Origin of the sequence: Bradyrhizobium sp. 22 (assembly GCF_000482425.1) — a bacterium.
Classification (GTDB): domain Bacteria; phylum Pseudomonadota; class Alphaproteobacteria; order Rhizobiales; family Xanthobacteraceae; genus Bradyrhizobium; species Bradyrhizobium japonicum_B.
On the sequence record NZ_KI519399.1, the window covers coordinates 2,027,745 to 2,085,415 of the forward strand.

Here is a 57,671-nt window from a genome sequence, read left to right on the forward strand (position 1 = left end):
GTGCACCGCCTGGCCCGAATAGGGGCCGACGCCGGTGGCGACGAACATCAGCCATGACAGCGTCTCGCCGCGCAGGCTGGCGGCGGGCAGGAACTTGCCGGTCTTCTCGGCGAGATAGAGCAGGATGGCGTTGGAGTCGAACACGATCGTCCCGTCGTCGTCGATGGCCGGCACCTTGCCGTTCGGATTGATCTTCAGATAGTCCGCCGTGAATTGCTCGCCCTTGCGGGTGTCGATCTTCACCGGCTCGTACGGCAGGCCTGCTTCTTCCAGGTAAAGCGCGACCTTGGTCGGGTTCGGCGATCCGTTGAAATAGAATTTGAGCATCGATCTCCCCAGGATTTGTTGCCAGGCGCGAATGCAGCGTCAGTGCCGCGCCGCCTCTCTTGCCCTAACCGCGTCGGAAGGAGCAACCGGCGAGTTTGCCGGGCGGTATCTGCGCGCGGCGCAGATCAGCCGGCGTAACAAAGGCCGATTGCCGCCGTAACGACCATCGCGGCGCCGACCGCCTCCAGGCGCAGCCCGGGCCGCGCGGCGAGATGCATGTCGGACGCCCGCGCCGCCCGCTCCGATCCGCGCGCATAGCCGTGCACGATGACGTCGTGATTGAAATTGTCATGCGCCTCGTTGCTGCTGGCGAGCCCGACGCAGATCACGAGCACGCCGAACAATGCGAGGCCGAAGAAGCCAAGCAGGGCGATCAGGAACATCGGAAACATGCCGACCAGGAAGATCGGCAGCAGCGGCACCAACAGCAATGTCTCGGACTGTCGTCGCATGGGAGCAGTCCCGCCAGGACGGAGGCTGATTGGGCAAGTCTAGTCCCAGCCGCGGCGGCGTTCAACTCACGCCGCCGTCATTCCGGGGCGCGCGAAGCGCGAGCCCGGAATCGATTGGGCGGCATGGGACGCGGTTAGATGGATTCCGGGCTCGCGCGCTTCGCGCGCGCCCCGGAATGATGGGGCGGAAAACTACTCCGCCGCCATGCCGGCGCGGATCTCGGCGCGCAGCTCGTCGATCAGCTTGAGACCCTTCTTGGTCTCGACGTGCCAGAAGGTCCAGCCGTTGCAGGCCTGCGCGCCTTGCGCCACCGCGCCGATGCGGTGGATCGAGCCGACCTTGTCGCCGAACATGATGGCGCCGTCGGCGCGCACCAGGGCACCGAGCTTCTTCTTGGCGTCGAACAGCTTCGTGCCGGGCATGATCATGCCGCGCTCGATCAGCTCGGAGAACGCGACCCGCGGCGCCTCGCGCGCGGTCATGAACGGGGCGAGGCTCGCTTCCGGCAGCGGCTCGACCTTGGCGATGCGCGCTTCGGCGGCCTTGGCATAGGTCTTGTCGCGCTCGAAGCCGATATAGGAGCGGCCGAGGCGCTTGGCCACCGCACCGGTGGTGCCGGTGCCGTTGAAGGGGTCGATCACGAGATCGCCGGGCTTCGACGAGGATAGCAGCACCCGCGCGAGCAGGCCTTCGGGCTTCTGCGTCGGATGCACTTTCTTGCCGTCGGCGCCCTTGAGGCGCTCCTCGCCGGTGCAGAGCGGAATCAGCCAGTCGGACCGTGCCTGCAAGTCCTCATTGGCGGCCTTCAGCGCCTCGTAGTTGAACGTGTAGCCCTTGGCCTTCTCGTCGCGCGCGGCCCAGATCATGGTCTCGTGCGCGTTGGTGAAGCGGCGGCCGCGGAAATTCGGCATCGGGTTCGACTTGCGCCAGACGATGTCGTTCAGGAGCCAGAAGCCGAGGTCCTGCATGATGGCGCCGACGCGGAAAATGTTGTGATAGGAGCCGATCACCCAGATCGTCGCCGACGGCTTCATCGCGCGGCGTGCGGCAAGCAGCCAGGCGCGGGTGAAATCGTCATAGGCGGAGAACGAATCGAACTTGTCCCAGTCGTCGTCGACGGCGTCGACATGGGATTCGTCGGGGCGCTTGAGATCGCCCTTGAGCTGGAGATTGTAGGGCGGGTCGGCGAACACGAGATCGACCGAACCGGCCTGAAGCTTCGACATCTCGGCGACGCAATCACCGAGGATGACGCGATGCGACGGAGACTCAAAATTTGTGCGGGGCGCCCTTGCAGACGCCCCGCGACGCGACTCTACCATGACTCAAGAACTCTGACTCAGGCGACGCTGTCGGCGACGCGGGACCAAACAACCGACTGACCGTTACATTGAAGCGGCAAAGTAAAAATCGACTTAACCCGCCGCTTTGCTGAGCAGGCCTCAAGTCGCGTTCTGCGTGCATGTCGTCGCGCGCATTCGCCGTATTTTACAGTGCATTTCGCGCATCGCTGACTGGCGAAAGCAATCGTGGCTTGAAAAAGGCCGCAAATTTCTCTCGGAAAAAATTGCTCGACCCTCGGAAAAAATTGCTGGCATCGGCATGTTGCCGCACTAGGCAATTTTTGCCGGCCACGATATTGATAAAAGCAACGGAAATTTTACGTGTGTGGCGCGTTGAGCTTTCGCGTTTATGCGCCGGACGACACCGACGAACCTGAATCAGGGACCCCAAAGGAAGGCCGCCATGCGTTACGATGACTTCCGCCGCAGCGACGACATCGAGGATCGTCGCGACGAAGGTGGCGGCTTTGGCGGCGGCGGAGGCGGCGGGTTCGGGCTGCCCATGGGCGGCGGCGGGCTCGGCATCGGCACCATCATCATCCTCGGTCTCGTCGGTTACGCCTTCGGCATCGATCCGCGCATTTTGATCGGCGGCGCCGAGATACTCACCGGCGGCGGCCATGCCCCGAGCTACCAGACCGACCGCCAGGCCTCCTCCGGCAAGCGCGGCGCGCCCACCGACGAGATGGGCAGCATGATCTCCGGAATCCTCGGCGAGCTCGACGATCGCTGGAGCGAGATCTTCCAGGCCTCGGGCCAGTCCTATACCGGGCCGAAGATCGTGCTGTTCCGCAACGCCACCAATGGCGGGCGCTGCGGCATGGCGCAATCGGCGATGGGCCCGTTCTATTGTCCACCGGACCGCACCATCTTCCTCGACACCGGTTTCTTCCGCGAGGTCGAGACGCGCTTCCGCGGCTGCTCCGGCAAGTCGGCGTGCAATTTCACCACCGCCTACATCATCGCGCACGAGGTCGGCCACCACATCCAGAACCAGCTCGGCATCATTCCGCGGGTGACGCGGCTGCAGCAGCAGGCAGGCTCGAAGGCGGAGGCGAATGCGCTCCAGGTCAAGGTCGAGTTGCAGGCCGATTGCCTGTCCGGCGTCTGGGTCAATCGCGAGGCGAAGAAGCGTCCGAACTTCCTCGAGCCCGGCGACATCGAGGCTGCGCTGACCACGGCGAGCGCGATCGGCGACGATACACTGCAGCGCAAGTCGACGGGCCGCGTCGTGCCGGATTCCTTCACCCACGGCTCGGCGGCGCAGCGCAAGCAATGGTTCATGACCGGCTACCAGCAGGGCACGGTCCAGGCCTGCAACACGTTCGGAGCGGGGGCGCTGTAGTTCGTGCCCCGGACGCAGCACGAATTATGATGCGCGATTGCGCATCTTGGGATTCGGAAGTAGTGGCGTCATCCTGAGGTGCTCGCCTCTTCGGCGAGCCTCGAAGGAGGACGAGCCCCCGGGCCCATCCTTCGAGGCTCGCCCTGCGATGCAGGGCGCGCACCTCAGGATGACGGCGAGGCTGGGGAAACAGGAGTGAAGTCGTGGCTTCCATCGACGAAACCAAGCAGTTCATCCCGCTCAATATCGCGGTGCTCACGGTCTCGGACACCCGCGCGCTGGCGGATGACAAGTCCGGCCAGACGCTGGTCGATCGTCTCACCGCTGCCGGTCACCATCTCGCCGCGCGCGAGATCGTCACCGACGACATCGAGGCGATCCGCGACGTCGTTCGCCGCTGGATCGCGGATGCCGGCGTCGACGTCGTCATCACCACCGGCGGCACCGGCTTTACCGGGCGCGACGTCACGCCGGAGGCAGTCGAGCCGCTGTTCGAAAAGCGCATGGACGGTTTCTCGATCGCGTTCCACATGCTGAGCCACGCCAAGATCGGCACGTCGACGATCCAGAGCCGCGCCACGGCGGGCGTTGCAGGTGCGACCTACATCTTCTGCCTGCCGGGCTCTCCCGGCGCCTGTCGCGACGGCTGGGACGGCATCCTCGCGGCCCAGCTCGACTACCGTACGCGGCCCTGCAATTTCGTCGAGATCATGCCGCGTCTGGACGAGCATCTGCGAAGGCCGAAGGCCCAGGGCGCGACGACGTGAGTTCTTGCTTTCCTTCCCTTCTCCCCTGGTGGGAGAAGGTGGCGCAAAGCGCCGGATGAGGGGTTGTCTCCGCGCGCACCGACGTTCGCTGAGACATACCCCTCACCCAAGCGAGCTTGCGTTTGCCAGTTGACATGCCCTCTCCCGCAAGGGGAGAGGGCGCAGCAACGCGCATTTCGCTCGCTGCGAGATCAGAGATCGCGCTCCCAGGTCTCGCCGATCAGATCCTGCCCAAAACTGTGATGCGGCTCGGTGGCGACCAGCTTGAAGCCTGCACTCTTGTAGATGCCGCGCGCGGCGACCAGGATGCTCTGCGTCCACAGCGTCATCTTGCTGTAACCCCGCTCACGTGCGCCCTGGATGCACTGCTCGACCAGCGCGCGACCGACACCGAGGCCCCGTGCCTTCTTCTCCACCTGCAACAGGCGCAGCTTGGCGATCTCGTCCGTGGCCTTGACCAGAAAGACCGAGCCGACCGGCTCGCCGCCCAATTCCGCGATCCAGCAATGTTCGCGCGCGGCGTCGTAGTTCCTGATGAATTGTGCGCAGATCTCGGCGACCAGCGCCTCGTAGCTGATGTCCCAGTTGTAGTCCGCGGCATAGGCGGCGCCCTGTCGGGAGATGACCCAGCCCATGTCGCCGACGCGATGGCTGCGCAGCATGACAGCCGCGGGCTGGCTTCGGCGTTGCTCCAGCACGGATTCGATGGTCGCCATGGCTTGCGTGAGCCGCGATAGATCGCTGGCCGAAAGCTGAGCCAGCATTGCGGCGACCTCGTTTTGCGAGCTCAGGTTCAGCTTGGCGAACGCCTGGCGGCCCTTGGCGGTGAGGCTGAGCTGATATTGCCTGCGATCCGCGGGCAGGGGCCTTCGTGCGATCAGACCCTTTTCGTCGAAGCTCTGGACGATGCGGCTGAGATAGCCGGGGTCGAGACCGAGCTCGCTTCCGATCTCTTTGGCCGCCAGCTCGTCGCGTTGCGCGAGCTCATACAGCACCCGGGCCTCGCTGAGGGAAAACGGGCTCTTTCCAAGATGCTGGTCGAGCACGCCAAGCTTGCGGGTATAGAAGCGGTTGAAGGCGCGGACCGCTGCAATGGGGTCGTCGATAGCGTCGATCGGCATGGATCACCTCAATACTTGCCATTGTCAAATAATTGTTTGATTTTAGCAAGTATCTGCTGATCTCAGTTGATCATGACGATGCGGCTGCGCAGCATGGTGCGGGACGAGCGGCCGAGCCGCCGGAGCAGCTGTGCCTCGGAATGCCGAGCCTGCGGCGGGTAGCCGCCGATCCGGTCGTAATGAGCACGGGCAATCAGAAGTCCCTGGCCTCCGAGCGGGCCGATCAGCCCGCGCGCCACGGCGCGGAGGATGTCCCGCAATCCGGTATCGGCGTAAGGCGAGCGCGCATAGCGGAACACCGCGGCCCGGTCCCGTCCGCTGCTCGCGACCGCCTGAATGAACTGGGTGGTCTCCTCGATCCACCCGGTTTCCAGCACGGCACCGGCCGGCAGGAACATCAACCAGGGCGAACGCGCCTGGAGCGCGCCGGCGGCGAGCGCGGCGCCCTGCGAGGTCCCCTCGAAGCCGACGAAATGGCAGCCTGCGACGTCGGCGACGCGCTCGATCACCCCGTTGCGGGTGCCGTCGACCAGGAGCACTTCCCGGACGACACCGGCGGCGGCGCCGGGCACCAGCGCGGCCAGAGTCGCCACTGCCGTCTGCTCGACGCCTTCGGTCGGAATGATGACGCTCAGCATGATCGAGGCTTCAATGTCCGCATTTCGGGAGAAGCGTAGCGCTGCATGGGGTTGTCATAAACCCGAAGCGTGGCCGAGTGCAACTTTCCGGCGGTGCCGCGGCATGCGATGGTAAACCCTCGCCAGTCATTGCAGTCAAAAGTGTCCTGCGCGGGCTGGTAATATTGCCGATTGTTTCGGCACAAGCCCCGCTCGACAGTATCAAACCGGGGCTTCATGGCGGCATTCTCGCTGCCACAGCGGAGGATGCAGCTTGCAGGAAAGGTCGAATGAAAATGTGTGATCTTGCGCGCAGGAGAGGCCTGATATGAACGCCGATCAAATCGCCGTCGGCGCGGCGCCGCTCTCGCCGAAGCAGGCCGCGCCCACCTTGCGGATCCGGGCGCTGATGCTGGGCGACCGGATCAATGCTTCCGGCCTCGAGATCGGGACGCTGGTTTCTTCCACCCCGGCGGCCTACCGGGTCCATGCCGGTCTTGCCGTGATCTTCCGCTACGGCGTCGTGGTGCTGATCGGCCTGCTCCCGTCGGAAGAGAAGGTGCTCATCGACAACCTGACCTCACGCGTGACCGGAGAGCTCAGCCCCTACGAAGAAGAGATCGCGCAGGCCCAGCTCTGCAGCGATGAGGCCGCCGAGGCGATCCAGCCGGGCGGGCCGATCTGCCTTGCCAAATTTTCCGACGACCGGCTGCTGCTGGTTGCGGATGCGCTCGCCAAGAGCACGTCGCTGGCGCGCGACGAGCGGCGCGTCGCCGCGGTCTTCGACGTGATCGAGCCGTTTGCACGGGAGCTCGCCGAACACGGCCGCACGCCGCAACGGCGCAAGGGTATCCTGCAATTGATCGGCAACGCACTGCTGGTGCAGCAGCGCGTCGCCGGCCGCGTCGCCATCGCCGAGAAGCCCGACGTGCTCTGGGAGAAGCCTGAGCTCGATCGGCTCTATTCGCGCCTGGAGGACGAGTACGAGCTGAAGGAGCGCCTCGACACGCTCGAGCGCAAGCTTGCCGCGGTGTCGGAGACCGCCAACGCGCTGACCGACATCATCGACACCCAGCGCTCGCTCCGCCTGGAGATTGCCGTCGTGGTGCTGATCCTGATCGAGGTCGCGATGGGGAGTTTTCAGCTCCTGACCGGCAGCGGTCACTGAAGCATGATCCGGAAAAGTGCGGAGCGGCTTTCCGGAAGGTACATGCGTGAAACAAGAACCTAAAGCGCGACGAGTCCTTAAGGCGCGGTGGCGTGCCTGTCATGTTGGCAGGATTGGGCCTGCCATGCCGCGATCTCGGCAAGCTCGGCTTCGGGGCGGGTCCGGATCGTCTCGCATCGTCCGAGATAGAGCTCTCCCGCGTCGCCCTCGATCGTCATCCACTCGCCTTCGTCAAGCGTGAGATTGCCGAGCCGGGCCCGCTTTGCGGCGGGATCGATCTTCAGCTCGCGGCAGCCGACCACGCAGGGCTTGCCCATTTGCCGCGCCACCAGGGCCGCATGCGAGGTGCGCGCGCCGACCGACGTGACGATGCCGGCGGCAAGCGCGAAGCCTGCGACATCGGCGGTGCTGGTGTCGGGGCGCAGCAGGATGACCGGCTCGCCCGCCGCCGACAGACGCTGGGCGCTTTCGGACGAGAACGCCGCCCGTCCGATCCCGATGCCGCCGGAGGCGCCGATGCCGATCACAGCTGGCCTGCCCGGGGCAACCAATCTGGTTTCGGTGAGCGAGGCGAGGTCGACCTCCGCGATCCGCTCCAATGCCGCGTCCTTCGAGATCAGGCCCTCATGCACAAGGTCGATCGCAATCCTGGCGGCGGCTCGCGGCGTACGCTTGGCCGTCCGGGTCTGGAGGATCCAGAGCTTGCCGTTCTCGACCGTGAACTCGACATCCTGCGCATCGGCGAACGCGTGCTCGAGGCGCCTCAGGACGTCACCCAGTTCCGATTCGAGCTTCGGCAGCTCGCGGGCGATCGCCTCGGCCGTGTCAGGCGCGCGCCGTCCGGAAACGACGTCTTCCCCCTGGGCATCGAGCACGAGGTCGATCATCGGGCGCGGCGCGCCCGTCGACGGATCGCGCGAGAACGCAACGCCCGCGCCGGAGGCAAGACCGCCATTGCCGAACACCATCGCCTGCACGGTCACGGCGGTGCCCTCGAGCGCTTCGAGGTGCTGGAGGCTCCGATAAGTCTGCGCGCGCTCGCTCGTCCAGGAGCGATAAACAGCTTGGGATGCTGCCTCCAACTGCGCGAAGGCATCCTCCAGCGAGCCGTCGGCGTGGTCCTCGATCAGCGCCTGCTCGCGGCCGGCGAGCCGCTCGAGCGCTTCGCTGTCGAGCTCGCGGTCGCTGCCGGCGTATTCGGCTGCGACGAGTTCGGTGATGCGTGCGGCAAACCCGGCCTGGTTGAGCCCGAGCACGGTCTCGCCGAAGCTCTCCAGGAAACGGCGCCGGCAATCCCAGGCGAGTCGCGGCCGGCCGGTTGCACGGATCAGGCCGTGCACGGCGTCCAGGGTGCAGCCGACATTGAGGACGGTTTCGAGCATGCCCGGCATCGATCGCGCCGCCCCCGAGCGCACCGACACCAGCAGCGGCTGCCGACGGTCCCCGAAGCGCTTTCCGGTGGCGCTCTCCAGAAACGAAATTCCCTCCTTCAAGCCGTCGCGCAGATGCCGCGCGGCGTGGGCATGGCCGGCGATGATCTCGGCGCAGAGCTTGACCGGGACCACGAAGGCGGGCGGCACCGGCAGGCCCAGCGCCGCCATGCGGGCGAGATTGGCGGCCTTGGCGCCGATTTCCTCGGCAGGCCGCAAGTCGGCGGCGTCAGCGCCGATACGCACGATATGCATGGTGGTCCCCTCAAGCTGCGAGATCGATCATGATGTGGCGGCGGAGCAGATGACCGAACGCGGCGAAGCGGTCGGTGGCGCGCTCGACGGCGCGGGCGAGCTCGATCACCGACAGCGAGGTCGCGACGTCGAAGCCGCCGCCGAAGACCAGCGCGGTCGTCGCGCGTTCGCGGCTGTCAGCGGCGTGTTCGGCGTCGATCAGGCGCGTCACGGCGGAAAGCGCGTCCTCGGAATCGGCGCGCCGTCCTTCCGGCACGTCGATCGCAGCGGCGATGCCGCTCGCGGCCACTTCGGTCGCGGTCTCTGCCACGGCGCAAAGCTCGGCCAGCGATGCCAGCAAGGACGGTTCGGTTTTCTCCGGCATCAGCGAGGCGATGAATGCGGCCTGCTCCAGCTCGTCGATCGCTTCCTCGGCGCGGTCGATCAACTGGCCGATCAGCGGGCGGGCATTGAGGCGATCGACCTCGTTGCGGCCCTCGAGCGCGATCCTGTCGGCCTTCTGCTCGATCACGCCGCAGCGTTGTGTCAGCAGCCTGCCGTCGGCGGGCTGGGCGGCGCGCAGGGCGGCAATGTGGCGCGAGATCGCCGCGACGAGATCGTGGGCGAGGCCGATCTGGCGCAGCACGGCTGCGAGAAGAGCGCCGTCGACGCGATCCAGGTGCCGCATCAGATCGGCTTCGATCTGGTCGCGCACCGTCCTGACCGAGCGGCCCGCCAACAATGCCTCGGTCGAGGCGCGCAGCGATGCCTTGAGGAAATCGATCGCGGCGGTGCGGCCGAGCGCCTGGTCGAGCCGCTCGCCGAAGCCGATCCGCGTGGGTGCGGCATTCCGCACCGCAGAGCCCAATAGATCGTTGCCGCCGAGCTCGAGGAAGCCGCGATGGCCGATCCGCTGACGCGCCGCCCACTCCAGGATGCGTGCCGCGTCCTCTTTGGCGACCCAAGTCCTGAGCAGCTTGCGCGCCTTGTTCCAGTCGATCAGAAAGACCAGTGCGGCACCGAGCGCTGCGAGGAATTCGTTGCGATCGGCGGCGTGGTCGCCCTGATACTGGCCGGTGACGAGATAGAAGGAATTGTCCTCGCCGAGGCCGGCTGCGGTGTGACGATCAAGACCGCTCCAACTCGCCGCGAACGCGTCGAACAGCGAGATGAAGAATTTCGCCCGCGCCAGATGCACATCGGTGTAGGTGACGGTGACCGCGTTCTTCTTCACCGCGATCACGACGACATGGGCGTCCGTGGTGCCGATGTCGTTCTGGATCAGCAGCCGGCCGCCGGCGCGTGTGGCCATGGTGTCGAGGCCGGGGTGATTGAACTTCAGACCCCGCGTCGCGTTCAGGCCCTTCATGAAGGCAGCGACGGCCGGTCGGTCCTCGCTGTGCAGGCCGAAGACATGGGCGCCGTCGAGCGCTTCCTCCGCGCAGCTCGTTGCCAGCCTGTTGAGCTGTTTGTGCAGATCCATGACGAGGCGATGCAGGCTGTCGCCGCCTGCGTCCACGCCGGTCAGTCGCACGATGTGGGATATCGCGATCTCATCGACGGGGTCGAGCAGGCCGGCCGCGCGGATCGTGTCGAGGCGCGCCTGCGCTCTGTCGCCGTCGTTGGCAGCGCCGGCGCCGACCGCGCGGATCATGGCCCCTGCATCTTCCGCGATCTCCTGCATCAGCTTCGCCAGATCGGGAGCCGCGAGCCGGCCCTGTCCGATCAGACGGGCGCCGCCGATCAGCGTGGCGATCGCCGCGGGGGCGATGCCCGCGGTTTGACTCTCCACGCCAAGGTCGCTCGCGGGTCGACCCGGCTCCTGCGCATGCTGGGCCGCCGCCTGCAGCGCGCTCATCCGCACCTTGATGCGGTCGTTGGCGGCGAGCCCTTCCGCCACCAGCGCGGGCAGCAGGATGCCGCCTTGTCCGAGCTCTTCGATGATATGGGTCTTCATGATCTGTCCGCTCGAGGATTGCTGCGACGCGTATGCCGCGAAACCGCGGCGGCATCATTGCGGCAGATCATTCATAAAAATGTCACGTGGCGCCGGGGCTGCGGATCAGGGCCGCACAATGTCGCGCAATGATCATCTCTTCATCGGTCGGGATGACGAACACATCAATAGCACTTCCGCCAGCGCCGATCCGCTCACGCGCCGCATCGTTCGCCGCAGCATCGATGCCCACGCCGAGCCAGCCGAGCCGCTCGCAGATCGCGCTGCGAATCTCCTTGGCGTGCTCGCCGATGCCGCCGGTGAAGACCAGGCAGTCGAGCCCACCGAGTGCAGTGGCCATCATCGCGATCTGCTGCGCCGCGCGGTACGTGAAGAGCTCGACCGCCTCCCGCGCCCCGGCCTCGCCGCTCGCCAGCAACGTTCGCATGTCCGCGGAGATGCCGGAGACGCCGAGCAGACCAGACTCGTGATAGAGCAGGTGCTGGATCTGCTCGGCCGACATCTTCTCATGCTGCTGCAGATAAAGCAGCACGCCGGGATCGATGGTGCCGCAGCGGGTGCCCATGACGAGGCCGTCGAGTGGCGTCAGTCCCATCGTGGTGTCGATGCTGCGGCCATGGTGCAACGCGCACAGGCTGGCGCCGTTGCCGAGATGGGCGATGACGCTGCGCTTGGCGATGAGCTCCGGCGCGATCGCGGCGAGGCGGCCCGCGACATATTCGAAGGAGAGGCCGTGAAAGCCGTAGCGTCGGACGCCACGCTCTTCGTAGTGCCGCGGAACCGCAAAGCGGCGCGCGGACGGCGCGAGGCCGTGGTGGAAGGCGGTGTCGAAGCAGGCGATCTGCGTCAGTGCAGGCCGGATCGCCGCAAGCGCGCGAACGGGCGCGAGGCAGCGCGGCTGGTGCAGCGGCGCCAGCGGCGTCAATGCCGCCAGCTTCGCGGTGACGTCGTCCGTCAGCACGACCGGGCCGGAATAATCCGGCCCGCCGTGGACGATGCGGTGGCCGACCGCGCGCAGGCTGTGCGCGCCGAACCTCTCCTCGATGAAGGCGAGCACGTCGGCGAACAAATGGCCGCCGTCGGCGTCCGGCGCCTCCTTCCGTGCCGCGAACAGGTCGTCGCCCGCGGGACTCTTTACCACGAGGCGCGGTCTTGCCTCATGCTCGTCGAGCAGGCCCTTGCAAAGCAGGACGGGCTCGGCCGCCGAGATGTCGAACAGGCCGAACTTGATGCTCGACGATCCCGAATTGAGGACGAGGACCGTGTCCGACATGGCTAATCGCCGGCTTCGGCAGGCGTGGTGCCGCCGGAGCTGTTGGGCCAGACCCAGCCCTGGATCTCCGGCATGTCCTCGCCGTGCTCGCGCACATAGCGCGAATGCTCGATCAGCTTGTCGCGGAATTGCTGCTTGGCCTGCGCGGCCTTGGCCGCGAGTCCGGGCACGCGTTCGATCGCCTCGATCGCGAGGTGGTAGCGGTCGAGCTCGTTGAGCACGACCATGTCGAACGGCGTCGTCGTGGTGCCTTCCTCGGCGAAGCCGCGCACATGCATGCCGGCATGGTTGGTGCGGCTATAGGTCAGCCGGTGGATCAAATAGGGATAGCCGTGATAGGCGAAGATGACGGGCTTGTCGCGCGTGAACAGGCTGTCGAAGTCGCGGTCGGACAGGCCGTGCGGATGCTGATCCTGCGGCTGCAGCGTCATGAGGTCGACGACGTTGACGACGCGGATCTTCAGATCCGGCAGGGCCTTGCGCAAGAGATCGACGGCGGCGAGCGTCTCCAGCGTCGGGACATCGCCGGCGCAGGCCATCACCACGTCGGGTTCGCCGCCAGCCTTCTCCGTCCCCGCCCAGCTCCAGATGCCGATGCCGGCATCGCAATGCGCCGCGGCGTCCCGCATCGACAGCCATTGCGGCGCCGGCTGCTTGCCGGCGACGATGACGTTGATGCGGTTGTAGGTGCGTAAGGCATGGTCGGCGATCCACAGCAGCGTGTTGGCATCCGGCGGGAAGTAGATGCGGACGATGTCGGCCTTCTTGTTGGCGACGAGATCGACGAAGCCGGGGTCCTGATGGCTGAAGCCGTTATGGTCCTGACGCCAGACATGCGAGGTCAGGAGATAGTTGAGCGAGGCGATCGGACGGCGCCACGTCAGCTCGCGCGTCACCTTCAGCCATTTGGCGTGCTGGTTGAACATGGAATCGACGATGTGGATGAAGGCCTCGTAGCACGAGAAGAAGCCGTGCCGTCCGGTGAGCAGATAACCCTCGAGCCAGCCCTGGCAGAGATGCTCGCTCAGCACCTCCATGACGCGGCCATCCTGCGCCAGATGCACGTCGTAGGATTCGATCGGCTCCATCCAGACGCGTTCGGTCGCCTCGAACACGGCGTCCAGCCGGTTTGACGCGGTCTCGTCCGGGCCCATGATGCGGAAGTTGCGCTCCTTCGTGTTGAGGCGGATGACGTCGCGCAGGAATTTGCCGAGCTCGCGCGTCGCTTCGGCCATGACGCCGCCGGGCTGCGGCACCTCGATCGCGAAGCGGTGAAAGTCCGGCAGCTTCAGCTCCTTCTTCAGCAGGCCGCCATTGGCATGCGGGTTGGCACCCATGCGGCGGTCGCCGCGAGGCGCGAGCGCCTGAAGCTCGGGAACGAGGGCGCCGCTCGCGTCGAACAGGTTTTCAGGCTCGTAGCTGCGCATCCAGTCTTCGAGCACTTTCAGGTGCGCCGGGTTCTCACGACAGCCGGCGACGGGGACCTGATGCGCGCGCCAAAAGCCCTCGACCTTCTTGCCGTCGACCTCCTTAGGGCCGGTCCAGCCCTTCGGGCTGCGCAGCACGATCATCGGCCAGCGTGGCCGCTCGACGCTGCTGCGCCCGTCGCGGGCGTGCTGCTGAATCGAACGGAGGCTGGCGAGCGCGACGTCGAGCGCGTCCGCCATGGCCTGATGCATCAATTTGGGATCGTCACCCTCGACGAACAGCGGCTCGTGGCCGAAGCCGCGAAAGAGATCGCGGATTTCCGCATCTCGCATCCGCCCCAGCACGGTGGGATTTGCGATCTTGTAGCCGTTGAGATGCAGGATCGGCAGCACCGCGCCGTCATGGGCGGGGTTCAGGAACTTGTTGGAGTGCCAGGACGCAGCCAGCGGACCGGTCTCGGCCTCGCCGTCGCCGACGACGCAGGCGACGATCAAATCAGGATTGTCGAAGGCCGCGCCATAGGCGTGCACCAGCGCGTAGCCGAGTTCGCCGCCCTCGTGGATCGAGCCCGGCGTTTCCGGCGCCGCATGGCTCGGGATGCCGCCGGGAAAGGAGAACTGCCGGAACAGCTTGCGCATGCCGGCCGCATCGCGGGCGATCTCGGGATAGATCTCGCTGTAGCTGCCTTCCAGATAAGTGTTGGCGACCATGCCGGGACCGCCATGCCCGGGGCCGCAGACATAGATCACGTCGAGATCGAGCGCGCGGATGACGCGATTGAGATGGGCGTAGATGAAGTTCAAACCCGGCGTCGTGCCCCAATGGCCGAGCAGGCGCGGCTTGATGTGCTCGGCCCGCAACGGCTCGCGCAGCAGAGGATTGTCGAGCAGATAGATTTGCCCCACGGAGAGGTAGTTTGCGGCGCGCCAATAGCGATCAAGCAGATCGAGATCGCTGCTCGCGGCAGCTGATTGTTGTTGATTTGTCATATTCTTGCCGATTGTTGCCGAGCCAAGCCTCGCGATCGTCACCAACTTTGTTCCGGCGCGATCGATCCCGGTGCGACATCAAACGAGATCGTTACGACAGCCTTGTTGCGTGAGGTCAAAGGACCGCGCTCGAAATTTGGGCGATAGCTCCGCCTGGGTTGTTTTTCCATTTCTCATTTGTGTTCTTGATTTGTTCCTTTGACGTGCTATCTTGGCTTCATGAGTCCAGCAGCATCCTCTCATGCTCTCAAGCACCCGCCGGTCAAGGCGCCCTCCGAGCCGGCGGGTGCGGACTCTGATTTTCCGGAACTCGGCGTCGCCATCGACCGCGCCCGCCGGCGAGGGCGGGGGGCGCAGTCCAACGCCTCCGGCCGCTACGAGGCCGAGGCGCGCGTTGCTTTCGATGACGGCTGGCAGAGCCTGGAAGAATTGCCGCCGTTCAAGACCACGGTCGGAGTCGACACGTCGCGCAAGGTGATCACACGTAACGACTCACCGGACATCGGCTTCGACCGCTCGATCAATCCCTATCGCGGCTGCGAGCACGGCTGTGTCTACTGCTTCGCCCGGCCGACCCACGCCTATCTCGGCCTGTCGCCGGGCCTCGATTTCGAATCGAAGCTGTTTGCGAAACCCGAGGCGCCTTCGCTGCTGGAGAAGGAGCTCGCCGCCTCCGGCTACGAGCCGCGGATGATCGCGATCGGCACCAACACCGATCCGTATCAGCCGATCGAGCGCGAGCACCAGATCATGCGCGGCATCCTCGAGGTGCTGGAACGTGCCGGCCATCCCGTCGGCATCGTCACCAAATCGGCGCTGGTGCTGCGCGACATCGACATTCTCGCGCGGATGGCCAAGCGCAACCTCGCCAAGGTCGCGATCTCAGTGACCTCGCTCGATCCGAAACTGGCCCGCACCATGGAGCCGCGCGCCGCGACGCCGCCGAAGCGGCTGGAGGCGCTGAAGCAGCTCTCGGACGCCGGCATTCCGACCACCGTGATGGTGGCGCCGGTGATCCCCGCGCTGAACGATTGCGAGATCGAGCGCATTCTCGATGCCGCCGCCCATGCCGGCGTCAAGGAAGCATCCTATGTGCTGCTGCGGCTGCCGCTCGAGGTGCGCGATCTCTTTCGCGAATGGCTGATGGCGAATTGTCCGGACCGCTACCGCCACGTCTTCACCTTGATCCGCGACATGCGCGGCGGGCGCGATTACGATGCGAAATGGGGCGAACGAATGAAGGGCACCGGACCGATGGCCTGGACCATCGGCCGCCGCTTCGAGATCGCCTGCGAGCGGCTCGGGCTGAACAAGCGGCGCTCCAAGCTGACGACGGATCACTTTGCGCGGCCGAAGCGGAACGGCGACCAGCTCAGCCTGTTCTGATCGGAAACGGAGGAGGCGTCGCATGCTAAGAGAACTCAACGTGCCGATGCCGCGGCTCACGGTCATCACGCTCGGCGTCAGCGACATCCGCGCCAGCATCGCTTTCTACGACGCGCTCGGTTTCTCGCGCCGGCTGAAGGCGACCGGCGAGGCCGTCGCGTTCTACGATACCGGTGGTCCCGTGCTCGCCTTGTATGGCTGGGATCAGCTCGCGGCCGACGCGGGGCTGCCGGACCAGCCGAGACCGCAGGCCTTCCGCGGCATGACGCTCGCCTGGAACTGTCGGACCCGCGAGGAGGTCGATGCGGTGATGGCCTTCGCGCTAGGCAAGGGGGCCAATCTGGTGAAGGCCGCGCACGAGACCGATTACGGCGGCTATTCCGGTTATTTTGCCGACCCCGACGGTCATCCCTGGGAGGTCGTTGTCGCGCCCGGCATCGATGTCGGCGACGACCGGCGGGTGCATCTGGCGGAGTAGGGGCCTGAATAGCGGGAATTGCGAGAGGTTCCCGGTTGCGCAGGCCGGGCGCCTTGCGCACGATCCCCGCCATGATTCGGGACAAGTCCGCCACCAAGCCGGCCAAAGATGCGCCTAATAGGCCTGGGAAGAAGGCCGCTGCGAACAAGGCAGCGCCTGCCAAGCCGGCCAAGACGGCTGCGGCCCAAGCCATGGCCGCTCCCGCCGGCAAGAAAGGTATCATTGCCATCGCTCCCCCGAGCTTTCGCCGCGAGCGCGCGCTGATCAAGCGCGGGGTCTGGCCGGTCGCCGGCTGCGACGAGGCCGGTCGCGGACCGCTGGCTGGGCCGGTGGTGGCGGCCGCCGTGATTCTCGACCCCGACCGCATTCCGCGCGGCATCGACGATTCCAAGCGCCTGACGGCCGAGGAGCGCGAAAAGCTGTTCGACAAGATCTGCGCCACTGCGCAGGTCTCGGTTGCCGTTGCCTCGCCCTCGCGAATCGATCGCGATAACATCCTGCGCGCCTCGCTGTGGGCGCTGAAGCGCGCCGTGGTGGCGCTGCCGGAGGCGCCCAGGCATGTCTTCGTCGACGGTCGCGACCGGCTCGATACGGAATGCGACTGCGAGGCCGTGATCGGCGGCGACGGCATCGTGCTGTCGATCGCCGCGGCCTCCATCATCGCCAAGGTGACGCGTGATCGCCTGATGTGCGCGCTGGCGCAGGATTGCCCCGGCTACGGCTTCGAGCAGCACAAGGGCTATGCCGTCCCCGAGCACCTCGACGCGCTCGACCGCCTCGGCCCCACCATCCACCACCGCAGCTTCTTCGCCCCGGTCGCGGCCGCGCGCGCCAAGCACATGCCCTGGACCGTCGAGCCGGTGCAGGACCTGTTTGCAGTGGCCGAGGTCGAGGTGCACGTGGAAGCGAGCGTCGAGATCGACGCATCGGCCGCGCTCTAGGCTCTAGCCCCACTGCTTCGCCATCGTCTTGCCAGGGCTTGTCCCGGGCATCCACGTTCTTTGGAGCTGGCAGGAAAGACGTGGATGGCCGGGTCAAGCCCGGTCCTGACGATCTGTTGTGCGTGTGCCTTTGCCTCTCGCCGTAAGAACGGGGAGAGGGAGCACACCGAAGTTGCCACGGCACGAGACGCCCCTTATCAAAGTGGAAGTGAGCGAACAGGGCCGGCTGGACGGGTTGGCTGCATCTTTCGGGCGTTGCATGCGGTTTACCTCCCTGGTCATCGAGCTCATTCGCGCCCGGCCGCGGCTGATCGTATGGATCGCCGTGCTGCTGCAGGCTTTGATGTGGCTGGTCGTGGCGCTGGTGTTCTACCGCAGCCCGCCCGGCACGCTGGCGACGCTGCTGGCTTTCGGACGCGAATACCAGGTCGGCACCGACCTTGGTCCGCCCTTGGCGGTCTGGCTCGCCGACATCGCCTATCGCGCCGCCGGCGGCCACATGTTCGGCGTCTATGTGCTGGCCCAGCTCTGCGAGATCGCGACCTTCATCGCGCTGTATCACCTGTCCCGCGCCGTGGTCGGTTCGCAGCACGCGGTGCTCGCCGTGCTCTTGACCATGACCGTGCTCGCCTTCTCCTCCTCGGCGCTCGATTTCGGCCCCCTCGTGCTGGCCCGGCCGCTGTGGGCGCTGCTGCTGCTGCACTCCTGGCAGATCATCGGCCAGCGCCGCGGCAATGCCTGGTTCGCCTGGTCGATCGAGGCCGGCCTGTTGCTGCTGACGACGCCCGCGGCGATCTTCCTGCTGCTGCTGCTCGCCGTGTTCGCGGTCTCGACCGCCGGCGGCCGCCGCACGCTGCGTGCGCTCGATCCGCTGTTCGCGCTGATCGTCGTCGCGGTGCTGGCGCTGCCCTATGCGGCCTGGCTGATGCGGGCGGAGACGCTTGCGATGCCGGCCCTGCCGCAAGTTGCGGAGCTGAGTGCCCGCGCCCTGCATGCGGCCTGGCTGCTGGCCGGCCTCGTGCTCGGAGCCGCCGCGATCCCGGCGCTGACCTTCCTCAATACCGGCCTGTTTGCCGGCAAGGGCGAGGAGCCGCCGATCATCTACCGGCCGCCGGTCGCGCCGCTGGCGCGCAACTTCGTCTATTTCTTCGCACTCGCCCCGGTGCTGGGCGGGGTGCTGGTCTCCGGCCTGCTGGGGCTCGAATCCGTCGTCGGCGGCGCCGGCGTCGTGCTGGTGATGTCCGGGCTTGCCGTGGTGGTCGCGGCGGGCGATCTCATTGCGATGCGCCGCGCGCGGATGCTGCGCATGGTGTGGGCCGCCGCCGTCGTGGCCCCGGCCATCGGCGTCGTCTTGGGCGTCCTGCTGTTGCCCTGGACCGGCACGAGCGAGATCGCGACCTCGATGCCGGGGCGTGCGATCTCGGACTTCTTCGACGACAGCTTCGCCCGCCGCACCAACCACCGCCTGCGCGCCGTTGCGGGCGAGACGCAACTTGCGAGCCTGATCACGCTGCATTCAGGTCGTCCGCATCTTTTCATCGACGCCGACCCTGCGCGCACGCCGTGGATGAATCACGTCAAATTCAGCGAGACCGGCGGCGTCGTGGTCTGGCGCGCCTCCGACACCGCCGGCACGCCGCCGCCGGACATCCTCAAGCGCTTTCCGGGCATCGTGCCGGAAGTGCCGCGTGCCTTCGAATGGCTGGTGACCGGCCGCCAGCAGCTCTTGCGCATCGGCTGGGCCATCGTGCGGCCGAAGGGGACGTAGGGTCTGGCTCTCTCCGTTGTCATTGCGAGGAGCCCTTGCGACGAAGCAATCCAGGATCTCTCCGCGGAAAGACTCTGGATTGCTTCGCTGCGCTCGCAATGACGTGGAGAGAGCGGTCGGCTCCTCACGTTCCCGCCAGCACCTTGGCGATCGCACGCAGATCCTGCCACGCCAGCCGCTTGTAGGACGGCGAGCGGAGCAGATAGGCGGGATGGAACGTCGGCAGCGCCCGGATGGTGCGCGCGCCCGTCTCGTAGTCGAACCAGCGCCCGCGGGTGCGCATGATGCCCTCGCGCGTTCCCAGCAGTGTCTGGGTCGAGGGGTTGCCGAGCGTCACCAGCACATCCGGATTCACCAGCTCGATCTGGCGCTGGATGAAGGGCAGGCAGATCTGCGTCTCCTGCGGCGTCGGCGTGCGGTTGCCGGGCGGCCGCCACGGAATCACGTTGGCGATGTAGGCGGTGCTGCGGTTGAGGCCGATGGCGCCGATCATCAGATCGAGCAGCTTGCCGCTGCGCCCGACGAAGGGCAGGCCCTCGATGTCCTCGTCGCGGCCCGGCGCCTCGCCGACGAACATGATGCGTGCCTGCGGATTGCCGTCGGCGAACACCAGCCGCGTCGCGGTGTGCTTCAGCGCGCAGCCTTCGAAATTTTGCATCAGCTCGCGCAGCGCCTCCAGCGTCGGCGCGGTGCGTGCGGCCTCGCGCGCGGAGGCGATGGCGATGTCGGGAGCCGGCGCGGCCTCGCCGCGCATCACCGCCGGCGCGGCGAGCGGCCGCGGCACCTCGATCGCAGGTGCGATGCGCGGGGCCGCGGGGGGAGCATCCAATTCCGCCAGGCGGTCGATCGGTTCCTCGGCGAGCGCGCAGTCGACACCGGCCTCCAGATAGAAGGCAAGAAGCTCTCGGACGGTGGGTGCGGGTTCGGGGATCATGGAAAGTCAGACTTTTATATCAGTTTGGGGCGCCTTGCATCCCAGCGAAATGCATTTCCGCTGTTGTCCTGCCCGGAAAAATCGGAAACAAGGGGGCGCAAACGACCGAGGACCGTCTCGAGGGCTGAGATCAGATGAGCACCGAAGAACTTCCCCCGCGCGAATCCATGGAATTCGACGTCGTCATCGTCGGCGCTGGCCCCTCGGGCCTGGCGGCCGCGATCCGGTTGAAGCAGCTCAACGCCGACCTCAACGTCGTCGTGGTGGAGAAGGGCTCCGAGGTCGGCGCGCATATTCTCTCCGGTGCGGTGATCGATCCGGCCGGGCTCGACAAGCTGCTCCCGGACTGGCGCGAGGATTCCGACTGCCCGCTCAAGACTCAGGTGAAGGACGACCGCTTCTACTGGATGACGGGCGCCGGCGCGATCAGGCTGCCGAACTTCGTGATGCCGCCGCTGATGAACAACCATCACTGCTATATCGGCTCGCTGGGCAATGTCTGCCGCTGGCTGGCGCGCAGGGCCGAGGCGCTCGGCGTCGAGATCTATCCGGGCTTTGCCGCGGCCGAGGTGCTCTACGACGAGGCGGGCAACGTCAAGGGTATCGCCACCGGAGACATGGGCATCGGTCGCGACGGCAAGCCGAAGGACTCCTTCACCCGCGGCATGGAATTGCTCGGCAAGTACACCCTGTTCGCCGAAGGCGCCCGCGGTAGCCTGACTAAGCAGCTCATCAACAAGTTCGCGCTGGACGCCAACAGCGAGCCGCCGAAATTCGGCATCGGCCTCAAGGAAGTCTGGCAGATCGACCCCGCCAAGCATCAGAAGGGCCTGATCCAGCATTCCTTCGGCTGGCCGCTCGACATGAAGACCGGCGGCGGCTCGTTCCTCTATCATTACGACGAGAATCTCGTGGCCGTCGGCTTCGTCGTCCACCTCAACTACGACGATCCCTATCTCTCGCCGTTCGACGAGTTTCAGCGCTTCAAGACCCATCCCTCGATCCGTGGCACTTTCGAAGGCGCCAAGCGGCTCGCTTACGGCGCGCGCGCGATCACCGAGGGCGGTTATCAGTCGGTGCCGAAGCTCAGCTTCCCAGGCGGCGCGCTGATCGGCTGCGCGGCCGGTTTCGTCAACGTGCCGCGCATCAAGGGCGTGCACAATGCCATGGGCACAGGCATGCTCGCGGCCGAGCATGTCGCAGCCGCGCTTGCCGCCGATCGGGCCAATGACGAACTCGTCGAATACGAGAACGCCTGGCGGTCCTCCTCGGTCGGCAAGGACCTCTTCCTGGTCCGCAACGTCAAGCCGCTGTGGTCGAAGTTCGGCACGGTGATCGGTGTCGCGCTCGGCGGTTTCGACATGTGGTGCAACACGCTGTTCGGAGCTTCGCTGTTCGGCACCCAGTCACACGTCAAGCATGACCGCGCCACGCTCGATCCGGCCAAGCAGCACGCGCCCAGGAACTACCCGAAGCCGGACGGCAAGATCTCCTTCGACAAGCTGTCCTCGGTGTTCCTGTCCAACACCAACCATGAGGAGGACCAGCCGGTCCATCTCAAGGTGACCGACATGAACCTGCAGAAGACCTCCGAGCACGACGTCTTCGCCGGTCCCTCGAATCGCTATTGCCCCGCCGGCGTCTATGAGTGGATCGAGGAGGGATCGGGGCCGCGTTTCCAGATCAACGCCCAGAACTGCGTCCACTGCAAAACCTGCGACGTGAAGGATCCCAACGGCAACATCACCTGGGTTCCCCCGGAGGGCGGCGGCGGCCCCAATTACGAGGCGATGTAAGGTAAGTCATGCCGGGGTTCTGCCGCACGTTCGCGTGAGGAGCTGGCTGCGGCCACCCGCCGCGGCCACGATAAGGCCATAGTGGCGGCGTCTTGGGGCGCTGTTGGCGGATTTACTTGCCGATTTGGCCCGCGTGGCGGGGATCGTCGGGTCCGAATCCTTGCGGCGAAGCGCCAAAAGCGGCATTGTCGGCCCAACAATTCCGGGTCCGGATGCCTCCGGCAGCGTCCGCATGCGATATGGCCATTGCTGCAAACCCAGGCACTACCAACTCAAGGCGAGCCCTGATGTTTTCAAATCGTTTCAACCGCTGGACTGTTGCCGCCATCGCCCTCGTGGGCACAGCGATCGCGGTCGTCCCCGGCAGGGTGCTGGCGCAGACGCCGGATCATCCCTCCGACACGGCGGCGCAGTTTCCGACCCGAAACGACCTGAAGTCGCTGACCGGGGCCGGCAGCTATCTCGCCGCCCGTCACGCCAGCGTCGAGCGCGACGCGGCCTCCGCCGCCGCATTCTACCGCTCGGCCCTGCGCACCGATCCCAAGAACAACGAGCTGCTCGACCGCGCCTTCATCTCGTCGGTCGCCGACGGTGACATCGACGAAGCGGTCAAGCTCGCCGAGCGCATCCTCACCATCGACAAGACCAACCGCGTCGCGCGTCTCGTCGTCGGCGTCCACGATCTCAAGGTGAAGAAGTACGCGGCCGCGCAGACCAACATCAGCCAGTCGATCCGCGGTCCGATCACCGACCTCGTCGCCACGCTGCTGTCGGGGTGGGCCGCCTATGGCGCCGGCGATGCCAAGGGCGGCGTCGCCACCATCGACAAGCTGGCAGGTCCCGAATGGTATCCGCTGTTCAAGGACCTGCACGCCGGCATGATCCTCGAACTCTCCGGCAAGGAGAAGGACGCCGGCACCCGCTTCGAGCGCGCCTACAAGCTCGACGATTCCATGCTGCGCGTGACCGAGGCCTATGCGCGCTGGCTGTCGCGCAACAACAAGGACTCGGCTGCCGCGACCAATGTCTATCAGGCCTTCGACAAGAAGCTCGCGCGCCATCCGCTGATCCAGGAAGGCCTGCGCGAGACCAGGGCCGGCAAGAAGATGCCGCCGCTGGTCGATTCCGCACAGGCCGGCGCCGCCGAAGCGCTTTACGGCATCGGCGCCACGCTGACCCGCCGCGGCGGCGAGGATCTGGCGCTGGTCTATCTCCAGCTTTCGCTCTATCTCCAGCCAACGCACCCGCTGGCGCTGCTCTCGCTCGCCGATCTCTATGAATCGGTGAAGCGGCCGAAGATGGCGATCAAGGTCTATGAGCGCGTGCCCGCGACCTCGCCGCTCAAGCGCAATGCGCAGATCCAGCTTGCCATCGATCTCGATTCCGCCGACCGCACCGAGGAGGCGATCAAGATCCTCAAGAGCGTCACCGCGGAGGATCCCAAGGATCTCGAAGCCATCATGGCGCTCGGCAACATCGAGCGCGGCCGCAAGCGGTTCAGCGATTGCGGCGCGACCTATTCGCGAGGCATCGACGCCCTGACGCCCGGCAACGACAAGGCCAACAGCGTCTGGTACTATTATCGCGGCATCTGCGAGGAGCGCTCCAAGCAGTGGGCCAAGGCCGAAGCCGACATGAAGAAGGCGCTCGAGCTGCAGCCCGACCAGCCGCACGTCCTCAACTATCTCGGCTATTCCTGGATCGACCAGGGCATCAACCTCGACGAAGGCATGAAGATGATCAAGCGTGCCGTCGAGCAGCGCCCCGACGACGGCTATATCGTCGATTCCCTCGGCTGGGCCTATTACCGCATCGGCAATTACGAGGAGGCGGTGAAGAATCTCGAGCGCGCGATCGACCTCAAGCCCGAGGATCCCACCATCAACGATCACCTTGGCGATGCCTATTGGCGGGTCGGGCGCACGCTCGAAGCCAAATTCCAGTGGTCGCACGCCCGCGACCTCAAGCCCGAGCCGGAAGAGCTTCCGAAGATCGAGGCCAAGATCGCCAATGGTCTCGCCGACGACAATTCGAACTCTTCGGCCGCGCAAGCGGACAAGAAGAAGGACGACGGCAGGGGCGGCTGAGGTTTTGTTGGGGGCGTGTCGCCGATGCCGGCGTTGATCGAACAAGGACGGGCGAAGGTCAACTTGAGCCTTCGCGTGGTGGGCCGTCGTGCCGATGGCTATCATGATCTCGAAAGCGTGGTCGCGTTCGCCGACTGCGCCGACCGGCTCACGCTGGAGCCGGGCGGCGAGCTGAAGCTCACCACCACCGGGCCGCTGGCCGCGGCCTGCGGCGATACCGCCGACAATCTCGTGCTCAAGGCCGCCAGGCTGCTCGCCGAAGCGGTGCCGGGCCTGAAGCTCGGCGCGTTTGCGCTCGACAAGGTGCTGCCGGTGGCCGCCGGCATCGGCGGCGGCTCGGCCGACGCCGCGGCCGCGCTACGACTGCTCGCGCGTCTCAACGATCTCTCGCTCGATGATCCCAGGCTGCAGAAGGTCGCGCTCGCGACCGGCGCCGACGTGCCGGTGTGCCTCGTCTCGCGCGCCTGCGACATGACCGGCGTCGGCGAGCAACTGCTGCCGCTGAGCCTGCCGAGCATGCCCTGCGTGATGGTCAATCCGCGCGTGCCCGTCGCCACCAAGGACGTGTTTCAGGAGCTCGGCCTGCGCAACGGTGAATTGCTGGTCGGCGTCACCGACGTCATCCGCGCTCCGGCCTGGCCGGACGAGGGCGGATCGACTGCCGATTGGGTCGCAGTGCTCGAACGCGTTCCCAACGATCTCGAAGCGCCTGCGCTGCGCATCCAGCCGGTGATCGGCGAGGTGCTGGAGGCCTTGCGCGGCACCGCCGGCGTCCAGCTCGCCCGCATGTCCGGCTCGGGCGCGACGTGCTTTGCGATCTATGGCGCGGCAAACGAAGCGCATGCCGCCGCCGAAAGGGTTCGTCGCGATCACCCCGGCTGGTGGGTGCATGCGGGGACGTTGAGCTAGCCGTCGCCCTCATCCAATCCCAGAAACCGCCTGATCTCGCCCAGCACCTCCTGCGGCTTGTCGTGCTGCAGCCAATGGCCCGCGCCGGCGATGGTCTCGACACGCGCCTCCCGGAAATAGCGCTCCAGGCCTGCGGCCCTGGCGCCGGCGAGAAAGCTCTCGCCAGCGTTGAGCAGCAAGGTCGGGCAGGCGATGCGCGACCACAGCGCGAGATGATCGTCCGGCCAGAGTCGGTGCGGCGCCGATACGCGCTGATACGGATCGAACTTCCAGCTGTAGCTGCCGTCCTCATTCTGCCGCGCGCCGTGGGTGGCGAGATGCAGCGCGAGGTCGCGGGCGAGGCGCTTGTTGTGAAGCATCATCTGCGCCGCTGCGTCTTCGAGGGTCGTATAGCGGCGCGGCGTGCGGTCGTGCAGGCTGTCGAGCTGGCCGACCCATTTGCCGATGCGCTCATGCGCCGGCGGCTTCGGCGCGTCCGGCAGCATGGTCACGCCGTCGAGCACGACCAGCTTTGCGACCTGTTCGGGGAACGATCCTGAAAAGATCAGGCTCACCATGCCGCCCATCGAATGGCCGATTAGGGTGACCCGAGGCGCGGCGATGACGCGGACGAGCTGGGTGAGATCGTAGACATATTCGGTCAGGGCGTAGCTGCCGCCTCGGGTCCAGTCGGAATCGCCGTGGCCGCGCAGGTCAGGTGCGATCACGTGGAAATGCCGTTGCAACGACCGGGCAATGACGTCCCAGCTCCGGCAATGATCGCGGCCGCCATGCACCAGGATGAGGGCCGGCGCGCTCTCATTGCCCCAATCGGCGTAATGCAGCCGCAGACCGTGCGATTCATAGAAGCGGCTCTGCGGGATGCTAACCATTTGCCGGCCGCCGCGCCAATGCAAGCGACAGGCCGAGACCCGCGATGAAGACGCCGGAGCCCTGGGTGAGACGCCGCATCAGACGCGGTCGCCCGATCAGCTGCGTCCGGGTCGCGGAGGCCATCAGCACCACGACGATGTCGGCCAGCGTGTTCAACGCCACCGAGATCGCACCTAGCATGATGAATTGCAGCGTGGGGCTCGATCCCGCGGGATCGAGGAATTGCGGAATGAAGGCGAGGAAGAACGCGGCGGTCTTCGGATTCAGCGCCTCGACCAGCACGCCGTCGCGGAAAGCGCGATCGTCGCCGGCAGCTTCGCTCTCGAGCGACAATGCGCGGCTGGCGCTCCGAAACGTCTTGATGCCGAGCCAGACCAGATAGAGCGCGCCGACGAATTTGACGGCGGCGAACAACTCGGCGCTGGCGAGGATGATTGCGGAGATGCCGAGGCTGCCTGCCACCACATGAACCAGCCCGCCCAGCGCGGTGCCCGCGGTCGATGCAAAGCCGCTGGCGCGCCCATCGGACAAGGTCCGTGCCGCGACGTAGAAGATGCCGGGTCCGGGAACAGCAGCGATGAGACAGGCTGCGGCCAGGAATAGCCAGATGTTGGTTTCACTCATCCTGTTTTCGTAGCGCAGCGGACCGCGATTGCAAGTCTTCAGGTTCGAAGAGCCTTCGTTTAATCCATGCGGCGGAAGATCACGCTGGCATTCACCCCGCCGAAGCCAAAGCCGTTGGAGATGGCATGCTGCATCGGCATCGGCCGCGCGGTGCCGGCGACGATGTCGATGCCATCGGCGCCCGCATCGGGGTCTTCGAGATTGAGCGTCGGCGGCGCGATCTGGTCGCGCAAGGCGAGCACGGTGAAGATCGCTTCCAGGCCGCCGGCGGCGCCGAGCAGATGGCCGGTGGCCGATTTGGTCGCGCTGACGGCAATGCCGCGGTTGCGGCCGAACAGTGCGGCGATCGCGCCGAGCTCGCTCTCGTCGCCGGCGGGCGTCGAGGTGGCGTGCGCATTCAGGTGCTGCAGGTCCGTGGGCGCAAGCTTTGCCTGCCGCAGCGCGATCTCCATGGCGCGGCGGGCACCCTCGCCATCGGGCGGACCGGATGTCATGTGGTAGGCGTCCGCCGTCGTGCCATAGCCGACGATCTCCGCGATGGGCCTCGCGCCGCGCGCAAGCGCATGCTCGAGCGCCTCGATCACCAGGATGCCGGCGCCTTCGCCCATCACGAAACCGTCGCGCTTGCGGTCGAATGGGCGCGAGGCGCGTGCGGGTTCCTCGTTGAAGCCGCTCGACAGCGCGCGGGCCGCTGCAAAGCCGCCGAGGCTGACGATGTCGATGCAGGCCTCTGCGCCGCCGCAGATCGCGACATCCGCCTCGTCCAATTGGATCATGCGCGCGGCATCGCCGATCGCCTGCACGCCGGCGGCGCAGGCGGTGACCGGTGTGCCCAGCGGGCCCTTATAGCCGTATTTGATCGAGACGTGGCCGGCGGCGAGGTTGGCCAGAAATGAGGGAATCGTGAACGGCGACAGCCGACGCACGCCGCGCTGCTCGGTGATGCGCACCGCCTCCGCCATCGCCGGGAAGCCGCCGACGCCGGAGCCGATGATCGTCGCAGTCCGCTCCAGCGCGCCTGCGTCCTGCGGCGTCCATTTCGCCTGCGCGACGGCTTGTGCCGTGGCGAGCAGCGCGAACAGGATGAAGCGGTCCATCTTGCGCTGGTCTTTTGGCGCGGCCGCCTGCGCCGGATCGAAGCCGCCATCGGCGTCATCGGCCTTGTCGGGCACGAGACCGGCGACGCGCGCCGGCAGCGCCTGCGCCCATTCGGGCAGAGGGCGCAGCCCGCTTTGGCCGGCGAGCAGCCGACGCCAGGACAGCTCGACGCTGCAAGCCAGCGGTGACACCGCGCCCATTCCCGTCACGACGATACGACGCATGTCAGTCTCCAGCCGGCGCGACGGCCGGGTTCATGGCCTTGAGCGAAGCGAGCCGTGTGCGCATCCCGCGGCTGGCGCGGGGCCCTGCGATCACGACCGCATTGGCGAGCGTGATCGGCTGCATGTCCGCGGCGTCGACCACGACCGGATCGAGCGGGCGGCGGTCGTTACGGTTCGCCAGCATGATAGATTCGCCTTTGGGCGCGAGGTGCCGGTTGCCCCAGGCCAGCAGCGCCACGATCACGGGAAAGAAGTCGCGCGCCTTGTCCGTCAGCACATATTCGTAACGCGGCGGCCGCTCATGATAGCGGCGGCGGACGAACATGCCCGATGCGGTGAGATGAGCGAGGCGCCGCGACAGGATGTTCGGCGCGATGCCGAGGCTCTGCGCGAACTCGTCGAATTTCGTCACACCCTGAAACGCATCCCGCAAGATCAGGATGCTCCACCACTCGCCGACCGTCTCGACGGCACGGCCGACCGGACATTCCAGGATGGAGGGGGATTTGGGTTGCATGGCGGGCAAGGTAGGGCAGTAACTTGCAAAATGCAAGCGACTGAACGCGGGGAGCCATGTGGAGCGAGTGAGGCTGGGTTCTGCTGGTGAGATGAAGCGCGCTCTCGTGCCCCGGACGCAGCGCAGCGCCTCTTAGCGGTGCGCTGCAGAGCCGGGGCCCATATTGATCATGATTGCGGATGTCGCATGGGTCCCGGCTCTGCGCAGCAGCGTTTCACGCTGCAGCGCGTCCGGGACACGAGAGCGAGCGGTGCCGTCGCGGCGTACTCCGTCATTGCGAGCGCAGCGAAGCAATCCAGCTTTTCTCCGCGGCGGGATTCTGGATTGCTTCGCTGCGCTCGCAATGACGGGTGCAGGGAGCGCGCAAAGCGTGAGCGTCAGTCGCCTAGTGCGACCGCGCCAGGCAGAACGCCACCACCTGCTCCAACGCGCTCTTCATCGGCGAGGACGGGAATAGCGCCAGCGCGTCGACGGCCATGGCGCCGTAGTGCTGGGCGCGGCTCAGCGTGTCTTCCAGCGCGCGATGCTTGTTCATCAATCCGATGGCGTGATCGAGATCGCTGTCGCCGATCTCGCCGCGCTCCAGCGCCCGGATCCAGAAGGCGCGCTCGGTGTCGTTGCCGCGGCGGAAGGCGAGCACGACGGGCAGGGTGATCTTGCCCTCGCGGAAATCGTCGCCGGTGTTCTTGCCGAGCTTGGCGCTCTTGCCGCCATAGTCGAGCACGTCGTCGACGAGCTGGAAGGCGATGCCGAGATTCATGCCGACCGAGCGGCAGGCGGTCTGCTCGGCTTTCGGACGGTTGGCGATGACGGGGCCGACCTCGCAGGCGGCGGCGAACAGCTCGGCGGTCTTGCCGCGGATCACGGCGAGATATTCGTCCTCGGTGGTCGCGGTGTTCTTGGCGGCGGCAAGCTGCATCACCTCGCCCTCGGCGATGGTGGCGGCCGCCGCCGAGAGAATGTCGAGCGCGCGGAGCGAGCCGACCTCGACCATCATGCGGAAGGCCTGGCCGAGCAGGAAGTCGCCGACGAGGACGCTGGCCTCATTGCCCCAGAGCATGCGCGCCGACAGCTTGCCGCGGCGCATCTCGCTCTCGTCCACGACGTCGTCGTGCAGCAGCGTGGCGGTATGCATGAACTCGACGGAGGCCGCGAGCTTGATGTGGCCGTCGCCGGTGTAGCCGGCGAGGTTGGCCATGGCGAGCGTCAGCATCGGCCGCAGCCGCTTGCCCCCGGAGGAGATCAGATGGTTGGCGACCTCCGGGATCATGGTCACGTCGGAGCCGGTCCGCGACAGGATCGTGGCGTTGACGCGCTCCATGTCAGGGGCGACAAGGGCAACGAGCTGTTCGATCGACGCGCCGGGAGTTTCGAAAGGTACGATGACGGCCACGCCGGTCTCCAATATTTGCCCCGGAAGGGCTATTCTGACGGAAAGACAATAGAAACTGGCGGCGGATGCGGCAAGTGCTGCGGAACCATTGACATTTGCCGCTGCCCCGTTTTCAGGCAGGAGACCTGGGATTTGCGTGAACTGGTTCGGACCAACGACATGGTGCTGGTGTCGGCGATCGGCGCGCTGCTCGATGGCGCCAATATCCATCATCTGGTGCTCGACCAGAACATGAGCATCATCGAGGGCTCGCTCGGAATCCTGCCACGGCGCATCCTCGTCCATGAGGACGATGTCCAGGAGGCGAGGGAACTCCTCACCCAGGCCGGCCTCAGCCACGAACTGCGCGGCGATGAGTGAGGCTGCAGATATTACCGAGGACGCCTTTCTCGGCGGCCGGTTACGCCTGAGGCAAAAGCGGTCCGGCCATCGTGCCGGGCATGACGCCATCCTGCTCGCGGCGGCAACCGAGGCGCGCAGCGGAGACCGCGTGGTCGATCTGGGAGCCGGCGTCGGTACGGCCGGGCTGGCGCTCGCCAGCCGCGTCCCCGGTCTCGCCCTCAGCCTGGTCGAGATCGATCCGGAGCTGGCAGGGCTCGCGCGCGGCAACGCGGCGGCCAATGCGATCACCGCCGAGACGATCGTGCTCGACGTCACTTCCGGCGCCGACGCCTTTGCCGCGAATGGGCTGCCGCCCGACAGCGTCGACGTGGTGCTGATGAATCCGCCGTTCAACGATCCGGCCCGGCATCGCGGCTCGCCCGATCGGGCGCGTCACATCGCGCATGTGGCGACGGAGGAGACTCTGCATGCGTGGGTGCATGCAGCGCGGCGCATCCTGCGATCGAATGGTGTGCTGACATTGATCTGGCGTGCGGACGGCATCGCCGATGTCCTGGCGGCATTGTCGCGCGGCTTCGGCAGCCTCGCGATCCTGCCGGTTCACGGCGAAGCGGGGCGGCCTGCGATCCGCGTGCTGGTGCGTGCGGTCAAAGGCGGCCGGGCCCCGACGCGATTGCTGCCGGGCCTCATGCTCAACGACGAGACGCGCGCATCAAACAGCGAGATGACGGAGATTTTGGAGGGGAGAGCGGCCTTGCCGCTGGTGGAACCTTGACGGCTTATCGCGGAAGCGATTCCGATCGCTGCTCGTGCGGCGAGGTCAGGCGGATCGCCATGAACAGCGCGCCGATCAGCAGCATCAGAAGATAGATTTTCATGGTGTTCTCCGCCGCCTCATTGCAGCCTTCCAAGGGAAAATCTGCAAAACACGTTCCAGGCACTTCCAATGACAGTCGCGTGATAAAAAATGGTTAATCAGAGGTAACGGCATGGCCGAACAATTGAACGATCGTGAGAGTTCCGGCCTGGCCGACAAGCTCATGCAATTTCTGCCGGCGCGCTTCCGCCCCGGCACCGCGGTGGTGCCGGTGGTGCGGCTCTCCGGTGTAATCGGCGCGGTGACGCCGCTGCGTCCCGGTCTGACGCTTGCAGGAGTCGCGAGAGTGCTGGAGCGCGCGTTCTCGTATCGTCACGCCAAGGCGGTGGCGCTGGTGATCAATTCGCCCGGCGGCTCGCCGGTGCAGTCGCGCCAGATCTATCTGCGCATCAAGCACCTCGCAGCGGAGAAGAAGCTGCCGGTGCTGGTCTTCGTCGAGGACGTCGCGGCCTCCGGCGGCTATATGATCGCCTGCGCCGGCGACGAGATCATCTGCGATCCCTCATCGATCCTCGGCTCGATCGGCGTGGTCGGCGGCAGCTTCGGCTTCCAGGAGGCGATCAAGCGGCTCGGCATCGAGCGGCGGCTCTACACGTCGGGCGAGCACAAGGCGATGCTCGACCCGTTCCTGCCCGAAAACCCGGAAGACGTCGCCAAGCTGAAGGCGATCCAGCGCGAGATCCACCAGATCTTCATTTCGCTGGTGAAGGAAAGCCGGGGTGCGCGGCTCAAGGGCTCGGACGATACGCTGTTCACGGGCGAATACTGGGCCGGCGACAGTTCGGTCGCGCTGGGGCTTGCCGACTGCATCGGCGATCTGCGCTCAACTCTTCGTGCCCGCTATGGCGACAAGGTTCTCACCCCCGTGATCGCGCAGCCGACCGGGCTGCTGTCCGGCCTTCTGGGGCGGAAATCACCCGGCGCAGGGCAGCTTTCGGCACTGGAATCGATCGCCGGGCTGCCGGACGAGCTGATCTCGGCGGTCGAGACGCGGGCGATCTGGGCGAAATTCGGGTTCTAGCCAGCGCCGTCCCGCGCCATTTCGCCCCTCGCCATGCCAATTGCGGCGCGGCCCGGACTGCGCGAGAATGCGCGTGGGGGCTGAGCACTAGACAAGGATCGACCGATGCCGCCGTTCGTCGCTTTTGCGGGCGTGCTGGGTGGGCTTGCCGTGGTCCGCTGGGCCTACAAGACCGCCGTCAAGATCAACCAGGAGCTGGAGGAGATGCGCCTGTCGCGCGTCGCCGAGACCGCCCGCATGGGGGATATCCAGAAGCTGAAGCGTGACCCCGTGACTGGGGCGTACAGGCCGGGTTAGGCCGCGCCACACGCGTGATGCCCGGGCTTGTCCCGGGCATCCACATTCTTCGTGCCGCGATCAAGGTCGTGGATGGCCGGGACAAGCCCGGCCATGACGGAGTATAGGGCCGCTTTCCAGCCCCCTTCGCCTTGATTCCCACCCCCGCCGTCGATACGGTCCCGCGCGATTCAAAACCCCCGCGAGAGCCTGATCTGACGATGGACGCCTCCTTGCCCGCCCATATGCGCCCGGAACGCTCGTTCCAGGGCTTTATCCTCGCGCTCCAGCGGTTCTGGGCCGAGCAGGGCTGCGTGATCCTGCAGCCCTACGACATGGAGATGGGCGCGGGCACCTTCCATCCGGCGACCACGCTGCGCGCGCTCGGGCCGAAGCCCTGGAACGCGGCCTATGTGCAGCCCTCGCGCCGGCCCAAGGACGGCCGCTACGGCGAGAATCCGAACCGGATGCAGCATTACTACCAGTTCCAGGTGATCATGAAGCCGTCGCCGCCGAACCTTCAGGAGCTCTACCTGAAGTCGCTGGCCGCGATCGGCATCGATTCCGCCGTGCACGACATCCGTTTCGTCGAGGACGATTGGGAGAGCCCGACGCTGGGCGCCTGGGGCCTTGGCTGGGAGTGCTGGTGCGACGGTATGGAGGTGAGCCAGTTCACCTATTTCCAGCAGGTCGCCGGCTTCGAATGCGCGCCGGTCGCGGGCGAGCTCACCTACGGGCTCGAGCGCCTTGCGATGTATGTGCAGGGCGTCGACCGCGTCTATGACCTCAACTTCAATGGCCGCGATGGCGATCAGAAGGTCACTTATGGCGATGTCTTCCTGCAGGCCGAGCAGGAATATTCGCGGCACAATTTCGAACATGCCGACACCGCGATGCTGTTCGAGCAGTTCAAGATGGCTGAAGCGGCCTGCCGGAAATATCTCGACGCCGGCTGGCGCGACGGCGGCGACAAGAAGCAGCATCTGATGGCGCTGCCAGCCTACGACCAGTGCATCAAGGCGAGCCACGTCTTTAACCTGCTCGACGCGCGCGGCGTGATCTCGGTGACCGAGCGGCAGAGCTACATTCTTCGCGTGCGCGAGCTGGCGAAAGCCTGCGGCGAGGCCTGGATCCATACTGAAGCGGGCGGAGCGGCCTGATGCCCGATCTTTTGCTTGAACTGTTCTCCGAAGAGATTCCCGCGCGCATGCAGGCGAAGGCGGCGGACGATCTGCGCCGCCTCGTCACCGACAAGCTCGTCGCCGAAGGCCTGGTCTACGAGGGCGCGAAAGCCTTCGCGACGCCGCGCCGCCTTGCGCTTACCGTGCACGGCATCCCCGCGCGCCAGCCTGACCTCAAGACCGAGCGACGCGGCCCGAAAGTCGGCGCGCCCGACGCGGCCGTGCAGGGCTTTCTCAAGGCGACGGGATTGAAGTCGCTGGACGAGGCAAAAATCCAGCGCGATCCCAAGGGCGACTTCTACATCGGCTTGATCGAGAAGCCCGGCCGCGACGCCATCGACGTGCTCGCCGAGATCCTGCCCGTGATCATCCGCACCTTCCCCTGGCCGAAATCGATGCGCTGGGGCGCGCGCTCGGGCAAGCCGGGTTCGCTGAACTGGGTGCGTCCGCTGCACGCGATCACCGCGACGTTCGGGCTCGAGACCGAAGAGCCCGACGTTGTGAAGTTCTCGGTCGACGGCGTCGAGGCCGGCCAGACCACTTACGGCCATCGCTTCCTTGCGCCCGCGGCTATTTCCGTGCGCCGCTTCGAGGACTACGAAGCAAAATTGCTCGACGCCAAGGTCGTGCTCGACCCCGAGCGCCGCAAGGATGCGATCCTCACCGACGCCAAGCAGCTTGCATTCGCGCAAGGCTTCGAGCTGGTCGAGGACCAGAACCTGCTCGACGAAGTCGCAGGCCTCGTCGAATGGCCGGTCGTGCTGATGGGCTCGTTCGAGCCGGAGTTTCTGGCGACGCCGGGCGAAGTAATCCGCGCCACCATCCGCAACAACCAGAAGTGTTTCGTGGTGCGTGATCCCAAGACGGGCAAGCTCGCCAACAAGTTCATCCTGGTCGCCAATATCGAGGCGAGCGATGGCGGCAAGACGATCATCGCCGGCAACGAGCGCGTCATTCGCGCCCGGCTTTCGGATGCGAAGTTCTTCTACGAGACAGACCTGAAGACCAAGCTCGAGGACCGGCTGCCGAAGTTCGAGCAGATCGTGTTCCACGAGAAGCTCGGCAGAGAGAGCCGGCACGTTGAAAGGCTTGTGAGCCTTGCAGTGAAAATTGCACCATTTGTCGGTGCGGATGTTGAGAAAACACGTCGAGCCGCACAGTTGGCTAAGGCCGATCGGCTGAGCGAAGTAGTCGGCGAGTTTCCCGAACTTCAAGGCTTAATGGGCAAATATTATGCCTTAGCGCAAGGTGAGGATCCGGAGGTCGCTACTGCTTGCGAAGATCACTACAAGCCGCAGGGCCCGAGTGATCGTGTGCCGACGGACCCTGTTAGCATCGCCGTAGCTCTGGCCGATAAAATCGACACGCTAATGGGCTTCTGGGTCATTAACGAAAGGCCTACTGGGAGCAAAGATCCTTACGCCTTGCGCCGCGCTGCTCTTGGCGCCATTCGGGTCATTCTTGAGAATGAGCTTCGAATTCCGCTTATGAAGGTTTTTATTCCCGCACACATCGAAATTCGGGATGAACTGAAGCATCAAAAATTGGATCGACTGGCGGATGAACTTCAGAGACTCCCTGAGGATGTCATGTCTGCTCGTCGGGCAAATCGCATCCTATTGAAGTTTGAGAAGGAAGCGTTCCCCGACGAACTCTCTGATGAGGAGGTTGATGCCGCTTATGATGAAATATTCGACCTTCGGCTTTTCATCGACGATCGCCTAGAAGCTCAACTTCGCAGTCAGGGAGCGCGCTACGATCTCGCGCGGGCTGTGTTCGAGCTAGGAACAGAGGACGATCTCCTGATGATCGTCCGCCGGGTCGAGGCGCTCGGCAAATTCCTCGACACTGACGATGGCAAGAACCTGCTCGCCGGCACCAAGCGCGCCAGCAACATCCTGTCGATCGAGGAAAAGAAGGACAAGCGCAGCTTCGACGGTGCGCCCGACGCCGCACTCTACAGCCTTGCCGAGGAGAAGGCGTTGGCCAAGGCGATCGACGAGGTGAAGGCGGAAGCCGGCGCCGCGGTCGCCAAGGAGGACTTTGCTGCCGCCATGAGCGCGATGGCGAAGCTGCGTCCGCCGGTCGATGCGTTCTTCGACAAGGTTCGCGTCAACGACGAGGATGAGAAGGTGCGCGAGAACCGCCTGAAGCTCCTGAACGAGATCCGCAGCGCCACGCGCGCGGTGGCGGATTTCTCCAAGATCCAGGATTGAGGCGCGGGTATTGCGGCCTCGTGCCCCGGCTCTGCGTCGCAACGCTTGCGCGTTGCACCTTGTCCGGGACACGGGCTCAAACACAAAGCGTAAAAAGTGCCCCGCCCGGCGGGGGGAAGACCGGGCGGGGCCTGATGTCCGATTGAACTGCTCGCGCCAGCCTGATGTGACGCGCCGGACATCTAGTCGAACTCGGTCCGATGCCGTCTCAGTCCAGCACCTCGACGATGCGGCGCGAACGCGGCTCGACCAGCACGGTCTCGCCGTTCACGACGGTGTAGCGATAGGTGGTGGCGCCGAAACGTTGCGGCACGTCGTAATAGGTGACGCCCGCCTCGGGTAAGGTGGTGCCGACCACGACGCGATCGGGGATGCTGAAGGCCGGCACACGCTGTTCGACGACGTAGTCGCGGAAAGCCGGCCGCTGCTCGACTGCGATGGTTGGGCCGCTGTCGACCACGGCGGGCGCGCGTCCGACGGTGACACTGGTTTGCGCCTGCGCCGCCAGAGGCGAGCCGATCGCGGCCGCGAGCGCTGCAAGAGCAAGAATCCTGTTCCGCATGGACAACTCCTTCGACGTGATGGTTCGGACGCGCAATAGGCGCGACCGGTTGCCAATGCATGCGTGTCGGCAATGTTCCGGGTAAAGCCCTGCCGTATCAGCGGCAATTTCAGGCAGTTTTCGTGGGCGGCGGAACCTGCCTCGCCCGTTGCGCGTCTCTACTCGCGGAACCGGGAGGGCTATGATCCGCCCGCGATTCGCCCCCTCCACAGAAAGATAGTTCATGCACATCACCGTCGCCCACATTTCGCCGATCCTGTCGTTGATTGCGGGTGTGCTCATCCTGATCATGCCGCGGCTGCTGAACCTGATCGTCGCGATCTTCCTGATCGTGAACGGCGCGATCGGGCTCGGGCTCCTGAAGTGGCTCCGCTTCTAGGCGTTCACTTTTCGGAACTGTTCGACTTGCGCGGGCCCGCCCAAAGTGGTGTAAGGCCCGCGATTTCCCATTCCTCTCGCAGGTTGTGTGCAAGCTATGGCCAAAGCCGCCTCGAAGCCTAAAAAAATGCCAGCGAAATCAAAGTCCTCGGCCGCCGCCAAGGCTGCGCCGCCAGCCCGCAAGGCGCTGGCCAAGAGCGCGCCGAAGCCGGTCGCCAAAGCCGTTGCCAAGACCGCTGCAAAGTCCGCTGCCAAGCCGGCGGCCAAGGCCGTGACCAAGGCCGCTCTGCCGAAGGCTGCTGCCAAGCCCGCAGCGAAGAAGGCTGTGCCCGCGAAGGCGGCCCCAAGCGCCGTCAAGGCCGGCAAATGGGTTTACACATTCGGTGACGGCAAGGCCGAAGGCCGGACGGAGATGCGCGACCTGCTCGGCGGCAAGGGCGCCAACCTCGCCGAGATGGCCAATCTCGGCCTGCCCGTGCCTCCCGGCTTCACCATCCCGACTTCGGTCTGCACCTACTTCTACGCCCACGGCAAAACCTACCCGAAGGAATTGCAGGCACAGGTCGAGAAGGCGCTCGACCATGTCGGCAAGCTGGCCGGCAAGATCTTCGGCGACACCAAGAACCCGCTGCTCGTCTCGGTGCGCTCCGGTGCGCGCGCCTCGATGCCGGGCATGATGGACACCGTGCTCAACCTCGGCCTCAACGATCAGACCGTCGAAGCGCTGGCCGAATTGTCGGGCGACCGCCGCTTCGCCTATGACAGCTATCGCCGCTTCATCACCATGTATTCCGACGTGGTGCTCGGCTTCGAGCATCATCACTTCGAGGAGATCCTCGACACCTTCAAGGACAGCCAGGGCTACACGCTCGACACCGATCTGTCCGCCGACGACTGGGTCGAGCTGGTCGGCAAGTACAAGGACGCGGTCGCGCGCGAGACCGGCAAGGACTTCCCGCAGGATCCGCACGACCAGCTCTGGGGTGCGATCGGCGCGGTGTTCTCATCCTGGATGAACGCGCGCGCGGTGACCTACCGCAAGCTGCACGACATCCCGGAATCCTGGGGCACCGCGGTCAACGTGCAGGCCATGGTGTTCGGCAACATGGGCGAGACCTCGGCCACCGGCGTTGCCTTCACCCGCAATCCCTCGACCGGCGAGAGCAAGCTCTACGGCGAGTTCCTGATCAACGCGCAAGGCGAGGACGTGGTGGCGGGCATCCGCACGCCGCAGGACATCACCGAGGAAGCGCGCAAGGAATCGGGCTCCGACAAGGCGTCGATGGAATCGGCGATGCCGGAGGCCTTCAAGGAGCTGACGCGGATCTATACGCTGCTCGAGAAGCACTACCGCGACATGCAGGACATGGAGTTCACGGTCGAGCAGGGCAAGCTCTGGATGCTGCAGACCCGCGGCGGCAAGCGCACCGCGAAAGCCGCGCTGCGCATCGCGGTCGAGCTCGCCAATGAAGGGCTGATCTCGAAGAAGGAAGCGGTGACGCGGATCGATCCGGCTTCGCTCGATCAGCTCTTGCATCCGACCATCGATCCCCACGCCAAGCGCGACGTGATCGCAACCGGCCTGCCGGCTTCGCCGGGAGCAGCCTCCGGCGAGATCGTGTTCTCCTCGGATGAAGCGGCCAAGCTTCAGGCCGACGGGCGCAAGGTGATCCTGGTCCGCATCGAGACCAGCCCGGAAGACATTCACGGCATGCACGCCGCCGAAGGCATCCTGACCACCCGCGGCGGCATGACCTCGCACGCGGCGGTCGTCGCCCGCGGCATGGGCAAGCCCTGCGTCTCCGGCTGCGGCACCATCCGCGTCGATTACGGCCGCGGTACCATGAGCATCGGCTCGCGCACCTTCAAGACCGGCGACGTCATCACCATCGACGGCTCGCTCGGCCAGGTGCTCGCCGGCCGCATGCCGATGATCGAGCCGGAGCTGTCCGGCGAGTTCGGCACGCTGATGAACTGGGCCGATCAGGTCCGCAAGATCGGCGTCCGCGTCAACGGCGATACGCCGGACGACGCGCGCACCGCGATCAAGTTCGGTGCCGAAGGCATCGGTCTCTGCCGCACCGAGCACATGTTCTTCGAAGAGACCCGCATCCGCACGGTGCGCGAGATGATCCTCTCCGAGGACGAGCAGTCCCGCCGCGCCGCGCTCGCCAAGCTGCTGCCGATGCAGCGCGCCGACTTCGTCGAGCTGTTTGAGATCATGAAGGGCCTGCCCGTCACGATCCGGCTTTTGGATCCTCCCCTCCATGAATTCCTGCCGCACACCCATGCCGAGGTCGAGGAAGTGGCGCGAGCCATGAACACCGATCCGCGGCGCCTCGCCGATCGCGCGCGCGAGCTCTCGGAGTTCAATCCGATGCTCGGCTTCCGCGGCTGCCGCATCGCGATCGCCTATCCCGAGATTGCCGAGATGCAGGCGCGGGCGATCTTCGAGGCGGCGGTCGAGGCCGAGAAGCGCACCGGCAAGGCCGTCGGCCTCGAGGTGATGGTGCCGCTGATCGCGACCAAGATGGAGCTCGATCTCGTCAAGGCGCGGATCGATGCCACGGCGCAGGCGGTGATGCGCGAGACCAACACCAAGCTGGCCTATCAGGTCGGCACCATGATCGAGCTGCCGCGCGCCTGCCTGCTCGCGGGCGAGATCGCGCAGTCGGCCGAGTTCTTCTCGTTCGGCACCAACGACCTCACGCAGACCACCTACGGCATCAGCCGCGACGATGCCGCGAGCTTCCTCGGGACCTACGTGTCCAAAGGCATCCTCTCGGTCGATCCCTTCATCGCGCTCGACCAGGAAGGCGTCGGCGAGCTGGTCAAGATCGGCGTCGCGCGCGGCCGCAAGACGCGGGCGAAGCTCAAGGTCGGCATCTGCGGCGAGCACGGCGGCGATCCGGCCTCGGTTGCCTTCTGCCACCATATCGGCCTCGACTACGTCTCCTGCTCACCCTACCGCGTGCCGATCGCGCGCCTTGCCGCCGCACAAGCCGCGCTCGGCAAGGAGATCGCGAGCCAGGCGTAGGTCGAACGCAGATGTAATGCAAAAGAGGCGGGGCCAAAACCCCGCCTCTTTCATTTTGAGCGAGGGTCTCTCCTCTCGTCATTGCGAGGAGCTCGCGACAAAATTGCGTAGCAATTTTGCGCTGATGCGACGAAGCAATCCAGAATCCCTCCGCGGAAAAATTCTGGATTGCTTCGCCGCGCTCGCAATGACGGAGATCGTGGGACGCACTCGCCACATACTCGCTGTCATTGCCCGGCTCGACCGGGCGATCCAGTACGCCGAGGCAGCACTGATTGAATCGAGAAGCCGCGGCGTACTGGATGCCCCGCTTTCGCGGAGCATGACAGCGGCGGTGATGCGAACGCGCTTTGCGCAACAACGGGAACCGCGCGCGCCCCGTACAGCTACGTGCCGTCAAGAGTTCCTTCACCATTCGCGTTGACCTCTTGTTTACCGCTTCACGTGACGAGGAATTTACCAACGCGCAGCATCGCCCCGTGAAAACACCTGTGTTCGCTTGAGTGTGCTGCTCGCGCAACGCCGATTAACGCCCCAGCAACCTAAATTGGATACTTACGATAAAGATCGAATTGCACGGATGTACTGCGGCTCGATTTTTCTGGCGTAAGCGTAGCGTGAGCGTGTTGATGTCAGTGTTGCGTAACCATCCGAAGGGCGCGCGGTTCGCGTCCTTCGGCATCGGTCTCTGCATCTTCGCATTGATGCCGAGAGAGACCGGCTATCAGGACATTGCCTCTTTGCTGGCGCGCCAACCCGGCGTCGCCGAGCGCTGGCAGAAGCAGGTGTTCTCCGCGGCGTCCTCGATCCAGCTCGCCACCTATAGTTTTTCCCGCCCCATCGGCACCTCGGTTCCGCAGAGCGCGATGGTGCGCCTCGCGAGCCTGGACGGCCGCGACGTCACCGGTGCGATCCGCCGCAATCCGGCGCTACAGACCGTGCCGCGCTACCAAGCATCCGACTTTCCCAAGGTCGATCGCTCCATGAAGGGTGATCGCCTCGCAATTGTCACACCGGGCCAGGCTCCAGAGACGGCCGCGCCCGCTGCGGCACCGCCGCAGGAAGATCCCGCGACGTCGAACAGCTCGGTGTTCGGCGCCAAGACCGCCGCCCTGCCACTGCCGATGTCGCCGGAATCCGCGGCCGCGCTCGACCCCGAGCTGCAGGAAGCGCTGCGCGCGCCGCCGCTGTCGCAATACACCAACGCGCCGCAGGCCAGCGACGCCGCGCGCGCGCTCGCGACCGCGCCGCTCGAGGCGCTCAAGCGGACCACAGCGCCGACGACGCCGGTGCGCGATCCCTTCAGCGTCAAGACCTCCAGCCTGTTCTTCGGCAGCTCCTCGCTCGGCGGCAATCTGGAGAGCATCGAGAGCTGGCAGCCCGGCGCCGAGCCGCTGATCGTGATGCCCGATCCCGACATGAAAGCGACGGCCTCGCTGACGCCGCCGACCGTGGAGATCGCCAAGGACATCGAGAGCGGCGAGAGCGTTGCGCCGAAGGGTGAGGTCAATGCCGACAACCAGCGCACGAGGTCGCCGGCGGAGCGGCTCGCGCTCGACGACAAGTCGCGCGCCAAGTCCGAAAAGTGCCTCGCCGAAGCGGTCTATTTCGAATCCCGCGGCGAGGCGGTGCGCGGCCAGATGGCCGTCGCGCAAGTCGTGATGAACCGCGTGTTCTCCGGCAAATATCCGGACACCGTGTGCGGCGCGGTCTATCAGAACAAGCATCGTCATCTCGCCTGCCAGTTCACCTTCGCCTGCGACAACAATACCGACGTGATCCGCGAGCCCGAAATGTGGGAGCGCGCCAAGAAGATCGCCAAGGCCATGCTCGACGGCCAGATCTGGCTGCCCGAGGTCGGCAAGTCCACGCACTATCATGCCTATTGGGTGCGCCCGTCCTGGGTCGCGGAGATGAAGAAGATGTACAAGACCGGCGTGCACACCTTCTACCGCCCGCGCGCCTGGGGCGACGGCAGCGAAGAGCCGAGCTGGGGCACGCCGGCCCAGACCGCCGCGCTCTCCGCCGAGCTCGCCCAGGAAGCCAAGAGCTCCGCCGAGATGGGTGCGAGCGACCGGAGGTAATTGTCCTTTACCTCTTCCCGTAAGAACGGGGAGAGAAGACCGCCTCACGCCTCGATATCCAGCGCGCAGTCGAAATTCGGCGCGGAATGCGTCAGCGCGCCGGCCGAGGCGTAATCGACGCCGGTGGCGGCGATGGCGGCGATCGACTCGAGCGTGACCCCGCCGGACGCCTCCAGCTCGAGGCGGCCCTCGTTGAGCCTGACGGCCTCCCGCAGCGTCGGTAGATCCATGTTGTCGAGCAGCACGGCGTCGGCCAGCCCGGTGTCGAGCACCTCGCGCAATTGCGATAACGTATCGACCTCGATCTCGATCTTGACGAGGTGGCCGGCATGGGCGCGGGCGCGCTCCAGCACCGGACGGATGCCGCCGGCGACCGCGATGTGGTTGTCCTTGATCAGGATCGCATCGTCGAGACCGAAGCGGTGGTTGAAGCCGCCGCCGCAGCGCACCGCGTATTTCTCCAGCGCCCTCAGCCCCGGCGTGGTCTTGCGCGTGCAGCAGATGCGCATCTTCGTGCCTTCGGTGCGCGCGACATAATCCGCCGTCAGCGTCGCGACGCCCGACAGGCGGCCGACGAAGTTCAGCGCGGTTCGCTCCGCGGTGAGGATGGCGCGCGCGGGGCCCGAGATCGTCAGCACCTGCTGTCCGCGGGCGACGCGTGCGGCGTCACGGACATGGGCGCGTACCTCGATGTCGGCCGAGAGCTTCTGCAGCGTCGCGAGCGCGAGCGGCAGGCCGGCGATCACGCCGGACTGGCGCGCCACCAGGACCGCCTGGGCTCTGGTCGCTTCCGGGATCGTCGCAAGCGAGGTGATGTCGCCGGCGCGGCCGAGGTCCTCGTCGAGCGCGCGCTGCACGGCCGCGTCGATTGCGAGCGGCGAGAGGAAGGCATCGGGATAGAGCAGTGAGGTCGGGGTCATCGGGGCTTCCTTCAGGCAATCAGGGGTTGGGCGCCGCGCGGGACTAGCCGCTCGCTCAGGTTCTCGGCGGCCTCGCGCATCGCGGCGAGGGTGGTCATCGTCCGCTGCGCCAGCGCGGGCACCTCCGCCGGGTGGTCGATGCGAAAATGCGCGCCGCGGCTTTCGCGCCGGCTCCACGCCGAGGCGGCGACAAGCAGGGCCGTCGTCGCCATGTTGCGCAGCGTGGTGCTCGTGGTCTCGCGTTCGAGCGCGGCGAAGTGGCGCACGGCTTCCACCAGGCCGTCATCGTCGCGCATCACGCCGACGCAGGAGCTCATCGTCGCCCGCAGCCGCCGCACGGCCGCGGCATCCGGCGCGCCGCGCGGTGCCACCAATGCATCGGGAAGGCGGGCAGGGGAGGGAAGAACTCGGCCGGCGATGTCGTCGGCGATGCGCGCGGCATAGACCACCGCCTCCAGCAGCGAATTGGAGGCCAGCCGGTTGGCGCCGTGCGCGCCGGTCGACGACACCTCGCCGCCGGCTCAGAGCCCGTCGATCGAGCTGCGGCCGCGCCCGTCCACCGCGATGCCACCCATATGGTAGTGCGCGGCGGGCGCGACCGGGATGGCCTGCCTCGCCGGATCGATGCCGGCGGCGATGCAGCTCGCATGCACGGTCGGAAATCTGTCGGCGAAGCGCGCGCCGAGCGCCGTCCGTGCATCGAGGAAGGCGCCGCGCCCGGCCGCGATCTCGGCGAACACGCCGCGGGCCACGATGTCGCGTGGCGCGAGCTCCGCGAGCGGATGGCGCGCCGCCATGAAGCGCTCGCCGTTGCCGTTGATCAGCGTCGCGCCTTCGCCGCGCAGGGCTTCGGTGGCGAGTGGTGCCGGATCGCCTCCGGCCATGATGGCAGTCGGGTGGAACTGGACGAATTCGGGGTCGGCGATCACGGCACCGGCGCGGGCCGCGATGGCAAGGCCCGAGCCGCTGGCTTCGAGCGGATTGGTGGTGACGGCATAGAGGTGTCCGATCCCGCCGGTGGCAAGCACCATTGCGCGCGCGGCGAGCAGGAGCGGCCGTGCGATGGGATTGCCGGCTTCGCGCAACTGAAGCCCGGTGACGGCGCCATCTTCGGTCAAGAGGGCTTCGGCGACGAGGCCTTCGATGACGCGGATCGACGGCGTCCGGCGCACCGCATCGCTCAAGGCCGCGATGATCGCGGCGCCCGCCCCGTCGCCGCGCACATGCACGATGCGCCGGGCCGAGTGCGCAGCTTCCCGCCCGACCGCAAGCTTTCCTTCGAGATCGCGATCGAACGGCACGCCATAGGCGAGCAGGTCGTGGATGCGCGGCGCCGCCTCGCGGGCGATCCCAAGCGCGACCGCCTCGTCGACGAGGCCGCCACCGACCGCGATCGTGTCGGCAGCATGCGCCTCCGGCGTGTCGCCCTCGGCCACCGCGGCGGCGATGCCGCCCTGCGCCCATGCGGATGAGGCGCCCTGTCCGAGCGGTGCTGCCGAGATCAGCGTCACCGGACGCGGCGCGAGCTTGAGCGCGCAGAAGAGTCCGGCAAGACCGCCGCCGACGATGACGATTTCGTCGGTGCGGATGAGGTCGTGGATGTTGTTGGTCATCGTTCTCTCCATTCACTCCGCCGTCGTCCCTGCGTTCGCAGGGACGACGGCGGTGTTTGTCGCTACAGGTTGCCCTCAATTCTTCAGATTGATCATCCGCTCGACCGAACGCCTTGCCCTCTCCGCGAGCGCGGGATCGATCGTCACCTCCTCACGGAACGTCAGCAGGCTGTCCAGGATGTTGGCGAGCGTGATGCGCTTCATATGCGGGCAGAGATTGCAGGGGCGCAGCATCTCCACGTCGGGCAGCTCGGCGCGCACATTGTCGGCCATCGAGCATTCCGTGATCATCACCAGCCGCCGCGGCCGCCGCTCACGCACCCAGTTGATCATGTGCGCGGTCGAGCCGGTGAAGTCGGCTTCCGCCAGCACGTCCGGCGGACATTCGGGATGCGCGATGATCTGCACCGAGGGATCGGCCTCGCGGAAAGCGCGCAGCTCTTCGCCCTTGAAACGCTCGTGCACTTCGCAGGCGCCCTTCCAGGCGATGATTTTCACGTCGGTCTTCGAGGCCACGTAAGTTGCGAGGTAGCGATCGGGCAGGAAGATCACGCTTGGAGCGCCAAGGCTCTCGACCACCTGCACCGCGTTCGACGAGGTGCAGCAGATGTCGACCTCGGCCTTCACCTCGGCCGAGGTGTTGACGTAAGCGACGACCGGCACACCGGGAAATCTCTCGCGCAGCAGGCGGACGTCGGCGCCGGTGATGCTGGCGGCGAGCGAGCAGCCGGCGCGTGCGTCGGGGATCAGCACCGTCTTGTCGGGGTTGAGCAGTTTCGAGGTCTCCGCCATGAAATGCACGCCGCATTGGACGATGATGCCGGCCTTCACCTTGGTGGCTTCGACAGCGAGCTGCAGCGAATCGCCGCCGATATCGGCGACGCAGTGGAAGATCTCGGGGGACTGGTAATTGTGCGCGAGGATCACCGCGCCGCGGGCGCGCTTCAGCTCGTTGATCGCCAGGATCGTCGGCGCCATCAGCGGCCACTCGATCGGCGGGATGACATGATTCACGCGCTCATAGAGCGGCGCAGTGGCGCGGGCGACCCCCGGCGTCCATGTCAGCGAGGGCGTCGGCAGCCTGGCTTCCGTTCGGGCGGGTGCAGCCCGGGGGAAGGCGCTGACTTGGCCCTGGGGCCGGTTGGCAAAATCGTCGGGACCGTAAATTCCAGCGATCGGCATCGAAGCCTCCCTTGCAGAGTAATTATGCTCAAATTGAGTATATATGAGGTCCGAAAATGCCGGCCGAGAGGCCAGCGCGGATGTCTTCGGACTGTATATACTCATTATGAGCAAATCTAACATAACATGCTCTACCGGGGATTGCCAGATCCAGCCGCACACATTTCCGTCAGGGTCCGGAGGGTCAGGTGAGGCCACATTGAAATGCAAGGCTCCCGCGGCAGCTCCTCGTGGAATGCAACCGTTTTTGACTTGGGATTTTCATGCAAGTGCATTAAATGGCACGTTCGCGGCGGCCGCTTCGCCACTCCGCCAATGACAAACGAGGAGCACCATGTCGACATCAGTGAGCGAACTTGCTCCGGCCCCACGTTCCTCCAACTGGCGCACCCCGGCCATCATCATTCTGTGCGGCTGTGCGATCGGCATGCTCGGCTTCGGTCCGCGCTCCGCGCTCGGCTTCTTCGTGCAGCCGATGAGCCACGAATTCTCCTGGGGCCGCGACGTGTTTGGCCTCGCGATCGCCGTGCAGAACCTGCTGTGGGGTCTGGGCCAGCCCTTCGCTGGAGCCGTGGCCGATCGCTTCGGCCTGTTCCGGGTGATGTGCGTCGGCGCGCTGCTCTATGCCGGCGGGCTGCTCCTGATGCGTTATTCCTCGACGCCGCTGTCACTCAACATGGGGGCCGGCGTGATGATCGGCTTAGGTCTGGCCGGCTGCTCGTTCAACCTGGTGCTGTCGGCCTTCACCAAGCTCTTGCCCGCGGAGAAGCGCGGCATTGCGCTCGGCGCCGGCACCGCCGCGGGCTCGTTCGGGCAGTTCCTGTTCGCGCCGATCGGCGTCGCGCTGATCGACAATTTCGGCTGGCAGCAGGCGCTCTCGGTGTTCGGCTTCCTGATGCTGCTGATCATCCCGCTGTCGTTGGCGCTCTCGACGCCGCCTGTCGCAAACACGGCCAATACGGCGCCTGCCGATGAGCAGACCATTACAAAGGCGCTCGCGGAGGCCTTCGGGCACCGCTCCTATGTGCTGCTGGTGCTCGGCTTCTTCACCTGCGGCTTCCAGCTCGCCTTCATCACCGTGCATCTGCCGGCCTTCCTGGTCGATCGCGGCATCTCCGCGCAGACCGGCGGCTGGGTGATCGCGGCGATCGGCCTGTTCAACATCGCCGGCTCGCTCAGCGTCGGCTATCTCCAGAACTCACTGCCCAAGCGCTACATCCTCTCGACCATCTACTTCACGCGCGCGCTGGCGACACTCGCCTTCATCTCGTTCCCGATCACGCCGTTCTCGGCGATTGCGTTCGGTGCGATCTCCGGCCTGACCTGGCTCTCCACAGTGCCGCCGACCTCGGCGCTGGTGGCGCTGATGTTCGGCACGCGCTGGCTTGCCACGCTCTACGGCTTCGCCTTCGTCAGCCATCAGGTCGGTGGCTTCCTCGGCGTCTGGCTCGGGGGCATCGTGTTCGAGAAATTCGGTTCCTACACGCCGATCTGGTGGCTCTCGATCCTGTTCGGCGTGCTCTCCGCGCTGATCAATCTTCCGATCGTGGAGAAACCGGTGGCCCGGGCGGTTGCGCAGCCCGCCTGATCGGCTAAACATCCCGGACAGACAAGTCAGGGAGTTCAGTCGTGGCCACATTCAAGGCGATCCGGATCGACAAGGCGGACAAGGGCACAATTGCCGCGCTCACGCAGTTCGATGAAGCCGAGCTGATGGACGGCGATGTCACCGTCCGGGTCGAATGGTCGACGCTGAACTACAAGGACGGCCTTGCGCTCACCGGCAAGGCGCCCGTGGTCCGCCGCTTCCCGATGATCGCCGGCATCGACTTCGCCGGTACGGTCGAGGCCTCCTCGCATCCGCAGTGGAAGGCCGGCGACAAGGTGGTCTGCACCGGATGGGGCATGGGCGAGACCCATCTCGGCGCCTATGCCGAGAAGGCGCGGGTGAAGGGCGACTGGCTGGTCGCCTTGCCGGAGGGGCTCTCGGCGCGCGATGCCATGGCGATCGGCACCGCCGGGTTCACCGCGATGCTCGCGGTGCTGGCACTGGAGAAGCACGGTTTGTCGCCGAAGAGCGGCCCGGTGGTGGTGACCGGTGCCGCCGGCGGCGTCGGCTCGGTTGCGATCGCCGTGCTTTCGAAGCTCGGATACCACGTCATCGCCTCGACCGGCCGGGCCTCTGAGGCCGACTATCTGAAGCACCTGGGCGCTGCCGAAATCATCGACCGTAACGAACTGTCCGGTTCGGCCAAACCTCTCGCCAAGGAGCGCTGGGCCGGTGGCGTCGACAGCGTCGGCTCGACCACCCTCGCCAATCTGCTCTCGATGACGCGATACGGCGGAGCGATCGCGGCGTGCGGCCTGGCGGCGGGCATGGACCTGCCGTCCTCGGTGGCACCGTTTATTTTGCGCGGAGTGTGCCTTCTCGGCATCGATTCGGTGATGTGTCCGATCGAGCCCAGAAAGGCCGCCTGGCAGCGCCTCGCATCCGATCTCGATCGGACAAAACTAGCTGAAATCACTAAGGAAATTTCGCTTGCCGAGGTTTCGGATTGGGGCGCCAAGATCCTGGCCGGTGCGGTGCGCGGCCGTATCGTGGTAAAAATTGTCTAACGGCGTTCAGACTTTACCAACCAAGCTGCTTCAATGTCGCCATGGTTCGTATGGTAAGCAGCGGGTAAAGAGATAAGGCATCGCCCGCTGCGGGGTTGGGTTCGGAGTTGAGCATGCTTGCGCGTTTTGTGTTGGGGGCTGTCACGGCGGCAGCAACGTTTGCGCCGGCCGTTGCCGGAAGCATGAACGCCGACGAGGCGCGCCGCTTCGTCGCCGGCAAAGTGTTTGCCTTCACCTGTTTCGACGGCACCCGCGGTGCAGGCCGCATCCTCGACGATCTCGGCGCCGCTGGTGCGGTGCAGTTCTCGGGCGCGGGCCCGGTCAAGCACCTCCGCCTGCCCGGCAATACGCTCCAGATCCGCGGCCAGAATGTCTGCGCCTCGATCAAGGGGATTCCGTTCGAGCCCTGTTTCAACCTGGAAAAGACCGACGATCGCAGCTTCCGCGGCTCCGTGTCGGGCATGGGCTTCGCCTATTGCGACTTCCGTCACCAGGGCGGCAACCAGATGCTGATGGCCCGCGCTGCGGCGCGCCCGCGCTCGCTGCACAGGCCGGAGCACACCGGTTCGGTCAGCCCGGCCAACACCGAGGTCGCCGCGCGCGTGGAGACGCCGCGGGTCGAGAGCAGCCGGCTCGAGCCGGTGAAGGCGGAGGCCAAGGCCGAAGTGAGGTCCGAGCCCGCCAAGAACGAGGCCCCGCTGGAGCTGCGCCGCTCGACGCAGTGAGACGGCCCGGCGGGACTCCCGCACACTTTGTCGACAAAGATCTCCATCGAACATGAAGCCGCCGCGCCGTAGTCATACGGACGGCGGCTTTCATGCGTTGGTAGCGGTTCGCGCTTCAGTTTGCGTCCGGCCGGGGGGCGCGGCCCGATAAAAGGGTTCAACGATGTCGCTGTACTTTTTCCGCATCAGTACCGGTCGCTATTCCGGCGCCGCCGACCAGCCATATGAGTTCGAGGATCGCGCGGCCGCCTGGACCGAGATGACGGAGGTCTGCGCCAATCTGCTCGGCGGCATCGCGCGCAGCCTGAAGCCGAACGCCGAGTGGTGCATGGAGCTGCTCGACGAGAACAGGCAGCCGGTCTTTCGAATCAGCCTCGTCGGCGAGACGATCGGATGCAAGGCGTCCTGAACCCGATCTCCAGTTGCAATTGACAACCAGGGCGAGAGACATCTTCCCCGCGCTCAACCGCTTGGGCGTAAAGATCAATATTACTGCGAGGGACGTGGTTAACCAAATCGGAATGTGAGGCGCTCAATTTTTGGGCAAGGGCGCAATCAACGCCAAGGCTAGCCGGCAATGACTCGGCTGCGCATTTCCTTTGGGGGAAACCTGCTGATGTTGAGCCTCATTCAGAATTTGAAGATCGGGACCAAGCTGGCGATCGCATCGGCGCTCGGGGTGCTCCTGGTTGGAGCCATGATCGCAAGCCAGATGCTCGGTAACGCGGGCATGCGCGAGAGCAGCGAGAGCGCACTTGCGCAGCAGCAGATCGCGCGCACCGCAGTCAAGGCCGAGGCCGCAGTTCGCGGCATGCAGCTCGCGGTACGCGACCTTCGTCTCGCCAATAGCCCGGCCGACATTCAAAAGGCCACCACGAGCCTAGGCGACCAGCAGAAATCGACGAACCTGCTGGTTGATCAGATGCTGAAGCTTTCTCAAGAGCCCGAGAATCGCGCTCGGATGGAGAAACTGAGATCGCTGGCCGCGAATTACGCAAAGGCCGCGCAGCAGATCGCGGGCGTACGCGGCGAAGCCCTGGCCGCCAGCGGTGCAGACGGCGCGGCGCGCGCTGCGAAGCTCAATGAAGACGCTATACGCATCGCGCGCGAGGTGACCCTACCGATTGCCGCCGAACTCGATGTGCTGATCGGTCAAATCGCCGACTACGCCAGCCGCAAATCCGAGGAGAAGAATGCTGCGTCCGCTGCCCAGATGAAATCGAGCGAGCAGCTTGCGATCCTGGTCGGCGCACTCGCCATGCTCGTCCTCGTCGGCTCCTGGCTGATGTCGTTCGTGACCATCGCCCGCCCCATTCGGGCGCTCACCGTGGCCATGGAAAGGCTCGCCGGCGGCGATTTCTCGGTGGTGCTGCCCGGGCTCGGCCGCAAGGACGAGGTCGGCGGCGTCGCTGCGGCCGTCGAGAAATTCAAGATCGTCTCGGAACAGAAGGCGCGCGAAGAGGCCGAGGCCAAGATCAGGCAGGATCAGATCGCGGCCGCGCAGCGCAAGGCCGAGATGCACAAGCTCGCTGACGGCTTCGAAGCCGCGATCGGCGAGATCGTCGATACCGTGTCCTCGGCCGCGACCGAACTGGAAGCCTCGGCCTCGACGCTCACATCGACCGCGGCGCGTGGCCAGCAGCTCACCACCATGGTTGCTTCGGCCTCCGAGGAAGCGTCCACCAACGTACAGTCGGTGGCCTCGGCGACCGAAGAGCTATCGTCGTCGATTACCGAGATCAGCCGCCAGGTGCAGGAATCCGCTCGCGTCGCGGGCGAAGCGGTGAGCCAGGCCCGCACCACGACCGACCGCGTCGGGGAGCTCTCCGCCGCTGCGGCGCGGATCGGCGACGTGGTCGAGCTCATCAACACCATCGCCGGTCAGACCAATCTCCTGGCGCTCAATGCAACCATCGAGGCCGCGCGCGCCGGCGAGGCCGGCCGCGGCTTTGCCGTCGTCGCCTCCGAAGTCAAGGCGCTGGCGGAGCAGACCGCGAAGGCGACCGGCGAGATCGGCCAGCAGATCGCCAGCATCCAGACCGCCACCGAGCATTCCGTCGGCGCGATCAAGGACATCAGTCACACCATCGAAAAACTGTCGGAGATTTCCTCGACGATCGCGGCTGCCGTCGAAGAGCAGGGCGCGGCGACGCAGGAGATTTCCCGCAACGTGCAGCAGGCGGCGGCAGGCACCCATCAGGTGTCGTCCAACATCACCGACGTGCAGCACGGCGCGAGCGAGACCGGATCGGCCTCCTCGCAGGTGCTGTCCGCCGCCCAGATGCTGTCCGGCGACAGCAACCGCCTCAAGCTCGAGGTCGAGAAGTTTCTCCGTACCGTACGCGCCGCCTGACGGCGATATTTCTCGACAGGCCTGCCTGCAACCGCCGCGCGTGACTGCGCGGCGGTTGCAGGCGTTCGGATGTCCACGCCGCGATCCCGCACTCACGGTTAACCTTCCGGAAAAGCGACGCAGTCATGATGCCCGCAATTTCCCGGGCCCTGAGTCGCCCTTCGCGTATTGCGTCTCAATCGTTGGAGCACATTCATGAGTGGCATTTCCATTCGTCTTACTCACAAGGTCATGGCGATCGGACTGTTCGGCCTCGTCGGGCTCGTCGCATTCGGCGCGATCTACGAGATTGGCAGTCTCTCCCAGGACACGTCCCGCGACGCTGCAGAGGACGCGCGCAGGATGTCCGACCTGAACCAACGGGTTTCCCAGCAGATGCTCGAAGCGCGCCGAGCCGAGAAGGATTTCCAGCTCCGTCGCGATCAGGCCTACACCAAACGTCACGCCGAACTTGCGTCCGAGATCGTCCGCAACCTCGACAGCCTGGGCAATGCGACGCGTGCGGCGGGATACGCGGATATAGGGGAGAAGGTGTCGCAGGCTCGCGCCGGGTTCGAAAGATACGTGAAGGAGTTTGCGGCCCTCGAGAAGGCCGAGGTCAAGCTTGGGTTGAACGAAACCCTGGGCCTGTCAGGTTCGCTGCGTTCCGCGGTCCACGACATCGAGACCAAGCTCAAGGAAGTCGACGACCCCAGGCTCACCAGCGGCATGTTGATGATGCGCCGCCACGAGAAGGACTTCATGCTGCGCCGGGACGGGAAATATCTCGAGGCGCACAAGAAGACCGCCGCGGAGTTCGCCAAGCACGTCGAGGCACCGACGATTCCTTCGGCGCTCAAGGCGGACATCGGCAAGAAGCTCGCCAAGTACGAGGCTGACTTCATGGCATGGGCAGCCGGCGCGCAGGACCTGGCCGCGCACGGCTCTGCAATGTCCAAGGAATTCCGCACGATCGAACCGGTCCTCGAAGATATCGAAAAGAACGTCGGGCAGCGCTATGTCACGGCGCAGGCCGCCGAAGCATCGACGCGAGCCTCGATCAAGCTATGGATGTGGGTCGCGCTCGGATGCTCGATCCTGCTGGTGGGAGGTGTGGCCTTCTTCGTCGGCCGCTCGATCTCGACCGCATTGATCACCATGGTACGGGCGATGACCGGCCTGGCGAATGGCGACACCTCCGTCGTGATTCCCGGCCTCGGCCGCAAGGACGAGATCGGCGAGATGGCAGGCGCCGTCGCGGTCTTCAAGACCAACATGGGGGAGGCGGAGCGGCTCCGCGCCGAGCAGGCCGAGGCGGATGCGCGCGTCCGGCAGCAGCGCAAGGCCGACATGCAGCGGCTCGCCGATACGTTCGAGGGTGCTGTCGGTGAGATCATCGAGACGGTGTCTTCGGCGGCGACCGAACTCGAGGCGTCGTCGAACACGCTGACCCACACCGCCGAGCGCGGCAACGGGCTTGCCACCGCCGTGGCGGCGGCCTCGGAGGAGGCGTCGGCCAACGTGCAGTCGGTGTCGTCCGCGAGCGAGGAGTTGACCTCTTCCGTCACCGAGATCGGCCGTCAGGTGCAGGAATCCGCGCGCGTCGCCGATATCGCCGTCGAGCAGGCCCAGCGCACCAATTCGCGGGTCGCCGAGCTGACCAAAGCCGCCTCCCGCATCGGCGACGTGGTCGAGCTGATCAACACCATCGCCGCGCAGACCAATCTCCTGGCCCTCAACGCGACGATCGAGGCGGCGCGGGCGGGCGAGGCCGGCAAGGGCTTTGCGGTGGTCGCGACTGAAGTGAAAGCGCTCGCCGAGCAGACCGCGAAAGCGACCGGCGAGATCGGTCAGCACATCGGCGCGATCCAGGCTGCGACGGAAGAGTCCGTCGGCGCAATCAAGGAGATCGGCGACACCATCGCGAAGATGTCGGAGATCTCGTCGACCATCGCAGCCGCGGTGGAGGAGCAGGGCGCCGCCACGCAGGAGATTTCGCGCAACATCCAGCACGCCGCGCAGGGGACCTCCGCCGTCTCGTCGAACATCGCCGAGGTCCAGCGCGGCGCCGGCGAGACCGGAGCCGCCTCGGCGCAGGTGCATTCGGCCGCGAAGTCGCTGTCGCAGGAGAGCAACCGGCTCAAGAGCGAGGTCGCGCACTTCCTGGAGACGGTGCGGGCGGCCTGAGCCGCCGGCCATCCTTGCTCGAAACAGCCGGGGCGGTGCCGTGGTATGGCGCTGCGCGATCGCTGCCGTCCCGCAGCAGATGATCGCGGAACATATAAAGGCGGCACTGCCGATTTCCGTAATTCAACGTAGCTTCCTGTTAACGCCTGTTTGCAATTATGGGCGCAATCTTACGGGATAAGAACCAGCCAGCATTGTTGAACTGACCTCCGCTCGGTCGTCCATCGGGACGCTGTGGCGCAGGTGACGTGCGCGTTGCCAGGCTTCGTTAGGATTTGTGTGATGTCGAAATTGTCGATCGTTTTCAAGCTCTTGACCGTGTTGTCGGTTCTCGTTCTCTCGCTCGCCGGCGTCGGCGTGACGGCGATCGGCACCATGCAGAACATCAACGCCCACACGGTCGAGATCGCGGAGAGCTGGCTGCCGAGCGTGCGCGCGCTCGGCTCCATGCGCGCCGACATCAACGAGCTGCGTGTCGTCCTGCGCCTGCACCTGATGCAGGAGAGCATTGAAGGCAAGGACGCCGCCGAGAAGCGCATGGCCCCGCTACGCGAGCGCATCGAGAAGACGCGCAAGGTCTACGAAGGCCTGATTACGCTGCCGGAGGAACGCCGGATCTATGAACAATGGACCAAGGCCTGGGCCGAGTACCTGAACGGGGTTCAGGAGACGATGGCGCTGTCGCGCAAGAGCCCCGGCCGTTTTCCGACGGAGGCCAACGAGCTGTTGCAGACCAAGGTCGCGAAGATGGCTCAGGCGGCGGATCCTCTGCTGCTGAAGAGCATCGAGCTCAACAATAGCGGCGCCGAAGCGGAAACGAAGCAGGCGGCCGACAGCTACGCCACCATCTTCCGTGTGCTTGTCGGCATTATCGTTGCAGCCGTCGTGATCGCGATCGGCGCCGCCTATTATCTCGTGCGTGACGTCTCGCGCGGCATCGCCTCGATCATCCGTCCGATGCAATCGCTCGGCGAGGGCGACCTCTCGGCCGAGGTGCCGCATCGCGGCGAGAAGACCGAGATCGGTTCGATGGCGGACGCGCTGCAGATCTTCAAGGAGGCGCTGATCGCCAAGAAGGCCGCTGATGAGGCTGCCGCGCGCGACGCCGAGGCCAAGATCGAGCGCGGCCGCCGCGTCGATGCCATCACGCGCAATTTCGAGGTCATGATCGGTGAGGTCGTCGAGACGGTGTCGTCGGCCTCGACCGAGCTCGAGGCTTCCGCGGCCACGCTGAGCGGTACGGCGCAGCGCGGCCAGCAGCTCGCAACCGTCGTTGCGGCTGCGTCCGAGGAAGCCTCCACCAACGTCCAGGCCGTGGCGTCCGCCTCGGAAGAGCTGTCGTCCTCCATCACCGAGATCAGCCGTCGCGTGCAGGATTCGGCGCGGATGGCTGCGGAAGCCGTCGAGCAGGCGGCGCGGACCAACGACCGCGTCAACGCGCTGTCGCAGGCGGCCTCCCGCATCGGCGACGTGGTCGAGCTCATCAACACCATCGCGGGCCAGACCAACCTCCTGGCGCTGAATGCGACCATCGAGGCAGCGCGCGCCGGCGAAGCCGGCCGCGGCTTTGCCGTCGTCGCATCCGAGGTCAAGGCGCTGGCCGAGCAGACCGCGAAGGCGACCGGCGAGATCGGCGCGCAGGTCGCGGGGATTCAGACCGCGACGCAGGAATCCGTCAGCGCCATCCAGGAGATCGGCGGCACCATCGAGCGATTGTCCGAGGTGGCCTCGGCCATCGCCGCCGCCGTCGAGGAGCAGGGCGCCGCCACGCAGGAGATCTCGCGCAACGTCCAGCAGGCCGCCCTCGGCACCCAGGAGGTCTCCTCCAACATCACCAACGTGCAGCGCGGCGCGATCGACACCGGCTCGGCCTCGGGCGAGGTGCTTTCGGCCGCGAAGTCGCTGGCGACCGACAGCACCCGCCTGAAGGTCGAGGTCGCGCAGTTCCTGGAATCGGTCCGCGCGGCCTGAACGGTTCAGCTGCTGGTCGGCGCGGCCGGCGGCGGCACCACCTGCCGCCGGAACAGGATGCGCTGGTACAGCCAGCCGATCGCCACCAGCACGACGCCGAGGCACATGAACGACAGCGCGCGGTAGACGCCTGTCAGCGTCCATACGTCGATCGCGAAGGCCTTGAGGATGGTCAGCGCGATGACGGCGGCAGAGGCCAGCCGCGCACGCTCTGAATTGAACAGGATACCCGCGCCGAGCAGCACCACCCCGAACGCCAGCCAGCCGATCGAATAGGTGTATTGCTCCGCGCTCGTGGTGCCGCCGTAGAGCAGCACCGGGCCGTGATAGAAGCGGCGGATCTCGAGCGTCACATAGCTCAGCGCGAACACCAGCGCGCCGCCCGCGATCGTGTTGGCGTAGGCGACGGAGCGGTGGCCCGCCACCGCATAGGACAGCAGCAGCATCAGCACCGCCGGCAACGCGTAGCCGAGCAGCAGCAGGTTGAAGACGAGGGCGCCGACATTGACGCTGGAGAGCACCATCGGATTCTCCAGGATCAGGAGACCGAACACGGCGATGAACCCGGCAATCGCCGTGAGCACGACGGCGCCGACATTGTGCACGATGCTCTGACTCCTCAGCCGCAGCCGCTCCAGCCCGATCGCCATCGCGAGCGTGACGCAGACCTGCAGCGCGAATTCGAGCAGCGAGGGGCCGGCCGTCATGCGGCCACCGGTCGCAAAGTGCCGGATCTCCATGAAGGCGAGCAGCGCGGTGAACAGGATCGCGGCCGTCTCGACCATGCGCAGCGGCGGATCGTCGGCGCGGCGGCGCAGGAAGATGCTCGCGCCCCAGAACGAGGCCGCCGGCAGGCCGTAGCCCCAGAGCAGCCAATTGAAGATCGGCGTGGTGCCGACGGCATCGCCGACGATGCGTGGGTCATAGGCGATGCGCGCGGTGACGAGCGCGGCGAAAATGGCGGCGAGCCAGCGCAGGAACGGGATCGGCCGCTGCAGCGAGATCCAGGCGGTGCCGAGCGACATCAGCGCGAGCGCGATGGTCAGCCAGCCCTTCTCCAGCGCGAAGGTCAGCGCCAGCGCCAGCGCACCGAGCGTGCCGGTCGCGAACAAGGCGGTCGAGATCATGCTGCCCGGCCGGGTCTCGCGGCGCGTCAGCGCCTCGGTCGCCGCGCCAAAGCTTGCTGCGAGCAGCACCGCGAGGATCGCAAACGGGATCGAGTGGTCGAGATGGGCGATACGCGCGTAGAGCGCGACAAGGATCGCGATCGGCGTTGCGACGCCTGCCGCCGACCACACCACCGGGATGATCGCCGAGTTCGAGCGGCCCTGGGCGAGGAAGCCGGCAATACCGAAGCCGGCGGCGAAAAGCGCGGCCGTCACCAGATGCAGCGTCACCGAGCTGTCGATCGCGCTGGGCCCGACGCCGGACATCGCACCGCCCGGCAGCACCAGCATGTCGGGATTGGCGCGCACCGCCCATTCGGCGAACACGATGAAGACGGTCGCCGCGGCCGCGCCGAGCGCGCCGGTCGCCGCCGGCGCGCGCCAGGCGACGAGCAGCGTGCCACCGACCAGCAGCGCAAAAGCGATCAGCGCCAGGTCCGCATGCGCACTCGACAGCACGATCAGCATCGCGCCGAACAGATAGGCGCCGAGCGAACCCGACGAGATCGGCTCGATCTCGCCGTCCTCGATTGCAGGCCCGAACATGAAGCCGCAGACGACGAGCAGCGCGGCGAGCACGAAGCCGGCGATGACGTGGAATGCGTGCGGTGCGACCTGGAGCTGCTCGGCGTCGAGACCGGGCAAGAGCCAGAGCACGGCGAAGGCGATCGTGGTGACCGCAAGCCAGCGCCACAGCCGGATTCGGGCAAGGCCGAAGCTCGCGGCGGTGACGACGGCGAGATAGATGTAGAGCGCCCAATAATCGGGCTTGCCGCTGGAGACCAGCACCGGCGTAACGAAGGCGCCGACCACGCCGAGGCCGGCGAGCGCCGGCCCGTGCAGCAGCGCGGCAGCGAGCGTGCACATCGCCACGATGCCGAGCAGCACGAAGGCGGTGGCGGGCACCAGGAAGCCGTAGAGCGCGTAGGCGGCGTAGATGGTGGCGAACGCCACCGCCGTTCCGGCCGCGGTGAGGATCGCCGGGATGTTGGCGATCGGCAGCGCCGCGATGTTCGAGATGCTCTCCTTGCGCCGGGTCCATTCGCCGGCGCCCAGCAGCGCGGCGGCGAACAGGCCGCCCAGGAACACGCGCACGCCGGGGCCGAGAAGACCGGCCTCGATCGAATAGCGCACCATGAAGAAGCCGCCGAGCGCGAGCGCAAGGCCCCCGATCCACACCACCCAGCGCGTGCCGAGCTGCTCCTCGAAGCCGGGTTCTCGAATATCGGGCGCGGGCGCGGGCAGGGGAGGCGGTGCCTCGGCGGAGACGCTCGCCGCGAGCGGCGGCGGGGACGCCTGTTCGGTGTCGAGCGGAGGCGCTGCCGGCTCGGCTTCAGGCGCAAGCGGCGGCTGCTCGGCGGCCATCGTCGCAGGGGCAGGCGCCTGCTCCTGCACCGGCATGAGCGGCGGCGGCTGCACCGGCCGCTGCGCATAAGACATCGCTTCGAGTGCGTTCAATCGCCGGCGCAGCTCGGCCGCCTGGCCGGAGGCCTTGATTGCGATCA

General features: G+C 66.0%; 45 protein-coding genes and 1 pseudogene (2 of these 46 cut by a window edge). 26 read left to right on the top strand and 20 right to left on the bottom strand.

What is annotated here, in order from left to right; all coding sequences use genetic code 11:
* The 3 genes from K410_RS0110910 to K410_RS0110920 form a co-directional block, all read right to left on the bottom strand.
* A protein-coding gene (locus tag K410_RS0110910) for a glutathione S-transferase family protein (protein WP_028134879.1) crosses the window boundary here: on the bottom strand, positions 1-327 show its beginning. 360 nt of this gene lie to the left of the window's left edge; 327 of the gene's 687 nt are visible here — the first part of the coding sequence; it begins with the start codon at positions 325-327; its stop codon lies beyond the left edge, outside the window.
* A gap of 125 nt (positions 328-452) precedes the next feature.
* Positions 453-779 carry a hypothetical protein gene (locus K410_RS0110915; RefSeq protein WP_028134880.1) on the bottom strand — a complete coding sequence of 109 codons (327 nt, stop codon included), beginning with the start codon at positions 777-779 and terminating at the stop codon, positions 453-455.
* Between the two features lie 192 nt (positions 780-971).
* Entirely contained in the window at positions 972-2,102 is a 1,131-nt protein-coding gene (locus K410_RS0110920) for a site-specific DNA-methyltransferase (protein WP_028134881.1), read from the bottom strand.
* A 424-nt stretch (positions 2,103-2,526) separates the two neighbouring features.
* Here K410_RS0110920 and ypfJ point away from each other — a divergent pair, with 424 nt between their 5' ends.
* The gene (gene ypfJ, locus K410_RS0110925) at positions 2,527-3,468 is read left to right on the top strand and encodes a KPN_02809 family neutral zinc metallopeptidase (protein WP_028134882.1); all 942 of its coding nucleotides are present in this window, start codon (positions 2,527-2,529) and stop codon (positions 3,466-3,468) included.
* A gap of 203 nt (positions 3,469-3,671) precedes the next feature.
* Positions 3,672-4,235 (top strand): molybdenum cofactor biosynthesis protein B, encoded by a 564-nt coding sequence (gene moaB, locus K410_RS0110930; RefSeq protein WP_028134883.1) that lies wholly within the window; start codon positions 3,672-3,674, stop codon positions 4,233-4,235.
* 191 nt (positions 4,236-4,426) lie between these two features.
* Here moaB and K410_RS0110935 read toward each other — a convergent pair whose 3' ends face one another.
* Both K410_RS0110935 and K410_RS0110940 read right to left on the bottom strand, forming a co-directional pair.
* Positions 4,427-5,356, bottom strand: coding sequence for a bifunctional helix-turn-helix transcriptional regulator/GNAT family N-acetyltransferase (locus tag K410_RS0110935; protein WP_028134884.1), 930 nt, complete (start codon positions 5,354-5,356; stop codon positions 4,427-4,429).
* A gap of 62 nt (positions 5,357-5,418) precedes the next feature.
* A complete protein-coding gene (locus K410_RS0110940; RefSeq protein WP_028134885.1) occupies positions 5,419-5,994 on the bottom strand; it encodes a glycosyltransferase family protein in 576 nt (191 codons plus the stop codon).
* 307 nt (positions 5,995-6,301) lie between these two features.
* Between K410_RS0110940 and K410_RS0110945 the strand changes: the two genes are divergently transcribed.
* Positions 6,302-7,141, top strand: a complete 840-nt coding sequence (locus K410_RS0110945) for an RMD1 family protein (RefSeq protein ID WP_028134886.1) — start codon at positions 6,302-6,304, stop codon at positions 7,139-7,141.
* 77 nt (positions 7,142-7,218) lie between these two features.
* Here K410_RS0110945 and K410_RS0110950 read toward each other — a convergent pair whose 3' ends face one another.
* From K410_RS0110950 to K410_RS0110965, 4 genes are all read right to left on the bottom strand, one after another.
* Entirely contained in the window at positions 7,219-8,826 is a 1,608-nt protein-coding gene (locus tag K410_RS0110950; protein ID WP_028134887.1) for a PEP/pyruvate-binding domain-containing protein, read from the bottom strand.
* Positions 8,827-8,836: 10 nt separating this feature from the next.
* A complete protein-coding gene (locus K410_RS0110955; RefSeq protein ID WP_028134888.1) occupies positions 8,837-10,762 on the bottom strand; it encodes a hypothetical protein in 1,926 nt (641 codons plus the stop codon).
* A gap of 82 nt (positions 10,763-10,844) precedes the next feature.
* Complete coding sequence (locus K410_RS0110960) at positions 10,845-12,035, bottom strand: acetate/propionate family kinase (RefSeq protein WP_028134889.1); 1,191 nt, start codon at positions 12,033-12,035, stop codon at positions 10,845-10,847.
* 2 nt (positions 12,036-12,037) lie between these two features.
* The gene (locus K410_RS0110965; RefSeq protein ID WP_049820244.1) at positions 12,038-14,452 is read right to left on the bottom strand and encodes a phosphoketolase family protein; all 2,415 of its coding nucleotides are present in this window, start codon (positions 14,450-14,452) and stop codon (positions 12,038-12,040) included.
* A gap of 219 nt (positions 14,453-14,671) precedes the next feature.
* On the opposite strand from K410_RS0110965, the gene K410_RS0110970 reads away from it, so the two are divergent.
* The 4 genes from K410_RS0110970 to K410_RS0110985 all read left to right on the top strand — a co-directional run bounded on the left by K410_RS0110970 (position 14,672) and on the right by K410_RS0110985 (position 19,025).
* Positions 14,672-15,838, top strand: a complete 1,167-nt coding sequence (locus K410_RS0110970) for a PA0069 family radical SAM protein (RefSeq protein WP_028134891.1) — start codon at positions 14,672-14,674, stop codon at positions 15,836-15,838.
* Positions 15,839-15,860: 22 nt separating this feature from the next.
* Positions 15,861-16,316 (top strand): VOC family protein, encoded by a 456-nt coding sequence (locus K410_RS0110975; protein ID WP_028134892.1) that lies wholly within the window; start codon positions 15,861-15,863, stop codon positions 16,314-16,316.
* A gap of 71 nt (positions 16,317-16,387) precedes the next feature.
* Complete coding sequence (rnhB, locus tag K410_RS0110980) at positions 16,388-17,257, top strand: ribonuclease HII (RefSeq protein ID WP_028134893.1); 870 nt, start codon at positions 16,388-16,390, stop codon at positions 17,255-17,257.
* Between the two features lie 259 nt (positions 17,258-17,516).
* Complete coding sequence (locus K410_RS0110985; RefSeq protein WP_028134894.1) at positions 17,517-19,025, top strand: glycosyltransferase family 39 protein; 1,509 nt, start codon at positions 17,517-17,519, stop codon at positions 19,023-19,025.
* A 124-nt stretch (positions 19,026-19,149) separates the two neighbouring features.
* On the opposite strand, the gene K410_RS0110990 is transcribed toward K410_RS0110985, so the two are convergent.
* Complete coding sequence (locus K410_RS0110990; RefSeq protein ID WP_028134895.1) at positions 19,150-19,959, bottom strand: uracil-DNA glycosylase; 810 nt, start codon at positions 19,957-19,959, stop codon at positions 19,150-19,152.
* Between the two features lie 134 nt (positions 19,960-20,093).
* Between K410_RS0110990 and K410_RS0110995 the strand changes: the two genes are divergently transcribed.
* The 3 genes from K410_RS0110995 (at position 20,094) to K410_RS0111005 (ending at position 24,751) form a co-directional block, all read left to right on the top strand.
* Positions 20,094-21,755, top strand: coding sequence for an electron transfer flavoprotein-ubiquinone oxidoreductase (locus K410_RS0110995; protein WP_028134896.1), 1,662 nt, complete (start codon positions 20,094-20,096; stop codon positions 21,753-21,755).
* 287 nt (positions 21,756-22,042) lie between these two features.
* Positions 22,043-23,842, top strand: a complete 1,800-nt coding sequence (locus K410_RS0111000) for a tetratricopeptide repeat protein (RefSeq protein WP_028134897.1) — start codon at positions 22,043-22,045, stop codon at positions 23,840-23,842.
* A gap of 24 nt (positions 23,843-23,866) precedes the next feature.
* The gene (locus K410_RS0111005; RefSeq protein WP_028134898.1) at positions 23,867-24,751 is read left to right on the top strand and encodes a 4-(cytidine 5'-diphospho)-2-C-methyl-D-erythritol kinase; all 885 of its coding nucleotides are present in this window, start codon (positions 23,867-23,869) and stop codon (positions 24,749-24,751) included.
* On the opposite strand, the gene K410_RS0111010 is transcribed toward K410_RS0111005, so the two are convergent.
* From K410_RS0111010 to K410_RS0111030, 5 genes are all read right to left on the bottom strand, one after another.
* Positions 24,748-25,623: an alpha/beta fold hydrolase gene (locus tag K410_RS0111010; protein WP_028134899.1), complete on the bottom strand. Its 876-nt coding sequence runs from the start codon at positions 25,621-25,623 to the stop codon at positions 24,748-24,750. The genes K410_RS0111005 and K410_RS0111010 overlap by 4 nt on opposite strands.
* On the bottom strand, positions 25,616-26,248 hold the full coding sequence (locus K410_RS0111015) for a LysE family translocator (protein WP_028134900.1): 633 nt from the start codon (positions 26,246-26,248) through the stop codon (positions 25,616-25,618). Before K410_RS0111015 ends, K410_RS0111010 begins: the two co-directional genes overlap by 8 nt.
* 59 nt (positions 26,249-26,307) lie before the next feature.
* Entirely contained in the window at positions 26,308-27,570 is a 1,263-nt protein-coding gene (fabF, locus tag K410_RS0111020; RefSeq protein ID WP_028134901.1) for a beta-ketoacyl-ACP synthase II, read from the bottom strand.
* A gap of 1 nt (position 27,571) precedes the next feature.
* The gene (locus K410_RS0111025; protein ID WP_028134902.1) at positions 27,572-28,087 is read right to left on the bottom strand and encodes a winged helix-turn-helix transcriptional regulator; all 516 of its coding nucleotides are present in this window, start codon (positions 28,085-28,087) and stop codon (positions 27,572-27,574) included.
* A 385-nt stretch (positions 28,088-28,472) separates the two neighbouring features.
* Complete coding sequence (locus K410_RS0111030) at positions 28,473-29,480, bottom strand: polyprenyl synthetase family protein (protein WP_028134903.1); 1,008 nt, start codon at positions 29,478-29,480, stop codon at positions 28,473-28,475.
* Between the two features lie 132 nt (positions 29,481-29,612).
* On the opposite strand from K410_RS0111030, the gene K410_RS0111035 reads away from it, so the two are divergent.
* The 6 genes from K410_RS0111035 to glyS all read left to right on the top strand — a co-directional run bounded on the left by K410_RS0111035 (position 29,613) and on the right by glyS (position 35,393).
* Positions 29,613-29,840 (top strand): putative signal transducing protein, encoded by a 228-nt coding sequence (locus K410_RS0111035; RefSeq protein ID WP_028134904.1) that lies wholly within the window; start codon positions 29,613-29,615, stop codon positions 29,838-29,840.
* On the top strand, positions 29,833-30,597 hold the full coding sequence (locus tag K410_RS0111040) for a tRNA1(Val) (adenine(37)-N6)-methyltransferase (RefSeq protein WP_028134905.1): 765 nt from the start codon (positions 29,833-29,835) through the stop codon (positions 30,595-30,597). The genes K410_RS0111035 and K410_RS0111040 overlap by 8 nt, the downstream gene beginning before the upstream one ends.
* Positions 30,598-30,811: 214 nt before the next feature.
* Positions 30,812-31,720, top strand: a complete 909-nt coding sequence (locus tag K410_RS0111050) for a S49 family peptidase (RefSeq protein ID WP_028134906.1) — start codon at positions 30,812-30,814, stop codon at positions 31,718-31,720.
* A gap of 105 nt (positions 31,721-31,825) precedes the next feature.
* Positions 31,826-32,017: a hypothetical protein gene (locus K410_RS0111055; RefSeq protein ID WP_028134907.1), complete on the top strand. Its 192-nt coding sequence runs from the start codon at positions 31,826-31,828 to the stop codon at positions 32,015-32,017.
* Positions 32,018-32,217: 200 nt separating this feature from the next.
* Positions 32,218-33,156, top strand: a complete 939-nt coding sequence (locus K410_RS0111060; protein ID WP_028134908.1) for a glycine--tRNA ligase subunit alpha — start codon at positions 32,218-32,220, stop codon at positions 33,154-33,156.
* Positions 33,156-35,393, top strand: a complete 2,238-nt coding sequence (glyS, locus tag K410_RS0111065; protein ID WP_028134909.1) for a glycine--tRNA ligase subunit beta — start codon at positions 33,156-33,158, stop codon at positions 35,391-35,393. The genes K410_RS0111060 and glyS overlap by 1 nt, the downstream gene beginning before the upstream one ends.
* Before the next feature lie 208 nt (positions 35,394-35,601).
* Here glyS and K410_RS0111070 read toward each other — a convergent pair whose 3' ends face one another.
* Complete coding sequence (locus tag K410_RS0111070; protein WP_028134910.1) at positions 35,602-35,955, bottom strand: DUF1236 domain-containing protein; 354 nt, start codon at positions 35,953-35,955, stop codon at positions 35,602-35,604.
* Positions 35,956-36,178: 223 nt separating this feature from the next.
* Between K410_RS0111070 and K410_RS38425 the strand changes: the two genes are divergently transcribed.
* The 3 genes from K410_RS38425 (at position 36,179) to K410_RS0111085 (ending at position 41,454) form a co-directional block, all read left to right on the top strand.
* A complete protein-coding gene (locus K410_RS38425; protein ID WP_008562090.1) occupies positions 36,179-36,334 on the top strand; it encodes a DUF3096 domain-containing protein in 156 nt (51 codons plus the stop codon).
* A 96-nt stretch (positions 36,335-36,430) separates the two neighbouring features.
* A complete protein-coding gene (ppdK, locus tag K410_RS0111080; RefSeq protein ID WP_028134911.1) occupies positions 36,431-39,370 on the top strand; it encodes a pyruvate, phosphate dikinase in 2,940 nt (979 codons plus the stop codon).
* Positions 39,371-39,999: 629 nt separating this feature from the next.
* Positions 40,000-41,454 (top strand): cell wall hydrolase, encoded by a 1,455-nt coding sequence (locus K410_RS0111085; protein WP_028134912.1) that lies wholly within the window; start codon positions 40,000-40,002, stop codon positions 41,452-41,454.
* 44 nt (positions 41,455-41,498) lie between these two features.
* Here the strand turns inward: K410_RS0111085 and nadC are convergent, their stop codons facing one another.
* The 3 genes and pseudogenes from nadC to nadA form a co-directional block, all read right to left on the bottom strand.
* Entirely contained in the window at positions 41,499-42,374 is an 876-nt protein-coding gene (gene nadC, locus K410_RS0111090; RefSeq protein ID WP_028134913.1) for a carboxylating nicotinate-nucleotide diphosphorylase, read from the bottom strand.
* 11 nt (positions 42,375-42,385) lie between these two features.
* A pseudogene (locus K410_RS0111095) lies at positions 42,386-43,987 on the bottom strand (L-aspartate oxidase).
* Between the two features lie 75 nt (positions 43,988-44,062).
* Positions 44,063-45,169 (bottom strand): quinolinate synthase NadA, encoded by a 1,107-nt coding sequence (gene nadA, locus K410_RS0111100; protein WP_028134914.1) that lies wholly within the window; start codon positions 45,167-45,169, stop codon positions 44,063-44,065.
* Positions 45,170-45,503: 334 nt separating this feature from the next.
* Between nadA and K410_RS0111105 the strand changes: the two genes are divergently transcribed.
* The 7 genes from K410_RS0111105 to K410_RS0111135 all read left to right on the top strand — a co-directional run bounded on the left by K410_RS0111105 (position 45,504) and on the right by K410_RS0111135 (position 55,000).
* Positions 45,504-46,757: an MFS transporter gene (locus K410_RS0111105; RefSeq protein ID WP_028134915.1), complete on the top strand. Its 1,254-nt coding sequence runs from the start codon at positions 45,504-45,506 to the stop codon at positions 46,755-46,757.
* 41 nt (positions 46,758-46,798) lie between these two features.
* Positions 46,799-47,785 (top strand): acrylyl-CoA reductase (NADPH), encoded by a 987-nt coding sequence (gene acuI / locus K410_RS0111110; protein ID WP_028134916.1) that lies wholly within the window; start codon positions 46,799-46,801, stop codon positions 47,783-47,785.
* A gap of 113 nt (positions 47,786-47,898) precedes the next feature.
* The gene (locus K410_RS0111115) at positions 47,899-48,510 is read left to right on the top strand and encodes a hypothetical protein (protein ID WP_028134917.1); all 612 of its coding nucleotides are present in this window, start codon (positions 47,899-47,901) and stop codon (positions 48,508-48,510) included.
* 163 nt (positions 48,511-48,673) lie between these two features.
* A complete protein-coding gene (locus K410_RS0111120; RefSeq protein WP_028134918.1) occupies positions 48,674-48,919 on the top strand; it encodes a DUF6894 family protein in 246 nt (81 codons plus the stop codon).
* Positions 48,920-49,126: 207 nt separating this feature from the next.
* Positions 49,127-50,863, top strand: coding sequence for a methyl-accepting chemotaxis protein (locus K410_RS0111125; RefSeq protein ID WP_028134919.1), 1,737 nt, complete (start codon positions 49,127-49,129; stop codon positions 50,861-50,863).
* 195 nt (positions 50,864-51,058) lie between these two features.
* Complete coding sequence (locus K410_RS0111130) at positions 51,059-53,029, top strand: methyl-accepting chemotaxis protein (protein ID WP_028134920.1); 1,971 nt, start codon at positions 51,059-51,061, stop codon at positions 53,027-53,029.
* A gap of 282 nt (positions 53,030-53,311) precedes the next feature.
* Positions 53,312-55,000: a methyl-accepting chemotaxis protein gene (locus tag K410_RS0111135; RefSeq protein ID WP_028134921.1), complete on the top strand. Its 1,689-nt coding sequence runs from the start codon at positions 53,312-53,314 to the stop codon at positions 54,998-55,000.
* 5 nt (positions 55,001-55,005) lie between these two features.
* Here the strand turns inward: K410_RS0111135 and K410_RS0111140 are convergent, their stop codons facing one another.
* A protein-coding gene (locus K410_RS0111140; RefSeq protein ID WP_028134922.1) for a DUF2339 domain-containing protein crosses the window boundary here: on the bottom strand, positions 55,006-57,671 show its 3' portion. The gene runs 55 nt beyond the window's last position; the window shows 2,666 of its 2,721 coding nt (coding positions 56-2,721); its start codon lies beyond the right edge, outside the window; its stop codon occupies positions 55,006-55,008.

Bases quoted from the DNA above. Each gene is read 5' to 3' on its own strand.
- K410_RS0110985 (WP_028134894.1), top strand. From the start codon at position 17,517: ATGCGGTTTACCTCCCTGGTCATCGAGCTCATTCGCGCCCGGCCGCGG.
- K410_RS0110920 (WP_028134881.1), bottom strand. From the start codon at position 2,102: ATGGTAGAGTCGCGTCGCGGGGCGTCTGCAAGGGCGCCCCGCACAAAT.
- K410_RS0110935 (WP_028134884.1), bottom strand. From the start codon at position 5,356: ATGCCGATCGACGCTATCGACGACCCCATTGCAGCGGTCCGCGCCTTC.
- K410_RS0110965 (WP_049820244.1), bottom strand. From the start codon at position 14,452: ATGACAAATCAACAACAATCAGCTGCCGCGAGCAGCGATCTCGATCTG.
- K410_RS0111040 (WP_028134905.1), top strand. From the start codon at position 29,833: ATGAGTGAGGCTGCAGATATTACCGAGGACGCCTTTCTCGGCGGCCGG.
- K410_RS0111115 (WP_028134917.1), top strand. From the start codon at position 47,899: ATGCTTGCGCGTTTTGTGTTGGGGGCTGTCACGGCGGCAGCAACGTTT.
- K410_RS0111050 (WP_028134906.1), top strand. From the start codon at position 30,812: ATGGCCGAACAATTGAACGATCGTGAGAGTTCCGGCCTGGCCGACAAG.
- K410_RS0110950 (WP_028134887.1), bottom strand. From the start codon at position 8,826: ATGCATATCGTGCGTATCGGCGCTGACGCCGCCGACTTGCGGCCTGCC.
- K410_RS0110970 (WP_028134891.1), top strand. From the start codon at position 14,672: ATGAGTCCAGCAGCATCCTCTCATGCTCTCAAGCACCCGCCGGTCAAG.
- nadC (WP_028134913.1), bottom strand. From the start codon at position 42,374: ATGACCCCGACCTCACTGCTCTATCCCGATGCCTTCCTCTCGCCGCTC.
- K410_RS0111010 (WP_028134899.1), bottom strand. From the start codon at position 25,623: ATGGTTAGCATCCCGCAGAGCCGCTTCTATGAATCGCACGGTCTGCGG.
- K410_RS0111005 (WP_028134898.1), top strand. From the start codon at position 23,867: ATGCCGGCGTTGATCGAACAAGGACGGGCGAAGGTCAACTTGAGCCTT.
- K410_RS0110940 (WP_028134885.1), bottom strand. From the start codon at position 5,994: ATGCTGAGCGTCATCATTCCGACCGAAGGCGTCGAGCAGACGGCAGTG.
- K410_RS0111135 (WP_028134921.1), top strand. From the start codon at position 53,312: ATGTCGAAATTGTCGATCGTTTTCAAGCTCTTGACCGTGTTGTCGGTT.
- ypfJ (WP_028134882.1), top strand. From the start codon at position 2,527: ATGCGTTACGATGACTTCCGCCGCAGCGACGACATCGAGGATCGTCGC.
- fabF (WP_028134901.1), bottom strand. From the start codon at position 27,570: ATGCGTCGTATCGTCGTGACGGGAATGGGCGCGGTGTCACCGCTGGCT.
- K410_RS0111060 (WP_028134908.1), top strand. From the start codon at position 32,218: ATGGACGCCTCCTTGCCCGCCCATATGCGCCCGGAACGCTCGTTCCAG.
- K410_RS0111025 (WP_028134902.1), bottom strand. From the start codon at position 28,087: ATGCAACCCAAATCCCCCTCCATCCTGGAATGTCCGGTCGGCCGTGCC.
- K410_RS0110975 (WP_028134892.1), top strand. From the start codon at position 15,861: ATGCTAAGAGAACTCAACGTGCCGATGCCGCGGCTCACGGTCATCACG.
- K410_RS0110955 (WP_028134888.1), bottom strand. From the start codon at position 10,762: ATGAAGACCCATATCATCGAAGAGCTCGGACAAGGCGGCATCCTGCTG.
- K410_RS0110990 (WP_028134895.1), bottom strand. From the start codon at position 19,959: ATGATCCCCGAACCCGCACCCACCGTCCGAGAGCTTCTTGCCTTCTAT.
- K410_RS38425 (WP_008562090.1), top strand. From the start codon at position 36,179: ATGCACATCACCGTCGCCCACATTTCGCCGATCCTGTCGTTGATTGCG.
- K410_RS0111000 (WP_028134897.1), top strand. From the start codon at position 22,043: ATGTTTTCAAATCGTTTCAACCGCTGGACTGTTGCCGCCATCGCCCTC.
- rnhB (WP_028134893.1), top strand. From the start codon at position 16,388: ATGATTCGGGACAAGTCCGCCACCAAGCCGGCCAAAGATGCGCCTAAT.
- K410_RS0111105 (WP_028134915.1), top strand. From the start codon at position 45,504: ATGTCGACATCAGTGAGCGAACTTGCTCCGGCCCCACGTTCCTCCAAC.
- glyS (WP_028134909.1), top strand. From the start codon at position 33,156: ATGCCCGATCTTTTGCTTGAACTGTTCTCCGAAGAGATTCCCGCGCGC.
- K410_RS0111120 (WP_028134918.1), top strand. From the start codon at position 48,674: ATGTCGCTGTACTTTTTCCGCATCAGTACCGGTCGCTATTCCGGCGCC.
- K410_RS0111125 (WP_028134919.1), top strand. From the start codon at position 49,127: ATGTTGAGCCTCATTCAGAATTTGAAGATCGGGACCAAGCTGGCGATC.
- K410_RS0111015 (WP_028134900.1), bottom strand. From the start codon at position 26,248: ATGAGTGAAACCAACATCTGGCTATTCCTGGCCGCAGCCTGTCTCATC.
- K410_RS0110915 (WP_028134880.1), bottom strand. From the start codon at position 779: ATGCGACGACAGTCCGAGACATTGCTGTTGGTGCCGCTGCTGCCGATC.
- K410_RS0111055 (WP_028134907.1), top strand. From the start codon at position 31,826: ATGCCGCCGTTCGTCGCTTTTGCGGGCGTGCTGGGTGGGCTTGCCGTG.
- nadA (WP_028134914.1), bottom strand. From the start codon at position 45,169: ATGCCGATCGCTGGAATTTACGGTCCCGACGATTTTGCCAACCGGCCC.
- ppdK (WP_028134911.1), top strand. From the start codon at position 36,431: ATGGCCAAAGCCGCCTCGAAGCCTAAAAAAATGCCAGCGAAATCAAAG.
- K410_RS0110995 (WP_028134896.1), top strand. From the start codon at position 20,094: ATGAGCACCGAAGAACTTCCCCCGCGCGAATCCATGGAATTCGACGTC.
- K410_RS0111070 (WP_028134910.1), bottom strand. From the start codon at position 35,955: ATGCGGAACAGGATTCTTGCTCTTGCAGCGCTCGCGGCCGCGATCGGC.
- K410_RS0111130 (WP_028134920.1), top strand. From the start codon at position 51,059: ATGAGTGGCATTTCCATTCGTCTTACTCACAAGGTCATGGCGATCGGA.
- K410_RS0111085 (WP_028134912.1), top strand. From the start codon at position 40,000: ATGTCAGTGTTGCGTAACCATCCGAAGGGCGCGCGGTTCGCGTCCTTC.
- K410_RS0110960 (WP_028134889.1), bottom strand. From the start codon at position 12,035: ATGTCGGACACGGTCCTCGTCCTCAATTCGGGATCGTCGAGCATCAAG.
- K410_RS0110945 (WP_028134886.1), top strand. From the start codon at position 6,302: ATGAACGCCGATCAAATCGCCGTCGGCGCGGCGCCGCTCTCGCCGAAG.